A 57,671-nucleotide genomic window follows, 5' to 3' on the forward strand; every position below is an offset into this window, starting at 1 on the left:
TGCTTGAGCCGATGGCCGGACCTTTCTCTGTTGAGGTATACAGCTTTACTTCTTTCAATCCACAGGAAGGCGAACGGCTTTTTAAAATAAAACCATCAATATGCTGAAGAGACTGGAGGTAAGCATCTGAAAACTTTTCCATATCGGCAGTAACGTCTTTGTCCGTTTTAGGCTGCATGAGGCGCTGTTCCCCATTTTGAAGAACGATTCTGATCGTCTCTCTCGGTGTTCCGAGTCCGATTTCAACTTCGGGACATACCGGCAGAAAGTCAACATGCCTCATTAGTTTGCGGATGGTTGGATGATGGATTACGTCACCGTTATAACGGCAATGATCAAATTCTAAACACTGGCTGACAACAAGCTTTGGCTTTGCGAACACTCCCATTGCAATTCTCCTTTTTACAAATCTCATAAGAGCATTGTTTCCCAATCAAAAAAACCTCATTCTAAAAGTAGAATGAGGTTCCTTCAGCACCATTAGATCGAATAGGTTAGGAAGTTTCCTTGTTTCCCGCCCATTTTTTCATAAAAACGCTGTGCTCTTTTGTTGTCATCTGCCGTTTCCCACAGCATGGACGCATAGCCGTTCTTTACTGAATACTCTTTGCAGGCATTGAACAATCCTTCAGCTACAGCTGTTCCCCTGCTGTCCTCGGCCACATACAGATCGTTCATAACCGTGATTTCTGCCGCCCGGGTCGTGCTGTATGTAAAATAAAGCGTCGCAAAGCCTTTAAGCTCTCCGCCATGTTCTGCGACAAACTGAATGCCTCTCGCTTTTTTTAAAAGCACACTGATCAGCGCATTCAGCTTTTCATCTTCCGGATGAGGGCAATTGTAGAAATCTACAATATATTCAAGCATGAGCGACCGCAGCTGTGCAGTATCTTCTTGCTGTGCGGTTCGAATACGTACTGACATTTTCATTCCCCTTTTCATTTCTGATTAAAAGCGAGCTCCGTATACCTGCCGATCTCTTCATAGCCGATATCACTGTAAATTTTGTTGGAAGAAGGGTTGGTCTCATCGGTATAAATCGTACAGAACTTCCTGCCGGATTGAAGGAGTTCCCTGCTAAGACCTGCAACGCATGATTTGGCAAAGCCTTTTCTCCGATGCTCTGGAGGGGTGTACACCATATTGACCGTCATCCCGTTCTTTGTAGGCCTCGTAATTGCCGCCATACTGACAGGCTGATCAGAGTCCCAAATATAGACTCTCTTTTCCTGAATCTTTTGGCGGGCTGTTTGCATCGCCTCCTGCTCTGTCAACAGCGATCGGGTCTCACTTCCCATTTCATACAGCCATTTTCCTGCGAGCTCGCTGTCTTTCAGGCTGGCCTGCCGCATTCTTCCCAGAGTAGGTGTGAAGGCTGTTAACCGCTCAAGCCGGTACAGCATCATTCTCATGGAAATTCGGTGGCTGTTCCCCGTTTCTCTCAGCCACATTTCTGCAAAAGCACGCGCAAGTTTTGCAGGTGCCGTAAGCTTCGATATTCCCCAGTCTTGCATGGCTAGCTTCTTGATCAAGAGGGGAAGTGCTTCTTCTTTGCCGAAAATAAGCAAAGGACGAGGAGGGTTCATAAAGGCAGTAAGCAGGATATCACCGCCTTCTCTTATACAGCATAAAAAAGGGGGATTGCTGCTTGATGCCTTAACCTCCATATGAGCAAGACAGCTGGACGTTATCAATTCCGCTGCTGCTTCATGCTTCATCAAAAATGATTCAGCGCTTTTATAAAAGTCTTTGATCTCACTGAATTGCTCCAGCTCCATATTCTCACCGCCATACATTCATTTTGCCAATCTCCTTTATTAAGTTTCTATGAACACGAGGGGTAAACCTGCTTTTGTACAACGATCACCCGTTTCTGATTTATTAAAGAAAACCTAAAATGCATATTCATTGGCATCCTATGAAAATCCCTTTATCATGACTAACAGGCATGACAATTAATATGAGAGGTTTGGTGAAAAAATGGCAGCAGAAAAAAATCAGCACATCTTATTAACGAGCCGTCCGAAAGGGATGCCGACGATGGACAACTTCAAATTTGAAGACATTGCGATCCCTGAACCGAAGAATGGACAAGTATTGCTTAAAACGCTCTATCTTTCCGTGGATCCTTACATGCGAGGCAGAATGAATGATACAAAATCCTATGTTCCTCCTTTTGAATTGAACAAGGCGATCAGCGGAGGAGTTGTGGCGGAGGTTGTTCAATCCCGTTCCAGCGAATTGGAAGAAGGAGACCTTGTTATCGGAAATCTTGACTGGGCACTCTATTCAGTCGCGGAGGATGCACAAGTCAGAAAGATTGATCCTGATCTAGCTCCAATCACTACTAACCTTGGTATTCTTGGAATGCCTGGCCTCACTGCCTACTTCGGATTACTGGATATCGGCAATCCTCAGCAAGGGGAAACTGTTGTCGTATCAGGTGCAGCCGGTGCAGTAGGAAGTGCCGTCGGCCAAATCGCTAAAATTAAAGGTGCTCGTGTAGTAGGAATTGCAGGTTCTGAAGAAAAGATCAGCTATCTCAAAAATGAACTTGGTTTTGATGCCGTGGTAAACTACCGTGAAGCAGGCAATATCCGAAAAGCTCTTAAAGAAGCTTGCCCGGACGGTGTCGATGTATATTTTGATAATGTGGGAGGAGAAATTTCGGACGCGGCATTGAGCCTGCTCAACCAGAATGCCCGCATTCCGCTTTGCGGCCAAATTTCCCTGTATAATCTTGAAAAAGCCGATCATGGCCCCCGTATTCAAGGACAGCTGCTCATCAACAGCGCCTTGATGAAAGGATTCATCGTCAGCAACTATGCTTCTCACTTTGAAGAAGGAGCGAAACAGCTTGGACAATGGCTCCAAGAAGGAAAACTGAAATACGAAGAGAATATCGTAGAAGGTTTTGACAACACGATAGATGCGTTCTTAGGATTGTTTAAAGGAGAAAACCTCGGCAAGCAGCTCGTTAAAGTATCCGAGCTAAGCCGTTAATTGCTATAAAATAACCCCAGACCTGACAAAGGTCCGGGGTTTTTATTATGCCGGGCTAAACAGCCGCTTCAGCTTTTCTATTCACCTTTAGCCCTGAGATTGTATACATTGAACAAAAAGGAATTGAGGAACTTTCATGAAGATGCTTGATCCCAAGAAGCTGTATGTCCAGTATCGTCCCAATGCAAATCCTGCGGATCCAAAATATCCAAGGCGGTATACACTTACTCACTCTGATACTACGGCACAGCTGTTCCTCGTGGCAGGGCCTGAATTTGCCTATGATACGACCAACGAGATGAGAGATGAAGTTTTTGCCGAATGGAAAACATTTAACCGTGAAAAAATTCTGTACGGCTATGTATTGATTGCGGACGAAAACACAAGTAAAAGCCAGGCCAAAACAAGAAATGAGATTTTCATGAGCGAATTGCCGCGGGTACTGGAAGCTTTTTTCTATGGAGACCGCTTCTTTTTCCAGGCACACCCGGAATATAAGGATGCTTCTGTCTATATTCAATTTGAATCAGTCTATCCTGAGTATCGCCAGGTAAAGTCTTATGGGCCGATCTCTAAATACCAATAAGTAAGAGGTGAGTTCCTTTTGTATGAAGCCCGCTCCTATACCAATCTGCTGATCCAGCAATATCAAAATAACAAAGCGACGGTTCAATATCCCCAAATCATTGGGCTGCCCAGTACCGAGACGCAGATTAAGCTGAACAAGGCGATAAAGGATAAGGTATTCAGCCTGATGGATGAAAACGGAATCAAGCGCAAGGATTTAGAAGAAATGACAGGCTTATTTGAAGTAAAACTCAATCAGGGAGACTGGCTGAGCATCGTGTTCACAAATTACGCCTATTGGAAAAATGCTGCCCACGGCCTTACACTCCAGGGATCGATTACGATGAATGTAAAAACCGGCACCATTTATGAGCTGCGTGATCTTTTAAAGGAAGGAAGCTATTATAAAACAAGGCTCACCGCCCTCATCAAAAAGCAGTTCAAAAAATTTCAATTCCCGCTCATTCAGCCCTATCAGAGCGTAAAAGACACGGATGACTTTTATTTAACAAAATCAGGTCTCGTCATCTATTACCAAAGCTATGAATACACGCCTTACTATGTCGGAATTCCTGAATTTACGATTCCTTATAATAAAATTGCTTCTATACTCAAACCAGAAGTGAAAATCAGCTCTTAAGCTTTTTCAGCCGTTTTGTTGATTTTAGTTCGGCAACAGAAACAGCCCCAATCCCAAACATGGCCGTCCGCAGTTCAAATTCAATTTGATCAAGCTTTGAAATGATGGCATGTTCATTTTCAATAGCAGCCGGCAAAAGGGTACGGCCATAGCCGGCAAGGTTTGCACCAAGTGCCAGTGCCTTTGCAGCGTCCACACCGTTATTCAGCCCGCCGCTTGCAATGACAGGAACCTCTGCCGAGCATCCTTTCACTTCATTAAGAACCTCCGCAGTCGAATTTCCCCACTCCAAGAAAGCTTCTGCCGCTTGTTCTCGCATTTTGTCTTTAGATCGGTATTTTTCTACTTGAATCCAAGAGGTTCCGCCCGCTCCTGCTACATCAATAAACTGCACTCCTGCGTCGATCAATTTTTGGGCAGTCTCCCTATCGATACCCATTCCCACTTCTTTTACACCGACCGGAACAGGCAGGTTTTTCGCCGCCTCTTCAATTTTTTTCAGTAGATTAGAGAAGTTGACGTCTCCTTCCGGCTGGAAAATTTCCTGCATGCCGTTAAGATGCAGGACAAGCCCATCTGCTTCGGCAACCTCAACAGCTTTCATGCACTCACGCAGCCCATACCCATAATTCAACTGCACCGCCCCCAGGTTAGCGATGACTGGTACAGAAGGAGCATAATTCCTGATTTGAAACGTGTAGGCTGTCTGCCCGTTCTCGATGGCAGCCCGCATGGATCCTAATCCAACCGCCCATCCTTGTTTTTCCGCAGCCAAAGCGAGAGCCTTATTAATCTGATACGCTTTTTCTGTGCCGCCTGTCATTGAACTGATCAAGAAAGGGGTTCTCATCGTTTTTCCGAGAAAAGAAGAAGACAAATCGATTTCGCTGAAGTTGATTTCAGGGAGCGCGTTGTGCTTGAACCTGTAGTTTTCAAATCCTGTTGTCATCTTTTTCCCAGTCACATCTTGGTTTAGTGCTATTTCGATATGCTCGTTTTTTCGTTTTTCTGTATAGGAATTTTGCTCATCCACATCGATCTTCTCCTTTCCGGAACTTCTGTATCTTTCTAGACTTCCCCAAATCACATCCTGTTTAACGGCGTAAACGAATAAAAGCAGACAGTTGCACACTGCCTGCTTTTAAAAAATATGGATTTTATTCGAAAATCGAGCGGTACTCGCCATAGCCTTCTTTTTCAAGGTCCTCTCTCGGGATAAACCTCAATGCCGCAGAATTGATGCAGTAGCGCAGTCCCCCTGCTTCCCTCGGACCATCGTTAAACACATGGCCAAGATGAGAATTTGCTTCTTTGCTCCTTACTTCAGTACGAATCATGAAGTGGCTGAAATCCTTCTTCTCCTTTACATCCGTTTGGCGCATAGGCTTCGTAAAGCTTGGCCAGCCGCAGCTGGAGTCAAATTTATCAAGAGAACTGAACAGCGGTTCTCCAGAAACAATATCAACATAGATGCCTTCTTCTTTATGATCCCAATACGGATTTTGGAAAGGAGGCTCTGTTGCGTCATTTTGAGTGACTTCGTACTGAATCGGTGTTAATTTTTTCTTCAGTTCATTTTTGTCCGGCTTGGACTGCCAATGGCTTTTAATAAAGTCTTCACGCCCAGAACCCGTACGATAGCGTTTATAATGAGCCGGATTTTTCTTATGATAACCCTGATGGTACTCTTCGGCTGGGTAAAAAACAGAGGCTGGCAAAATTTCAGTCACGATCGGCTTCTGGAAGCGGCCGCTTTTAGCAAGTTCTTGCTTAGAGGCCTCTGCCAATTCCTTTTGCTCTTCATTATGATAGAAAATCGCTGTGCGGTACGAATCGCCCCGGTCATAAAATTGTCCGCCAGGATCGGTCGGATCGATCTGCTGCCAGAAGAGCTGCAGCAGCTTTTTATACGGAAACAATTCGGGATCAAACGTAATTTGTACCGCTTCATAGTGGCCCGTTGTATCGGAACAGACTTCCTGGTATGTCGGATTTTCCGTGTGCCCGCCTGTATAGCCTGACACGATACTGATGATGCCCGGCATTTCCTCAAACGGAGAAACCATGCACCAGAAACATCCACCCGCAAAAGTCGCAAGCTGCTGATTGTTATGCTGAGTATTCAAAGACCTCACTCCCATTCTTTTGAAAGTCTTATTGTTCTATTGTTCCTATCATAAAACAAGTATGGCACTTAATAAAAAAATAATGCCTAGTTGGAAGTGCTGAAGTGTTCGGTTAGGCCCGAAAAGCGCTGGACTTTGGCATTAAACGTTATTATGAAAATGACGTGCTATGCAAGTAAATGGAGCAAAATCGCAAGTAAAGTCTATATTCTCGCAAGTAAAGATTGGAAAGTCGCAAGTAATCCTTGTCGAACCGCAAGTAACGAGCCATTTTTCGCAAGTAAGCCACCCCGATCAGTCGTCCGCAATCCCTTCCAGCGGTTTATCTTCCTATAAACGGGCAAACTAACCGTAAGTACGACGAAACTGGAGGGAAAATCATGGCTAGAAGAAGTCGAAGGCCGCTTGTTCCTGAAGCAAGAGAAGCATTGGATCAATTAAAAGCCCAGGTGATGAGGGATGTTGGCTATCAAGTCGATCCGTCACAGCCTGACAGCGTTAAGTTTGAAGTGGCTAAAGATGTTAATGTTCCTCTTCAAAAGGATTATAACGGCCAGCTTACCGCGAAACAGGCGGGAACTGTTGGCGGACAGATTGGCGGCCGTATGGTCAGCGAGCTGATCCGGCAGGCGAAACAGCATCTCAACAAACAGCACTAAAAAGGCTGGCGCACGGCATTCAAACAAACTGCCACGCGTCCAGCCTTTTTTATATTAAGGAATAAGCAAAATTCCATCCCCAATCGGGCGTTCACCCGCTGCATCGGATGGATCGGTAACGAGCTGGCTGTTCTTGACCATACCCGTCGATCCGCCGCCATCCAAGTTTAGCGCATCAACAGCTCCCAGAGATTTCATCAGCTGGGCTTCTTCGTCAAAATTCATGCCGATGCTGTATCCAGGACTCCGCCCATCAACCGTGACGAGCAGGATATTACCGTTTGGCTTAATGCCCGCAATGGTTCTTGGATTTCGCCGCTCACCGAAACGATAATAGAATTCAGGATCATCGGGCTGATGAAACCCTTCTTTTGTAGCATCTATAATTACCTTTCCGTTTTTCAGCAATCGTGGGCCACCATTGATGATGCCCATTTTTTCAGACGCGGGAACAGATTTGTTATCTGCAAAGACCCTTTTTTCCACGTAAAGTTTTTTACCGATGACGGCATGTTTCTGAAGCCAAGCCGCAGATTGGCCCGTTCCTGCAACAACAGAGCCTCCAAGCGGAATATCATCTCCCCGTGACTTATTTACAGTTACCACTCTTCCCGTACTGTCCATAACTGCTTCAGCTCCCGGACCTTCTGGAGCTCTTTTTCCGAAAACAGAATTGTATTGAATCAGTTCGTCCTCATCTGTACACGTAAAATCGTGTTTAGGAAGTGTAGTTTCAAGATCACCCACGCCGCCGCATCCACGGATACGTCCGGGATCCCTGTTTAAACCATCCAGTTCAGCCGGCATGCCTTTTGTACCTTTAACCGTTAACTTAGTACGGACCGAGGAAATTTTAGACGTATTGTCTTTGCCGATAAGCAGGCTCGTTCTTCCCTTAACCGCCTCACTGATCAGCTCGCCGTTAATGACGGAAACTCCAGCTAAATCGCCTTCAGTTCCATCCTGCGATCCCATCACAAAGTATCCTCCATTAATGCCGGCAATAGCCTTCTTTTTGGCAGCCATATCCGTCAGCTTTTCCCTGTCAGGTACAATGCCGCTCGCCAGGGATGGCTGCAGCTTCCCTTTCCACTTTTCAGGAGATACCTCAAGGACACTGACTGTCCATGGCCCGGAAGCCTCTTCGCCATCTTCGGGTATGTAGACGACCTTTGATTGGTTATAGCCTGCAGAAACCAGCTTCTTTTGTTCAGATTTTGCGTCCGTTTCCTTTTGAAAAGGCCCGGTCCGTACAAGATAACCGAGCGGTGTCCCGCGCAAAGGATCATCCTGTGCCCGTTCAGCGACTGTTTTTACCGATGCAGCATATCCTTTGCCTTCAAGTTCTTTCATAAGTTCATCTGCTTCTTTTTTTGTTTCGGTAAAGGCTGCATCCACCATATATTCAGCATTGGGGTTATTTTCCCCATAAACAGCATGGGTGTAAGCCAGACCCTTCTGAAGCTGTTCGGTATGCTTGGTTTTTGGCTGGGAAAAATGTTCTTCTGCATGAACCGTGTGTCCAGGGATCATCATCGTGCTCAACATCGACACAGCCACGAATGCCTGGAAACAGGAAGATAAAACTGTTTTGTGTTTCAAAAGCCATACCTCCAATTTTTATTGATTCAACGCAACAATAACTCAACTATATGTTGAAGGAGTTACAGCCATTTATAGAAGTTGTAAATGATTAGGTAAATGAAGGCAGAAGAGTATTAAGTCTAATCGAATGGCAAAATAAATTTTGAAATGGCAGTTTTATATTGACAAAATTATTCTTGTGCATTTATTATAATCTTTGTGCATAAATAGTTTGTATGCGAACTATTTACAATGCGAACTGTTAACATTATTAGAAAGAGGAGACGATAGTGGAATGAATCTGCTCAATAATGAGCTGCTGGATTCCTTTATACAAATACAAAAAGCACTCTATTCGTTAATGAAGGAAGATGCCGACCGGGCTGGCTTGACCGTTGTACAGCTCAAAGCGTTGTACAAGATCCGTCTTACACCTGAATTAGGTTTGAGAGAGCTTGCAGGCAGCTTAAAGCTGACCAACAGCACGATGAGCGGAGTGGTAGACCGCCTTGTCGCTCATGAACTATTAGAAAGACATACTTCTTCTGCCGATCGAAGGGCCATCACCCTTAAGCTCACGAAAAAAGGGGAAGAAAAGCTTCAGGAAGCAACTGGAAATAATTCTTTTTTTACCAAAAAAATTATAGAATTGACGGATATGCCGCAAGAAGATAAGGACCATTTACTCAGGATTCATCATCAAGTACTGGACGTATTGACAACCAAGGAGGAAAATCAGGAATGAACATGAAACGTTTAGCTGTACTAAACGTAATAATTTTATTGATTTTAGTTGGGGGCGGAATTGCAGCTTATTATTACTACAATCAATCCGTTTCTTATATCAAAACAGATAATGCCCAAATCGCAGGAGAACAGGTCACGATTGCAGCACCAGCTAGTGGAAAACTAACCGATTGGAAAGGCTCCCTCGGAAAAGAATTTAATAAAGGCGAAGAAATCGGTACAATCTCTGCTGCACCTTCAGCCGGAGCTGGAGCAACCCCTGCAGCTGCAGGAATGTCAAAGGTCAAAATCACTCTTCCAAAGGATGGAACAGTCGTACAGCAATCCGCAGTTGAAGATTCTTTTGTTGCAGCCGGAACACCGCTGGCGCATGTTTATGATTTAAGCAGCCTTTGGGTAACAGCAAATGTGAAAGAAACGGACATTAATGATGTTAAGGTTGGCCAGGAGGTAGATGTGTACGTGGATTCTTATCCGGACAATACACTTTCTGGAGAAGTGAAAAAAATCGGCCTGGCTACTGCCAATACATTTTCTTTATTGCCAAACTCAAACAACACAGCGAACTATACAAAAGTAACTCAAGTTATCCCAGTTAAAATCTCATTAGACAGCTACCAAGGACTGGATATTGTACCTGGAATGAATGTAACCGTACGGATTCACAAGTAGGTGATATGATGTCAATCTATTTAACAGGCTACGCCATCCTATGCGTTATACTTTTGCTGACCGTTAACTATATGGCCATCCGCTCAAAACGCAAAAAACTGGGCGAAGAGACCGAACTGATCTCGGAAAGGGCTACGGGCCATCCGGATGAGTCCAACGTCCTCATTGATGAAACACTTGAGGATACAGCCGTTTCCGAGCCTGCACTTGAGTATGTAACATCTGCTGCAGAAAAGCATACAGAAGAGCGCTCGATTCAGCGGACGGAAAGCGGTAAAAAAGATGAGCCGATTCACGTTGGCAAGATACTTACGGTTCTTATGCTCGGTGCCTTCATCGCCATCTTGAACCAAACCTTGCTGAATGTAGCCATTCCCCACATCATGAACGACTTGAACGTCTCTGCCAACACGGTGCAGTGGATTACAACAGGCTATATGCTCGTTAACGGTGTATGTATACCGATTACCGCTTATCTTATTGAAAAGTTTGGGACACGGACGCTATTTATTACCGCTATGTTCCTTTTTACAGCCGGAGCGGTCATCTGCTCGCTTTCCGCCACCTTTGGCATGCTGATGGCGGGAAGGGTTGTTCAGGCTGCAGGAGCTGGAATCATCATGCCGTTGATGATGACCGTATTCCTTACTGTTTTCCCGATTGAAAAACGCGGCCAGGCGATGGGAACCATGGGGATTGCCATGCTGTTTGCACCAGCCATCGGCCCTACGCTCTCCGGGTATATCGTTGAAAATTATTCTTGGAGACTTTTATTTTATATCATTATTCCTTTTGGTGTGATCGACCTTATTATTGCTTTTGCATGGATGAAGGACTTTATCAAGAAATCAAGCCCTAAGTTCGATTTCCCGGGGTTCCTTTTCTCCACGCTCGGTTTCGGATTCTTGCTCTACGGATTCAGTGAAGCAGGAAACAAAGGCTGGACCAGCACCATCGTCCTTTCGAGCATTATCATCGGTATCGTTTCACTTGTCGCTTTCACGTATAGAGAGCTGACGACTGACAAACCGATGCTCGACCTGAGAGTTTTTAAATATGATGTATTTGCCTTAACGACCGTCATCAGCATGATCATCAACATGGCCATGTTCGCCGCCATGATCCTGCTTCCCATTTACCTGCAGAACATCAGAGGATTCACGCCTTTTGAATCCGGGCTCTTACTTCTTCCTGGAGCGATCATCATGGGCATCATGTCTCCAATTTCCGGCGCGATCTTTGACCGTATTGGAGCAAGGCCGCTGGCGATTGTCGGATTAACCATTACCGTTATCACCACTTGGGGTTTCAGCCATCTATCGACCGATACCACGTATGGACATATTCTGTTCCTTTATGTATCCCGTATGTTCGGTATGTCCTTCTTGATGATGACCGTCATGACAGCAGGAATGAACCAGCTGCCGCGGTACTTAAACAGCCACGGAACAGCCACTTCCAATACGATGCGCCAGGTTGCGGGGTCACTCGGTACAGCTTTTCTCGTTACCGTGTTCTCCAACCGCCAGGAGTATCACATGGCGGACTATTCCAATGTAGTGACGAGCGCAAATCCATACATCGCTGATAAGCTTTCAGCGCTCGGGCAAGGACTTGCTCAGATGGCAGGATTACCCGGGGGAGCAGGAAGTTCACTTGGGGTTCAAGTGATCTATGGAACAGCAGCAAAACAAGCAGCCATAGACGGAATCAATGATTCGTTTATGGTCGCAACCGGAATCGCTGTTATCGCCCTCATCCTTTCCTTCTTCATCAAACGGGTCATCCCGCCAACAAAATAAATGACTGAAGGCAAGCTCACCCATTGAGCTTGTTTTTTTTATGAAAACGAATGAAAACCCTTACATGTCAAGGGTTTCGCTTGCCTGCTTCTTTTAAAAATCACCCAGATTCTTGCATTTTCCGCAAGATTTATTCTTCCATAATTCTCCCTCTGCCATTCCCTCATACCCTGTCACATCCTTTGGTCCGATTAAAGCATGCATCCTCCGTTTTTCTCTCTTTCTGGGCCGTATCCGCACTATCTCGGCATGAGCGGTTGTATCGATTTTGAAGCTTCGTTATACTCGTAACCGTTGCTTATTGAACGGGAAAAAACGAGGAAATGAGGAGTGAAAGAGTTGAATTTATCTACTACTAAAAATAAACGAATTGTGGTAAAAATCGGTTCAAGTTCACTGACAAGCAGGCATGGAGAAATCAGCCGCAGAAAATTGGAACGGCTGGTCGACGAGATTGTCATGCTTAAAGATGAAGGACATGAAGTACTGCTTGTTTCTTCTGGCGCTGTGGCAGCCGGCTACAGAAAGCTCGGCTGCCTTGCGAGACCAACTTCTCTTCCAGAAAAACAAGCTGCAGCATCGATCGGCCAAGGGCTGTTAATGGAAGCTTATTCTGAACGATTCCTATCCCATGGCTATACAGCTTCACAAATCTTGATTACAAGAAGTGATTTTTCTGACCGAAAACGATACAACAACGCGCGCAATACGATAAACGTATTATTGGATCGCGGTATCGTTCCTATAATTAATGAAAATGACACGATTACCGTTGAACGTCTGAAGTTCGGTGATAACGACACCCTTTCAGCAAAAGTATCAGGGCTTGTAAATGCCGATCAGCTGCTGATCTTATCAGACATCGACGGGTTATATACAGATGATCCAAGAAGTAATCCAGACGCAAAACTTTTAGAAGAAGTATATGAGATCACACCAGAAATTGAAGCTTCAGCCGGTGAGTCCGGAAGTGAGGTCGGAACCGGCGGCATGCGTTCTAAGATAGATGCTGTCAAGATTGCGATGGCATCGGGCATTCCTTCATTTTTAGGGGATGCAGCAGTACCCCACATTATCTATAATGCGGTTCAGAAAACAGCCAAAGGAACGTACTTTACACCAAAAGACGACTCAGAAAACCTGGATGTCAGAAGACAGTGGATTGCTTTTCATTCCGGTCCTGAAGGAGAAATTATTGTATCGAATGAAGCAAAAGACGAGATTGCAGAACACAAAAGCCTGTATCCTGACGGCATTGAATATGTAGAAGGCTATTTTAAAAAAGGTGCCGTTGTGCGAATTAAAGATTTGGACGGCTTACAGATCGGCCTAGGTGTGAGCAATTATTCTTCAAGACAGCTGATCAAGATTAAAGGGCATTCCAATGACGAGATTGCGGACATTATCGATGTTGATCCGCAAGAAGCCATTCATAATGCTGATCTTGTGTGCCACACCCAGTTAGCTGTACCACTATTATCTTAAGGAGGCGTTGGATGAGTATTTTAGAATCTGAAGTGAAAAATAAAACCAATGTAAAAGAACAGGCGAAGGCAGCGCAAAAGGCCGCAAAAGAACTTGCCATACTGAGTGAAAAGGATAAGAACGAGGCGCTCTTCATATTAGCTGATGAGCTTGAAGAGCAGGCTTCCTTTATATTAAATGAAAATGAAAAAGACTTGCAGAACGGCAGGGAGAAGGACTTCAGCCAAGCCTTTATGGACAGACTCTCTCTTACAAAGGAAAGAATTGCAGATTTTGCCGAAGGACTCAGACAAGTAGCTGGCCAGGATGACCCTGTCGGTGAGACTGTCAGTGAATGGACCCTCGACAACGGAATGAGGGTTGAACAAAGACGTGTACCGCTCGGAGTGATTGGCATGATTTATGAAGCGCGGCCAAACGTCACTGTGGATGCTACCGGCTTAGCTTTAAAGTCAGGTAATGCAATCGTCTTAAAAGGCGGTTCAAGCGCCATTCATTCCAATAAGGCCATTATCCAGGTCATTCAGCAGGGGCTGGCAAAAACCAGTATTCCTGCTGATGCCGCTCAATTGATTGCAACAACAGATAGAAAAGCCTCAAGTGAGCTGTTTACGATGAAAGAACATATTGACGTACTGATTCCACGCGGAGGCGGTTCTTTAATCAGTACGGTTGTGAACGAAGCGACGGTTCCTGTTCTTGAAACAGGCGTTGGAAACTGCCATATTTACGTTGATAAAGAGGCTGATTTGGAGAAAGCCCTCAATATACTCATTAATGCGAAAACCGACCGTCCTGCGGTGTGCAACGCAGCAGAGACCTTGATCGTTCATAAAGACTGGCTCAATGAGTATCAATCTGTGCTGGAGAACGTGCTGAAGGAACATGGAATTTCCGTTCATGGCGACGAGTTTGTTGTTTCTGCCTTCGCCGATGCTGTTCCAGCTTCCGAAAAGGATTGGGCAGAAGAATTCCTTGGCCTTTCTATCGCGATCAAAACTGTAGAGAGCACGGAAGAAGCGATTGAACACATCGACCGCTACGGTACAAAGCATTCAGAAGCCATCGTCACAGAAGATGCTGACACAGCTGAAGTCTTTATGAGCCGCATCGATGCAGCTGCCGTGTACCATAACGCGTCTACACGCTTCACTGACGGGTCTGCGCTAGGCTTTGGGGCTGAAATCGGCATCTCTACCCAAAAGCTTCATGCACGCGGCCCTATGGGCTTACCAGCGCTCACGACGACAAAGTACTGCATGACCGGTGACGGACAGATCAGATAATCGGTAGTTCTAAAAAAGCATGGCGCGTTTGCGCGATGCTTTTTTATAAGGAAAAGCGTCTCTTTTGTCGTTTTTGAACCAAATGAGAGAATAATTGAACGAAGGATGGAGATAATTGAACCAAAAGGACCAGTAATTGATTCTAACTCAAAATAATTGATTCTAACTAAGTATTCAGACTTCTTCTCAACCATAAAAACCCGAAACATTTATGCCACACGTCATCAAAGCTTACAAACTAACTGTATATCTGGAATTTTTTATAGAAAATAGTCCTATTTTCTAAATTTTCTGTAGTATATTTTTGAAAACGTGGTATACTAAATGTAACAAAATGTTCACAAAACAGACCTAACTTCGTCACAATTGCAAACGCTGTCATCTACTTAAGGAGTTGATTGTAATGGATGTGTATGTTGTATATCTATTCGTGGCCACGGCTACTCCGCTATTCCTATGGCACGATCATAGAAAGCTTGCTTTATGGCAGATTCCGTTTATCGCGATCATGTGGCTCTATGTCGCGCTTTTCTTGGCAGGAGATTTGAATCCGCTGGCTCATCTGCTGTTCAATATCGTGTTTGTAGCCAACGTGGTATTTGCTCATGTTGCAGCTTTCAAAATCTATGCGATTCCGTTTATCCGTCGTGAAAGAGAACGACGTAAAATTTACCGTGAATCTAAATAAGTAACCATAAAAAAGCTCCTTGCAGGAATTCTGCAAGGAGCTTTCTTTGTGCTTCTATAGGAAGATTTAGTGATCCATACCTTCCATGTCTTTATCCATCTTATGGCCATCCATCTCCGTCTTGCCATGATCCATTTCCATTTTATGATGGTCATGCTTAGCATGGCCCGCCCACATAACCCATACAGTACCTGCAACGATAACGATCGCGATGAATGCAGCAAACAAGATGTTTCCTGTCTGGGTTTTGCCGGTAAGCGAGTTGCTCTTTTCGGAGCTCTCTGTCATATGCATGAACATGAGAAGCTGAAGAGCCGCTTGCAAGAACGCAAAGATAAAGATGATAATAAGAATGGTTTGTTTAGAAAAGCCTGTTTTAAATGTTACCCATAGAGCTAATGCAGTAAGAACGATGGACAGGATATAACCAACCACGTGTTTCCAAGGTATGCCGCCATGTTCGTTTGATACAGCTTGATTTTGTGGATTAGCCATTGTGCAACACCATCCCTGTCAAATACACGGCAGTGAAGATAAAGATCCACACAACATCAAGAAAGTGCCAATATAAACTTGAGATAAAGACTTTCGCTGACGTCTGAGGCGTTAATCCTCGTCTTGCCACCTGTATCAAGATTAAGGTAATCCATGCAATACCCATTGTTACGTGAAGTCCGTGTGTTCCTACGATAACGAAGAACGCAGACCAGAACGCGCTTGTTCCTAATGCAGCACCTTCATGTACGTAAGTGACGAACTCGTAGATTTCATAGCCCAGGAATCCAGCCCCAAGTGCGAGCGTGATGATCATCCAGACAAATAGTCCTTTTCTGTTGCGTTTACGCATTTCATGAATCGCAATACCGCATGTAAAACTACTGGTCAACAGCAGGAATGTTTCAATCAATACACCTTTGAGTTCAAAGAGCTCATGTGGTGTAGGTCCATCTCCAGTTCTGTACATCAGAGTGAGATAGGTTGCAAACAACGTAGAGAACAACGCAATTTCCGCCCCAAGGAATATCCAGAAACCGAGAATATTCAAGCGCCCGGTTTCTGATTGATATTCTAAAGGCGTGTTATGATCGTGTACTTCTGCATGTGCCATTGTTCACGCCTCCTTTAAACGGTAATCCGTTCAGTTTCTTTTATTTCTTCAACACTTACATAGTAACCTTCATTTTTATCAAATGAGCGGATGATTAGGGTAATGAATACGCCGATCAATCCGACAATCCCCATCCAGTACCATTCGAACACTAATCCGAAACCTGCAACGAAGAAGCAGGACGCCATAGCAAATGGTACTCCTGAGTTATCAGGCATATGAATCGGTTTAATATCAGCGAGTTTTGGTGTTACATCATGGTTTTCATGTCGCATAGTCTCAACCGGATCCAAACCTTTTACAGTTGGAGTAACCGCAAAGTTATAGTGCGGCGGTACAGCTGACGTTGTTGCCCACTCAAGTGTACGTCCAAGACCCCAAGAGTCACCAGTGTTTTCACGCTCTGAGTAACGGAAGCTGTAGTAGATGTTATAAACAAGGGCCAGGAATCCGATACCCATCACGAACGCTCCTACAGTAGAGACCATATTAAGATCTCCCCAGCCTGATGCTGCGCTGTACGTGTAAACACGGCGAGGCATTCCATCAAGGCCCAGGAAATACTGCGGGAAGAAACATACGTTAAATCCGATCATGAACAACCAGAATACCCATTTACCAATACGTTCATTCAGCTTGTAGCCGAACATTTTCGGATACCAGAATACAAGTCCTGCGAAACACCCAAAGACTGTTCCGGCGATCAATACATAGTGGAAGTGAGATACAAGGAAGTACGTGTTATGGTACTGGTAGTCAGCTGCAGCCATCGCAAGCATGACACCCGTTACTCCACCGACAACAAAGTTTACGATAAATCCTAGTGCCCAAAGCATTGGTGTCGTAAATGAGATCCTACCTTTGTACATCGTAAACAACCAGTTAAAGATCTTAATACCGGTCGGAATACCAATCAGCATGGTACTGATCGAGAATGCAGTGTTAACTGCTGCTCCTGAGCCCATTGTGAAGAAGTGATGGACCCAAACCAGGAAGCTGTATGCTGCGATAAGGACCATCGCCCATACCATCGCTTTGTAACCGAAAAGCACCTTGCGGGCAAATGTACTGATAATCTCTGAGAACAAACCGAATGCAGGAAGGATAACGATGTATACTTCCGGGTGGCCCCAAAGCCAGAACAAGTTCGCCCATAGCATATCCATCCCCGCTCCTTGAAGCGTGAAGAAATGAGCTCCGAATAAACGGTCAAATGTCATAAGTGCAAGCGCTACTGTAAGAATAGGGAACGCGAACACGATGATGACCATAGTAATGAGTGCAGACCAAGTGAACATTGGCATTCTGAACAATGTCATGCCTGGCGCTCGCATTTTTAAAATCGTTACCAGGAAGTTAATACCCGTTAACAGGGTACCAATCCCGGAGATCTGAAGACCGAGCAAGTAGTAGTTCTGTCCTGGTCCAGGACTTAACTCATTACCGGCAAGCGGCATGTAGGCTGTCCAACCAGCAGATGGTGATCCACCGATAACGAACGAGATGTTAAAGAGCATTGCTCCGATAAAGAACGTCCAGAAACTTACGGCATTCAAATAAGGGAATGCAACGTCACGTGCTCCAATTTGAAGCGGGATAACTACGTTGATCAAACCAATCAAGAACGGCATCGCCATGAAGATGATCATGATCGTACCGTGTGTTGTAAAGATTTCGTTATAGTGCTGGGCATCAAGGAATTTCGCATCCGGTACAGCAAGCTGTGTACGCATTAGCAATGCATCGACACCACCGCGGAATAGCATAAGAACCGCAGAAGCGATGTACATGATTCCTAACTTTTTATGGTCAACGGTAGTGAGCCATTCTTTCCAAAGCCACTGCCATTTTTTAAAATATGTCAGATAAAATAGAAGTCCGATTACTGTTAAACCGATGGAAACGTCCGCACCGTAAATCAGCGGGTCACCGGTAACAAAAAATTCATCCCATTTCATAATTTAGTGCCTCCTCTATTAATGAGAATGAGATTCCCCATGAGAGTCTTGTTCCGGCTTGTTCGCATCTTTCGCTTTTGAACCGTGCGGGTTTTGCGGAACTACTCCTAAGCGTTCACGGGTCTTCACTGCATAGTCTCTATCTTTAGCGTGATCTACCCATTTTAAATGTGTGGATGAGAATGTCATCTTCTTGGCTTCGCCTTGAAGCATTAACTGATCATACTGCTTTTTAGACAACTCAGGCGCCTTGCTCTTCGTATCTTTTGCCCATTTGTCAAAATCAGTCTGTGAAACAGAATTCACATCAAAAATCTGGTGGGTGAATCCTTCACCATTATAGTTTGCATTTCGACCTGCAAATTTGCCTTTATGATCCGCCTGCAGATAAAGCGTTGTTTCCATACCTGGCATCGCGTACTTTTGACCCCCAAGTGCAGGAACCCAGAATGACGACATGGAATCTGCTGAAGTCAGCTTGAATTCCACCGTCCGGTCTTCCGGGATATTAATGTAGTTGACGGTTTCAATGCCTTGCTCCGGATAAGAGAAAATCCATTTCCAGTCAACTGCCGTCGCCGTAATGACGATCGGTTCTTGGTGTGCAGAAGCCTGTGGCGGTTTCTCAAGATCATAAATGGTCTTAATCGTCGGAATAGACAAAGCGATTGTAATAAGAATCGGGATAACCGTCCAGAGTATTTCTAATTTCTTGCTTCCCTCTTGTTCAGGTTCCCAGTTGGACATATCTTTTCTGTTTTCACGGTATTTAACAACAATCACCGTGAGCAGGATATACACTACAAGTAGAATAAGTGCCATGAATCCTATAGAATAAAGAATAAGATCCTTCTGCTGAGCCGCAACAGGTCCTTTCGGATCTAGAACTATATAATTGCTGCAACCGCCTAAGAAAAATACGGACAGCATAAGTCCTAACGCAAAAAACGGTCTTAACCGCTTAAACACTAGGCCCACCTTCCTTCCTGTAAACATATATGTGAGATTTCTCACTGTAAACTTACTAAGTTTGTGCTTTCGTTCACATAATAACAAATTTCCCCCAAAAATAGACCATCTTTTATGAACTGTCATAAGTTCTTCATGTAAATTTCACTAGTTTATCACATATTCATCAAAGAATGTTCATATTTTTGGAATTTACTTCTTGCTCTTCCATTTCACGATTTATCCCTGTACGAAATGAAAAAGCCGCCTGTTCGGCGACTTTTTTACCGTTCTAAATTCTTTATTTCCTTTAAAAGGATAGATTAAACCAAGTATACAATTTAAATTCATGACAATGTTCCACATGGAACGTTTTTTCTTCATGATTCGACGTGTTTTTTTATGGATTCCGGATGATAGACCATCTTTCCCATCTTCGCATAAAACCAACCTGTACCCTTCGTTTTCCAGCATCCTCATGATTAACCGTGCGAGACGGCGATCGTCTTCAGCCAGTAAAATTTTCATGCGATCCTTCTCCTGTACGGTTGTCAGCGCCTCCGTGGCTTTCTGCTGCTTTTCTGATACTGCGGTCTTGCTCCCGCACGGCGGCTCTGCATCTTGTCATTCGTTTCAGAGCGGCTTCCCTCCTTCTTTTTTTCCGGTTTTTCCAGCCGCTGTTTTTGTATCTTCTGCTTAATTCCTTTTTCAATCAACTCTAAAAAATTGCGGTCTTTTGCCGCAACCATCGTCACGGCAAGCCCCTTGCTGCCGGCTCGTCCCGTTCGTCCGATACGGTGGATATAACTTTCTGTATCTTGAGGAATATCGTAATTGATGACATGGGTCACACCTTCAACATCCAGGCCCCTTGCCGCAACATCTGTAGCGATCAGGTAGCGGATTTCTCCCTGCCGGAAGGCATGCATTACCGCTTCCCGTTTAGCCTGGGTGAGATCGCCATGCAGTTCGTCTGCCTGATATCCCGCTTCCTTCAAAGCTTCATTCAGTTTGCTTACCCGCCGCTTCGTCCGGCAAAAAATAATAGCAAGATACGGACGGTGCAGCTCCAGAAGCAGCTTCAAGTCATCCTGCTTTGAGCGGTCTGTCGTCTCAATAACCCGTTGTCTGATTTCTTTTAAGGTGATTTGTGTCTTCTTCACCGTAATCTTTGCTGGATCTTTCATATACGTTCCTGCAAGCTTTACAATTTCAGAAGGCATCGTTGCGGAAAAAAGCATCATCTGCCGGTTCTCTTCTGGTGTCTGATCAATAATTTCTTCAACATCCTGCAAAAATCCGATATGAAGCATCTGATCCGCCTCATCTAAAACCAGCATGGAGACGTGTGACAGATCAATGGTTCCTCGTCTTACATGGTCCAGCAAACGTCCTGGTGTGGCGATGACAACCTGCACCTTACCGCCGAGTTTATGCATTTGCTGAATAACATCTTGTCCCCCATAAACGGGCAGGACATCAATTCCCATTGAACTGCTCAGCTTTTTTACTTCTTCCGCCACCTGGATAGCAAGTTCTCTTGTCGGCGTCACGATCAGTGCTTGGATAGCTTCATTCTCCTGGTCAATCCGCTGCAGCATCGGTACGGCAAAAGCCATCGTTTTCCCGGTTCCTGTCTGGGATTTTGCAATCACATCTTTTCCTTCTAACAGCAGCGGGATCGCCTGCTCCTGAATCATTGTCGGCTGGGCAATCCCATAGTCAGCTAACGTTTTCCGGAGCAGAGGATTCACCTGTAAAGCTTCAAAACCACCCATAAGCAAGTCTCCTTCCTTTTCTTAAATTACTTGGTTAGAGCAATATTATTAATGCTCTTTCTTGTTGAACTTCGCATACTGATGCTGAAAGAGGACTCAAGTCTATTACCCCTATAGTAAGCATGTACCTTTTAAAAAAGAGAGCCATATTAAGGCTCCCTTTTTCTTCGTATTAATTTGCTACTTTGTTATTCAGCTTGTCGTTCAGCTTCAACAGCATATCTGCTGTCATTTTATCCAAGTCATAGTCCGCTTTAAAGCCCCATTCCGCTATAGCTGCTGAAGAATCGATGATATTCGGCCAGCTATCGGCAATCGCCTGTCGAACAGGGTCTACATCATAATCCATCGTAAAGGATGGCATCTGCTTTTTGATGGCAGCAGCGATTTGTTCCGGCTCAAAGCTCATCGCAGAAACGTTAAATGAGTTTCGGTGAACCAGTTTCGCCGGATCAGCTTCCATCAAGTTAATAATTGCATTTAACGCATCAGGCATATACATCATATCCATGTATGTGCCCGCATCAATAAATGAAGTATATCTTCCTTTTCGGACCGCTTCGTAATAAATTTCAACCGCATAGTCCGTTGTGCCGCCTCCAGGAGGTGCCACATAGGAGATCAATCCAGGGAAACGCAGTCCGCGGGTATCTACGCCAAATTTGTGATAGTAATAATCACAAAGAAGCTCGCCGGACACTTTGTTTACTCCATACATCGTTGTCGGACGCTGGATCGTGTCCTGCGGAGTCTGGTCTTTCGGTGTAGAAGGACCGAATGCTCCGATTGAACTTGGTGTGAAGAATTGGCAGTTCAATTCTCTCGCGACCTCAAGTGCGTTCACCAGGCCTCCCATGTTCAAGTTCCAAGCAAGCAGCGGCTTCGCTTCTGCAGTAGCAGAAAGAAGAGCAGCAAGGTGGACCACCGTATCCGCATTGTATTTTTTAGCGATGCCGGCCATCGCCTGTGCATCGGTTACATCAAGAATCTCGAACGGTCCGGATTGAACGACAGGGCTGTCTGTCTTACGGATATCTGTCGCAATAACATTATCCGCGCCATATATATCACGGGCTTTCATGACCAGCTCTGAACCGATCTGCCCGAGTGCTCCAGTAATCAATATCTTCTTCATGTTACATCCTCCAAATCTATTACCGGTTCCTGTATTAAGAGATGATTCCCATTTCCTTGCCGACTTTTTCGTAGATGGCAAGTGCCTGATCAAGCATTTCCTTCGTATGGGCAGCCGTTGGCATGTTTCTTACACGGCCAGTGCCTCTTGGTACGGTTGGGAAGACGATGGATTTTGCATAAACGCCTTCTTCATTCAGCTTTTTGCTGAACTCCTGAGTTTTTACTTCATCACCTACAATAACTGGTGTGATTGGTGTTTCACTGTTTCCGATATCATAGCCCAGCTTCTCAAGGCCTTGTTTCAAATACTTGCTGTTGTCCCACAGTTTTTCTTGCAGCTCTGTGCTTGATGTTAAAATTTCAATGGCTTTTGTACAAGCTGCTACATCTCCTGGAGTCAGTGAAGTAGAGAACAAGAATGGACGGCTTCTTACTTTCAGCCAGTCGATCAAGTCTTTTTTACCGGCTACATAACCGCCGACAACACCGATTGCTTTAGAGAGCGTACCGATTTGGAGATCCACTTTATCGGATAATCCGAAATGCTTCACGGTTCCTGCGCCGTTGCCGAGTACGCCAGATCCATGTGCATCGTCTACATAAGTGATAAGATCAAACTCTTCCGCAATTTCAACGATCTCTGGAAGCTTGGCAACGTCTCCGTCCATGGAGAACACACCGTCCGTGATGACCATGATCTTGTTGTAAAGTCCAGATTCCTTTGCTTCCTTCGCTTTTGTACGAAGGTCTTCCATGTCAGAGTGGTTGACACGGATAATTTTTGCTCTGGAAAGTCTGCAGCCGTCAATGATGGACGCATGGTTCAGTTCATCTGATAGAATCGCGTCATTTTTATCCATGACTGCTGAGATGGCAGCCATATTGCAGTTAAAACCGGATTGGTAAGCAATCGCTGCTTCTGTATGTTTGAACTCTGCCAATTTTTCTTCAAGTTTTACATGCAGTTCAAGCGTTCCATTAATGGTACGCACAGCCCCCGCACCAACACCATATTCGTCAATTGCCTGTTTGGCAGCTTGCTTAAGACGCTCATCTGTTGCTAAACCAAGATAATTGTTTGAAGAAAGGTTGATCAGTTCTTTACCATTCACTTTGATCTTCGGACCGTTCGCGCTTTGCAGCGGATCAATCACGTTATAAAGCCCTTTTTCTTTTAAATCACCTAAATTTTCTTGCAGGAAGCGATCCAATACATTACTTGACATACAAACTCTCCTTTCAAATTTTAAAAATGTTATGTGAGTCTGAACAAATGTACACGTGAGAAAAACACAAAAATTCAGAAATAATTCAATGTTATTAAGTATCTATCACTAAAAAATATTTTATCACATTTTAAGTTTGTTTACATCATATGGACAAAATTCATACTTCTCTGTCTAGTATTTCTTTCCCGTTTCGGAAGTATTTCATTCTAAAATAAAGGCTGTTTCTTTGTAGCTCTTGGGAGTGGTTGATTTCCGTTTCGGGATGCTCGCTTTCCGCGGGGCGTGCGCTGAGCCTCCTCGGCGCATCCGCCTGCGGGTCTCACCTGTCCCGCTGCTCCCGCAGGAGTCTCGCACCTTGCACTCCAATCAACTTGTCAATGAAGCTCGTTTACAAAAAGGTCCCCAAAGCAACAATCTTTAAAAAAAGAGCCAAAATAAAAAAAACCGCCCAACATGGAGCGGCCAGCCGATACGAAATAATAAAACTCATTGAACAAGTGAATGCTTAAACGCATAGATGACGGCTTGGGTCCTGTCCTGTACATCGAGCTTGTTTAAAATGTTGCTCACATGTACTTTAACGGTCTTTTGTGCGATGAATAACTGGTCTGCAATTTCCTGATTGGATTTTCCTTCTGTCATTAAGAGGAGTACCTCAAGCTCACGGCTCGTGAGCTCTTCATGTGGCTGTTGATGATTTTTTTGGCGCATACGGATCATCATCTTGCCTGTAACTTCGGGTTCCAAGACAGACTGGCCGTGATAAGTGGCTCTTACTGCTTCGGCGATCTCACTCGCTTTTGAGGTCTTAAGCATATAGCTTACCGCTCCTGCTTCTATCGCCGGGTAAACTTTTTCATCATCCAAGAAGCTGGTCACAATGATAATCTTCGCTTCCGGCCATTGCTCAATGATTTTTTTCGTCGCTTCAATCCCGTCCATCTCATTCATGACCAAGTCCATTAAAATGACATCAGGGCGCAGCTCCAGTGCCAGTTCAACGGCTTTCTTCCCATTCTCGGCCTCACCAACCACCGTAAGATCTGACTGGGCAGAAAGATAGGATGAAACACCGATTCTTACCATTTCATGATCGTCCGCAAACAATACTTTAATCATTTTTATCATCCTCCACCGAAATCACTGGTACTTTTACTTCCAGCCGCGTCCCTTTGTCGGGCAGACTTACCACTTTCATCGTGCCGCCGATTTCCAGCGCTCGTTCCTGCATGTTTTGAAGCCCGTAGGATCCGGCTTTATCCTCGTCCATAGCAAAGCCGACACCATTATCAGCTACGCGAAGAATGATTAATTCTTCCCGTTCGATCAGCAGAATTTCAAGAGAGGTAGCTTTGGCATGCCTCAGTGTGTTTGAGACGGATTCCTGCAGAATCCTGAACAGGTGGTCCTCAACACCCTTGTCGAGCGGCATTTCTTCTATTTTTGCATGAATCTCAATCGGCACTTTTTGAACGAGCTCCGCTAACAGTTCTTTAATTCCTTCCTGCAAGGACTTTCCTTTTAGAGCTGCAGGACGGAGGTGAAGCAGCAGCGCTCTCATCTCAAGCTGCGACTGGTGAATCATTTGTTCCACCAGTTTCAGCTGCCTGTTTTCAGGAGCTTCTTCAGCTTCCCTTGACTCATTGATGGCTGACATCAGCATGGAGGCGGCAAAAAGCTGCTGGCTCACTGAATCATGCAGCTCACGTGCTAAACGATGCCGTTCTCTCGAGATCATCTCTTGAATGATTTTCTCTTGATCTTCTGCTTTTTCGTTCGCCAGCTTTTGTGAGGCCCTGGCCTGATCCGTAACCTGGCGCTGTACATTTTTCATTCTTTTCCACAGGGCATCCATCTCTGTTCCCTGTGCTTGTAAAGGAGGATAGATGGACCTGCCGTTCTCCATCTCACGCAGGCCTTCTTCCACTTGTTTGAGCTGTCTGCGGACAGCAAACCCATGCAGCAAACCAAAAAACACACCAAGAACCAAACTGGCAGCCGGCACAACCAGTATAAATGGCAGGCCGAACAGCTGCCGTTCCCATAGTGTAGCCAGGTCTGGGAAAGGGTTCACCATGAACACAGCAATGAAAACCAGAATAGCGGTCAATAGAGATACGGCGATGGATAGGAGGACACTTCGCAGCACAATACTCATGTCCGCTTCACCTCTAGATCCCCGACCACCATGGATGTAACGATCTTAATTCTTTGCTGGGCCTCCTGGTAGTTCTCTGTTTGAAAATGAAAAAGCTGATTGAATATTTTCGATTCATGAAGCTGAAAAATTGTCGTGCTTCCTGCCAGCACAGAATGGTGAACACTGACTGCCGCTTCATATGGCACAAGAATTTTAATGTTTCCAGCCAAATTCCGTATGGCAATGACCGATTCGCCATCCGGCAAAACGGTGTTGCTCAAATCGATGACACTGTCCCCGATCCCGCACTGGATGTTAATGTCACTCCATTCATACACATGGTCAGGGGTCTGCTGCCGGCCGTACAGTATATTTTTAAACAGCGGCTGTTTCGTAAAAAGTGACTCGGACAGCCGGGAATCCTCTTCGTTTTGGACGACCGGCTCAATGACTGACGGTTTTTTTTTAGATTGATAGAACTGGATGACCAGATAAACAAGGACCGCAATCATGACAAACTTAAAGGCCATCATGTTCAGCAGGGTGATGATCAATCCAAACCATCCGCCCCAATACAGCACTTTCCCGATTGTCCGAGGCATTTTTTTTCTTCCGATATAGATGCAGCCAGCCATGAGGGCAAAAATAAAAATCAATTCCCCTCCGCGAAATGAAAGTTCAAGAATAAGAAGCAGTACACCAATCAAAAGAAGCCAGCTGATCAAATCTGTTTTTTTTCCGTTAAACATGGTGCACCCCCTCTATCTCTCTCGTTTTTCCTCTTTATTTGTTAATGGTACACGTCCTAAAAGGCGCAGTACCCTACGCCTTTTAGAATACCATTTTTAAATTATGAAATCGTAGTTTTTTCTTCTTTTTTCCATTGTTTTTCAAGCTGTGCAAACCGCTCATCGATCGTATTGAAGTGATAATCCGTATTCACCTGATGCTCCAGCCGCTCTAGATAGCGTTCCATTTCGTCGAATCTCAGGCCTGGCTTCGAACCTGCTCCGGCATCCAGAACTTTATTCATTCCTCGATGGGCTCGGGCGATGTTTTCGCGACCCATCAGCTCCATTCGCTTCACATACATATCTTTCAGCTTATGCTTCATCTGTTCAAACTTTTGCTCCAGCGCTTCCAGTTCGCGCTTCGCCTCTAATTTAGCATCATTCAGGCGGGCTGCACGCTCATCATACCGCTGCTGTTCGTTGACTGCGAACTCATGCAGATCGCTTTCTCCAGCCTGAAGAGCTAAATCCGCCTGCTTCTTTCGTTTTTCAGCATGTGACTTTGCTTCTCTGTACTCTTTTGTAAATTCTTCAGTAAGTATAAATTGACGTTCGACCAGTTTTCGCACACGGTCCGTTTCTTGTTCACATTGACGCAAATATTGGTTCAGCAGTGAGATCGGATTCTTCTGCTCCTTCTGATCGAGCATCTCGTGAAAATCAGCTGCTATGGAATTTTTGATTCTTGTAAAAAGTGTACTCATGTTCATTCTCTCCTTTTATTAGTTTCTGTTCATTTCTGCCCATTGTTTTTCAAAGTTTACGAACGGATCATCAGCTGAGCCTGTTTCGCTTTTCTTGCCGTTCCATCCTTTATACACCAGGTACAGCACATAGAGGGCAAGGACACCTAAAAGTGCCGGCACATTGGAGATGGCTGCACATGCTGCAATCACGCCGGCAGCACCCCACAAGATTTTCTTAGATGTTGTTTCTGCCTTCATGAAACCCTTAACGGCAAAATATAAAATGACTAACCCGATCGCGAGTCCAATCATGTGGCCGATGTTCGCCAGCAGGGTGATCGCTGCAATTCCTCCGAGTACAAACAAACCAAATTTCTTCATTTGTTGTTACCTCCTTTCATAGTTCTAGCTTACCTGCGTTCCGGGTTTTCTATAATGTACCCCGGCTATATTTTCAGGTACGACTTGAGGCGTATTTTCATAGAATCCATAGGCTTATTAATAAAAGGAGGGGGGTTAATTAGGCTGTTTTCGTAACCGTTGCTGCTCTTGAGTGTGGCTGATTTCCGTTTCAGGCTGCTCGCTTTCCGCGGGGCGTGCGGTGAGCCTTACCGGCGCCAGCGCCTACTTTCTCGGCGCATGGCGCCTGCTTGAGTCTCACCTGTCCCGCTAGTCCCGCAGGACAAGGAAGGCTTCGGCAGCGTTATATCGCACGAAGAAAATGTGAAATTCATTTTCGAGGAGTCTCGCACCTTACACTCCAATCAACTTGTCAATGAAGATTCTTTACAAAAATGTTCCCAAAGCAACAATTTTTAGAAAAGAGTCTTTTAAAAAAAAAAACCGGCTCGAGAGTAATCCTCTCAAACCGGCTTTCTTGACTAACCTATTATCTTTTACGTCCAGGATTCGATGTCATCCTCATCGATCTCTTCTTCGTCGATCACATCTTCATACTCCGGAGAATGCTTCGGTTCTTCCTGATAGCCGTGTCCATGCAGTCCTGCCGCAACCTCGTTCGAGAATCCGCGGTCTGCGGGGACATGCTGCTGCAGATTACGGACTCCGTTCGCTTTGATCTCATTCTCGACCAAAAAACGGATCGAGTCCATCAGGTTCGTTTGCGAGTTGATCCAGTCAATAATGGCGGGGGCTTCATTCTTCTTCGTCTTTAACGAAATATTGTCGCCTGGCTTTTTTTGTTTCTTCATCTTTACACCCCCTTACCATTTAAATTAGAGACTTATACCGGCTGTTTCGCACGATCCTTGATCGCACCGTAGATTTTTCCGCGTACGAATGCATCCAGTCCATTTGCATTCATTGTCACTGCATATTTTGCAGGAATGTAAAGAAGCTGAATTTCACGCTCATCACAAAGTTCCTTAAGCATTGGAGAAAGAATCGGATTCATCAAGATGCTCCCGCCTCCATAAACGCAGATCAAATCGATTTCGTTTCTCGCTTTAGTAAGCTGCTTGCGGATGTTGTTGATGATTTGGCGAGCTTGTCCTTCAAGCGGTCTTTTTAATGTTTTCATCGCACGCGCATGATATTTATGGTTCGGGTTCTTGATCACGTCACTGAAAAATTGACGCGGGCTGTCGGGAAGGTGGATCAAACGGTTGAACTCACTGAGTGCTTCCTCGATCGCATACCCTGCACCATGGTTGGTGCCATGCACGAACTGGCGCAAAAATTTGTTTCCTTCTGTGATCGGATACTCTGTAGAACCATCACCGATATCTGTGTGAAGGATTTTTTTGTTTTTAAAGAAGCTGCCGTTGAAGTTCTTCGGCATATCGTACGCTTCAATAAATTGGTCAAAAATATCGCCTTTTCTCCAGTTGCCGTCTTCATCTTTTTGAAGAGAGAAGGTTACTGGTGTAGCTTCCGGAATAACTTTTACAAACTCAAATTCTACTTTAACTGTAACGCGCTGCTTTCCAACATGAACCGTCACATGGTGAGGGCCGTTCATGAAACGCTTCTCAAATTTAGCTGCTGATTCATCAGAGTGCTGTGTGATCGGCAGCGCAGTCGCCATATCAACCGTTACATCAATGGATGCAGGAAGCTTTTTCTCTTCTGCAAATCCTTTTTGTACCGCTACTGCTGCGATTTGAGCGAGTGTGTTGACGATTGGCAGGTCAATCTCGTACTTGTAATCTACGCCGACCTGAATGTTTTCGATCAGCTCACCGCTTTCAAGCGCGAACTTTCCTACATAATACATACCCGCACGTGCTGCAGGGGAATCAATCGTTACGATTAAGTTCTCCTGAAGGTTGCGTACAATCGTTTCAGGGGCCTGTTCTTCACTCCATGGCAGCTGGTCCACGGCACAGTTTACGTTCGGCTGCTGAAACAAACGGCCATCGATATAAATGTCATGCTCACTGTTTCCGTTATCGTTACCTACTAAAAATTGATATTGCATAGTATCTATTCCTCCTATTATTTTATCTAAAACTACCTGGTGACACAAGGTGTTACTCAGCCATATAATGCTTTATGTATCGATATTTCCTGAAAAATAGAGGTACTGGAATATAGATGGCTGAAGTTCTACTATATAGAACTTCGAACGTTTTGGATAGATTCCGACACTCTTATGCTTAATAATATTTGACAATTTTAGAATAACACCTCTATTTTTTAAGAATTTCTCCAGACTGAACCTTCTGAATCTTTCCTGCAGCCCCTTGGGCGTTCATATCGTAAGCTATATCGCCCTGCGCTACGGCATTGTCCAGCTTATCCGGCCAAGAAGGAACGATGTGTGGGACTCATCCCTTCGTTTACATGTTTGCGGTTGTATCGGGTGCCGATCTGCGGTGTTTTTTTCATGTTAATGCTAAAAAATGATAAAAGCAGCCTCGAATTTGAGTATTGCTCTCTTGTTTGATTGATGCAGCCTCTTTCTTCTGTTTTGATGGACAATTGATGCCTGTCATTCATCCATGTAAAAAGTGTCTAAATCATTCCCAGGAGGATGATCCAAACTTTTATTATCGAACCGGATAAGCTCGACTAATTAAGACCGATTTTGACACAATCATTTTTCAAGGCACGCTAGCTAAAAGTATAAATTCTGCTCTTCCCGCCCATAGTAAAGACGAAAAGGAGGGATCCTAAAATGAACAAACAGCGTGCACAAGAGATTGCCTCATCCCCGGTAATGGCAAACGTTACATGTGATGGTGTACCAATTTACATCCAGCATGTTGACGAGCAAGGAGAAACGGCCAGAATCTACCCGCTCGGACAGCCGGAAAATGAAAAGCAGGTTTCTCTCAGCAGTTTAATGGAACAGTAAATGCCCCTTTTACAGGGGTATTTTCTTTGTTTGGAAGAAGAATGATTAAGCTTGGAATAAGAGCGGGAATAGTACATAATGTTGAAAATAACAGCTGATTATTCTGAGGTGATCCCGAAATGCTTCATTTAGATAAAAATCATAACCCGCAAGAAAACAAAGAACTCATTGCTTCTTTTTCTGAGAATAAAGAAGATCTAAAAAGCCTGTTGAACCAGACAGACAACCTATTTCAGGAGCTGAATCCCCTGCCAGAACCAACGCATTCTCCATCCTTTTCTTTTAAAAACCTGCTGCATGGTCTTCCGAAGATCTTGCTTTCCACAGCATGGCATAAAAACAAAGAACCGCTCCCGCAAATTGTAACAGATCAAGAGGGAGGCATCTATCCGGACTGGAAAAAGAAGCTCGATCAGGCATTTATTCAGCTGCAAAGGGAGATCGAACAAGAGAAAAATGTCCGGGATTACGGTGCAGCTGGCGACGGTATCACCGATGACACAGAAGCGTTCAAAAAAGCCATCGGAAACGGCAATGTAAAAGTTGTTGTTCCCGCAGGTGTATATGTCACTCGGGGAATCCGGCTCCCTTCCTATACAATGCTGATCGGTGCGGGTAAGGGAGCGACCACCATCAAGCTTCATGATAAGGCGCCCAGAAGCCGTCAGCTGTTGACCAACTCCAGCCACTGGAAAGGCAACCATCATATTTATGTCCAGGGGATGAGCCTGGACTGGAATGTGGAACGTTTGAATCCGAACAAAAAGACAGCTTCAGGCAACAACCAGTCTAGCTGCCTCACGTTTGCTCATGTATCATTTGGCTGGGTAAAAGAGGTGGAAGGCATCAATCCCGGTCTGCATTGTTTTGATGTATCATCTGCCGTGTATACCTATTTCGGAGATGCTACACGGGCCCGCAGAAGCAGCCGCTATATTTGGCTCGATCAGCTGAACGGCTATGGTTTTGGTGATGATGGGATCACAACTCATCACAGCGATAATATCCTCATTTCCAATTGCCATTTGTGTGACCCAAGCGGAAGAGCCCACAAAGAAGGGTTCTCGAACTCCAACGGGATTGAAGTGGACGATGGCTCTCGAAATGTCATGCTTCTTAACAATTCGACCACACGATGCTTCGGCGGTGTGGAAATCAAGGCACACCATAATTCTGCAGCCGCGAGCAACACACAGATCGCCGGGCATATCTCGATTAACGACAATCGTTCGTACAATTTTCGCCATATCGGACATCACATTGAAACAGATCCCGAATCGAAGACGGCATTTAATATTAAAGCCAGCCATATTGTGGCTGTAGCACCAATACGGACTCCTTTATACAAGGACTCAACACCCCGGGCAATGGTGATCTCTGCTTACAAAAACGTGGCCATCAACCATTTTACCGTCATCGGAGATTCTGAATATGATTACCGGGGAGAGCCGGTCATTGCGGTCCAGTACCGATCAAGGAACATTATCCTTCATCATCTGAACATCCGGGATTTTAAAACGGCAGCGGCCGATATTAAAGTATTTGGCGGTCCTCATGGGGCAGACTCGGTAGAAATTCGAAAGGTGAAAATACAAAACTCTGCCCCAACTGCCGTTTACATCGGATCTAATATACAGTCCATTAGAATCGGTGATGTTCAAGCTGTTTGCGAAAAGGGAAATAAGGGTCTCGTCGTTGATCATTCCAACGCAAAAATTGAAGATTTCCACTCACTCGGCTACAAAACTCCCATTTCAATCGTTAATACGTAGCAGGCTTTATAGGAATAATGGGACAAGTTCCTCAGACTTGTAACCGTTTCTTAACCTTTTTCCAATATTTTCCCCCTTTTTCTTCATATTTCCTTAACAATAAAGTGGTTTAATGAGTCTGAACACTCAATAAGGGGGAAACAATATTGAAGAAAAAAGTTTCAATCGGATTATCCTTGGCGATCATGGCCTCAAGCGCCATTCCAGCCTTTGCTTCATCTGACCAGCACCATCGCTTTTCCCATAACCATAATCAAATCAAGAGCATAGAATTCGAATCTATGAAAGCACCAAGCACGATTGAAAACATGGTAAGAACCTATACAGAGGCAAAAGTGAAAATTACGTACAAAGACGGTACGGTAAAAGAAACTCCATTAAATTATAATCAGCTATTCCTATCCAAAGATAAAATTGTAGACAACAAAGGCGAAAAGATTCCTGCAGGTACACCTATTGATGCAAAAGGCAATCCTATCGTTGATCGAAGCGTGCCTGACAAGCCTTCGTATTATGTTTCTGACGCACCGGATTCCAATAGTTTTATTACAATTGCAGGAAAAGATTATATTATTTCTCATTATGAGTATGATTCCATGGATAATGCCGGAAACGAAATTAAAGGACTTCCTGCATCCATGACACTGACTCAAGTCGACCGAGATAAAAAAACAGGCAAGCTTACAGTTAACCATGCCAAGAAAGTTGATTTCTCTAATGTGAATGGTTTATGGACACCTTGTAACGGCTCCACAACAGATTGGGGAACTCACCTTGGATCTGAAGAATATGAACCGGATGCCCGTGCGTTCGAAGATTCTTCTTCTGATTCCTATCGTGATGTCACCAATTTTGCACAGCACTACTTTGGAGACAAATCAAAAGCCAATCCTTATTTCTATGGATGGATTCCAGAGATCTCTATTCACCCCAACGGCAATACCAGCGTGGTAAAACATTACAGCACAGGACGCTTTTCCCATGAAATCATGCAGGTGATGCCTGATCAAAAAACAGCATTGTTTGGAGATGACGGCGGTAATACGATGATGTTTATGTATGTCGCCGATCAGAAGAGAGACTTCTCTGCAGGGACTCTATATGCGGCAAAATTCAAGCAAACGTCTTCAGATAACGGCGGCGCAGGAGACTTGCAGTGGATCAAGCTTGGCCACTCAACAGACAAAGAAGTAAAGAAAATAATCGATAAAGGCACGAAATTCAGCGATATCTTTGAAACTTCGGCTCAACCTGCTCCTGGCTTTAAAGCGATAAAAACAGCTGCAAGCAAGAAAGTAGAGTATCTTAAAGTTAAGCGAGGCATGGAAAAGGCTGCAGCATTCCTAGAATCACGACGATATGGCGCATTGCTTGGTGCAACTTCTGAGTTCAATAAAATGGAGGGAATTGCCGTTAATAAGGCTGGCCATAAAGCCTATATCGCCATTTCATATGAAAACGGAAGTATGAAAAAAGAGGATATCAGCGGCGTGCAGGATGACATCCAAATGCCGGTTCTTGACTCTGGAACAACCTTTGAACTAGATTTGAATGCCGATCAAAAAGACCATAGCAGCCACAACATCAATAGCCGCTATGCGCCTTCAAAAATGAGGGGTCTCCTTGTCGGTGAGGATCTTCCAAAATCTGATGCATACGGCAATACTGCCAATCCGGATAAAATAGCGAATCCAGATAATCTTACCTTCTCCAATGATATGGACACGCTATTTATCGGTGAAGACAGCTCGCATCACACCAACAACTTTGTTTGGGCCTATAATGTTAAAACGAAAAAACTTTCAAGAATACTTTCTGTTCCAGCAGGGGCTGAAGCAACGGGCTTGCGAGCGGTTGATCAGCTGAAGAATTCCCGCTATTTGCTTAGCAACTTCCAGCACCCGGGTGAAGATCTGGATGGAAAACAAATTACAGCAGTAGATAAGGAAAAGCTCGAAGATGCCATGAAAAAAGGCATAGGAATCCAGGAAACTGGCGGAGTCGGCTACCTCTCAGGACTTCCATCAGGAGATTTGAAAACAAAATAAGCTTTATGATAAAAGCCCTACCCCGTATGCGGGATAGGGCTTTCTTTGTATTATTGTGCTGGCAGCTGTTGTTCTTCTATCATCTTTTTACAGACTTGATAGCACTCCTCAATATGAGAATTACCGAGATATTTCATCGCAGCAAAACTGATACCGGCCGCTACAGCCTGTCCTACAAAAGGTACGAACTTCGTGACCTGTTTGACTGCTATGCGTTTACCTGCCTTTTTTAATAAAAGAGAAATCATCTGTTTCGTTACGACTCTGCCAGCAAACTGGCTGCCCGCTGACGTAATGAGTACAATGATTTTCCCTTTCAATGTTGCATCCATCTTCTCAATCTGGCCGGGCGCCAAGCCGAACTTCTCATTAATGGTCGGGAGCAATTCCATCATGATCGTGATGTCCGCACCCACATCCACTCCGGGAATCGGGATAACAGCGGCCGCCGCAGAAGCTGACGCTCGTTTATTAACCAGCACTCTACATTCCGTTCGGATGGCTTCTAGTTCTTCTATCGTTTTAGGAATCATGGTTATCTCCTTTTATGTAAAGCTTTGCTTTAGATTATACCCAAAACTATATGATGAATAACTAGTATTGTGCACTATTCGACCTATCAACCGCTCACTAATCACTGCAGAAAAGTAATCCAAATAAAAAGAAAACCCGACAAAAGTCTGGTCTTCTTTACAGCGTTATTGCGCTTTTTCTTTTTTAATCTGTTTGCTTCTCAACTGTCCGCATGCGGCGTCAATATCAGTACCGTGCTCCTGGCGGATTTTGCAGTTGATGCCCCGTTTTTTCAGTGTATCGTAAAACGTCAGCACAGACTCCTCCTCGCTTCGCTGATATTGGCTGTGTTCGTCTACTGGATTGTACGGAATAAGGTTGACGTAGACCTTTTGCTTTTTATCCTGGAGCAAATCAGCGAGTTGTTCTGCTTCTTCCTTATGATCATTAACATCTCTTAATAAAATGTACTCAATCGTAATTCTCTTGTTTGTTTTTTCTAAATAATAATTCAAGGATTCCATTAATTTTTCAATAGGAATCGCCCGGTTTATTTTCATGATGCGTGTCCGTAATTCATTATTCGGTGCATGAAGGGAGATCGCCAAATTCACGGGTAGCTGAGAGTCAGCAAATTCATAAATCTTGTTGGCGAGTCCGCTTGTAGAAACCGTGATATGACGCGCGCCAATCGCGAGTCCTTTATGATTAATCACCACTTTTATGAAATCAATCATATTTTCAAAGTTATCAAATGGCTCTCCAATTCCCATGACAACGATATGGCTCACTTTTTCATCCTGATTTCTTTGATCAAGATGAAGCTGGACGTTCATGATCTGCTCGACGATCTCACCGCTCGATAAGTCGCGGCTTTTGGCCAATAAACCGCTCGCACAGAAACTGCAGCCAATGTTGCAGCCGACCTGGGTCGTCACACAAACAGACAAGCCGTATTTGTGCTTCATTAATACCGTTTCGATCAAGTTACCGTCCCGCAGCTTGAACAAAAACTTGATCGTGCCATCCTCTGATTCCTGCTTCACATGCTGCTGCATCGTCTGGAACTCGAAGCTTTCCGAAAGCATTTCGATGCATTCCTTTTTTACATCGCTCATTTCAGAAAAGGAAGTGACTCGTTTTCTATATAGATACTCCCAAACCAGGGATGCTTGATATGGTTTATGGCCCCGTTCTAATAGCCAGGCAGCCAGCTGTTCAAATGTTAATCCATAGATGGATTCCTTCACCATTTTTTTACCCTCTTTTCAAAACATATAATGAACTGTCTCTAAAGACAGCATATTTTTTCGTAACCACCTGTTATCTTACCATAAAAAGTCTGGGTATTCAGCGGCGCTGTTTTGTCTTCTTTGGAACATTTTGACCATCCTTTATCCTTCTTAATCTTGAAAAGCAATGAATTTTATTGGGAAGGTGATGGACAGCTTTCGATTAAAACGTTTAGGTTTGGCCGGGTCCTTTACAAAACGAACCAGGGTTTCTTTGCGGTGGAAGAAGGCCGATATCTTCTTTTAATGAAGGTGCCTATACGATTGGTATTGAGAAGAAACTGAGGTGGAGTCTTTCTGTTTATTCTTCAGAAAAGGGCTTGCCGAGGAAGTGCTGAGGACGTTGAAAGCTGATTCCGACAATCTTTTGGCCGATCCTTTTAAACCGCTAAATCCTGTCGATTTTTTTGAAAAAACCTATCCCTTTTCTTCAGCTCTCTCCACACAAATCGACTATTTCCGAGGAAATATGACGACAAAAAGCGATCCTCTCTGGAAGGAGGAACAGTTTCAGCAATTGATGGAAACGATTGTGATGGCGAGAACATGGCTGTGCAGCGGCCTTCGTTTAATGCTCAGCCTGCCAGAGAATTAAACATTTGCCCATCCGAGTTCCGTCATCTATTTCCAAGTGACTCATATTAAGAGCGCTTATGAAGATATGCTGAAAAAAGGTGCTGCGTTTGTAAGCGAACCTTACCTGACCGCTAAAATGGGCCAAACCGAAACGTGGATGGCTTTCTTTAACGATACAGAAGGAAATACACATGCCTTGTTGAGTGAGGCAGAGGTTTAAAAAGGCGAAGAAAGGATACTAGATCTGTGAAAGAATCATAAAAGCTATAGATTCAAAGGTTTTACAATACAAATTATTGTGCAGTATAGCCGCCATCCATAACGATGGCTTGTCCTGTAATACTTTTTGCCTTGTCGCTTGCAAGGAACATCGCGTAGTCAGCGATCTCACTTACTTCCAATAAACGTTTTTGCGGAACTAGCGGGTAGATGACTTCTTCAAGAACACTTTCCAAAGAAACGTTTCTTGTTTTCGCTAAATCTTCCATCTGGCCGCGTACCAGAGGCGTGTCAACATATCCTGGGCAAAGGGCATTTACTGTTACTCCGTGAGTAGCAGACTCTAATGCCGCAACCTTTGTTAGACCGATCACACCATGTTTTGCACTGTTGTATGCTGCTTTTCCAGCAAACCCAATAAGTCCGTTAATGGATGCCACGTTGATAATGCGTCCGAACCCTTGCTCTTTCATGATTGGGAATGCATGTTTAATCGCGATGAATGGAGCAGTTAGCATGATTTTAATCATTAATTCGAATTTAGCAAGTCGGGAACTCTTCGATAGGAGACACGTGCTTTAATCCTGCATTGTTGATGAGCACATCTACACGGCCGTATTCTTTATGAGCAGCTTCGATCATAATATCTTCTTTACAAATTCAGATTTTAACTTCATGGCGCCAAAACCGTCAATTTTGCAATCAATATCGTGGTCTCCCTCGACCAGACGGATGCTTTTAACTTTAGTTCCTATTTTTATAACAGAAGATGTTCCTTTCACTTTAAGGTCTTTAATGACGGATACTGAATCACCATCATTTAGGACTTTTCCATTTGAATCTCTAACAACCTTAATATCTTCATTTAATTCAGCTTCGCTAGTCCACTCATGAGCACATTCCGGACAAACAAAAAGGCTGCCATCCTCGTAGGTATACTCTGAGCTGCATTTTGGGCAGTTAGGCAATTTAGACAAGACAATCATTTCTCCATTCGTTTTTGTTCATTTTACCATATAAAATTTTTTTGAATTTGTTTCAATTGATCCCTCTGTTGATCTCCCTATCCCACTTTTTCATTTTTTTCACAAGTGTCGAGTGATCGACTCCTAAATATTCTGCTGCCTTTCTGATGGAGGGTTTCTTGTGAAGCGCATCCATAATCACTCTTTTTTCAAACTGTTCCATTTTTTGTTTGAAAGTATGAACAGACTCTGAGTTACCATGAATACTAAAGTGCGGCGGCAGATCAACCGGTTCAATAGTAAGTGATGGCACCGAAACAATCATGCTCTCAACTAAATTCCTTAATTCTCTCACATTCCCCGGCCAATGATAGCTTTGTAAAATTTGTTTGGTTTCGGGTGATACATGCTTTTCGATATTAAATAGTTTACAGAAATAGGTGAAAAAATGATCCAGTAAGACTTCGATGTCCTCAGGACGCTGGCTCAATGGAGGAATAGCTATTTCTATCACTTGCAGCCGGTAATATAAGTCTTCTCGAAATTTTCCTTTTTCCACTAACTCTTTCAAATGTTTATTTGTTGCTGAAATGATTCTAATGTCTAGTTGCTTTACTTTGCTGCTGCCTAATTTTTGAATTTGTTTCTCTTGCAGGACACGAAGCAACTTGACTTGCAAAGACAATGGAAGTTCCCCTACTTCATCCAGCAAAACTGTCCCCTTGTCCGCCAGTTCCAGCAGGCCGACTTTCCCTTCCTGCCTTGCTCCGGTAAACGCCCCTTTTTCATAACCAAAAAGCTCAGATTCCAGCAGCTGTTCAGGGATAGCCCCGCAGTTCACTTTAATAAAAGGCATATCTTTTCTGTCACTTAATTGGTGAACTAAATTAGCAATAACCTCTTTACCCGCTCCTGAAGGACCAGATAGCAATATACTTGTTGGGTATGAAGCGATTTGTTTTACTTTTTCTATAATTCCCTTCATTTGAATGCTTTGAAAGACTACTTTTTCATCATTTCCCTCCGTGGAAAAGGTATATCGATTCTGACTCATTTCAGAAAAGCTTTTTGCCTTCTTCAACTCATTTGTCAGTTCATTTAGCTGAGTAATGTCTCTGACACTGGTTACAACCATTTGAATCTCGCCTGATTCATCGAAAACGGGAGTTCCCGTGACCATGACATCTTTTTGCTGGCCGATTCGCTGAAGAATCGATCTGCGTTTTTTATCCTGCAGAACAAGGAGTGAGACAGATTGATCAAAGTAGCCGTGGTTCATCAAATCGCCCATGTGATGACCGATAAGTCTTTCCCTCTTGATTCCTGACATAGCCTCGTAAGCTGAATTCACAATGAGTGTAATTCCTTCACTATTAACGACATAAATGCCATCCGTAGAAAATTCGATGATTTTTTCCATTTGCTTGAGTAATGAACGATAATGTTCGATTTGAGAAATATCCTGAATAACACTCACAGCACCAATGAGCTGATTTTCCTTATATAAGGGAGTTTTATTCACCATACATTGCAACCCTGCTATCGTCATTTTCGCTCCGAGTGTGCTCTTGCCACTATTAAGAACTTGGTGGATTGGTGAATTAGGAACAAAATCACGGATATCTTTGCCCACTAAGTCCTGGTGTTCTTGTTTTATTAGTTTTTGTGCTGAGGAATTTATGAATAAAATCCTATTATTATGGTCCACTACAATGACCCCGTTGGACATCGAGGAGAAAACGCTTTCTAAAATTTCTTTGTTCACAGTAAGTGGTTTCATCGGAATCTCTGCCTCCTGCAAGAAGCGGTGAAAATTATCACCAAATGGTGACGATTTTCACCGTCTTTAGTCTCTGTTACACCAACAATTCTTTTTATTATGGTGAATTTTATCACCATTATTTGCTTTAGACAATGTAAATTCTTATATAAAATAAGCGTTTTTAATATTGGCATGAATCTTGCATTATAAAAAGGCAAGGAGGTTGAGAATGGAAATTAAAGAGTTATTCATTAATGGTAAATGGGAATCAAAAGAAAGAACCTATGCACTGCACTCTCCTTATAGCGGGGATGTTATTGCTAACATTAGTATGGCAGATGAGGCTGATGTAAAAAAAGCCATTGAAGGAGCAAAAACAGCCTATGAAACGATGAAAGTGATGCCTGCCTATAAGCGCTCAGATATTTTGCTCAATGTTGTCCAACTTCTCCGTGAAAGAAAGGAAGAGTTGGCACGAATTGTTGCACTTGAGGCCGGTAAGCCCATTCGAACAGCACGTGGCGAAATAGACCGCACCATTGCTACCTATCAATTTGCAGCTGAAGAGGCAAAACGGATCTATGGAGAAACCATTCCAATGGATGCCGCTCCTGGAGGTGAGAATCGGCTAGGATTTACATGGAGAGAACCATTAGGTGTTGTCGTTGCAATCAGCCCCTTTAATTTTCCGGTTAATCTCGTCGCGCATAAACTAGGACCAGCCTTTGCTGTGGGAAATACTGTTGTATTGAAACCGGCTGAACAAACACCTTTAAGCGCGTTATTAATCGCTGAGATCTTCAAGCAAGCCGGCCTTCCGGATGGAGCTCTTCAAGTGATAACAGGCAGCGGAAGAGAGCTTAGTGACGCTCTTATTACTGATGAAAGAGTTAAAAAAGTAACCTTCACAGGGAGTGCAGAAGTAGGTAAACTGATTAAATCAAAAGCCGGGTTGAGGAAAGTAACATTAGAACTTGGTTCCAATTCAGGGTTAATTGTTGAACCGGATGTCCCGCTGGAAAAAATTGTGCCCCGATGTGTAGAAGGAGCATTTTCCTTTGCAGGCCAGGTTTGTATTTCACTGCAAAGAATTTATGTTCATGATTCCATTTATGATGAATTTTGTAAGCGTTTTATTGAAGAGGCAAAAAATTTAACAGCCGGCGACCCTCTCGATGAAAAAACCGATATTAGTGCCATGATCAACCTTAAGGAAACAGAGCGAATTGAGTCATGGGTCCAGGAAGCAAATGAGCAGGGAGCTGACATTGCACTAGGCGGTAAACGCGACGGTACGGTCTTCCCGCCAACCGTACTATTGAATGTGAAAAAAGATATGGCGGTTTCCTGCCAAGAAACATTTGCTCCCGTTGTCTCAATCGTTCCCTACCATGAGCTGGATGAAGCCATCCATATGGTCAATGATTCTTCGTATGGATTAAATGTGGCTATCTATACCCAAAACATCCTTCATGCAATACATGCGGCCAAAAAGCTGGAGTCAGGCGGAGTCATTATTAATGATATCCCAACCTTTAGGCTGGATCATATGCCTTATGGCGGAGTAAAGGACAGCGGCTATGGACGTGAAGGAATTAAATATGCCGTTGAAGAAATGACAGAATTAAAATTCGTTACCATAAAAACAGCATTTTAAGGAGGAGAAGTACTTTGGCGAATATTATTAAACCTAACCCAAAGCTTTATGTAATGGATAATGGCCGTATGAGAATGGATAAAAACTGGATGATTGCGATGCACAGTCCAGCAACAGTGGAGAATCCCAATACACCAGCTGAGTTTGTCGAGTTCCCTGTCTATACTGTACTCATCGACCATCCAGCAGGTAAAATTCTTTTTGATACTGCTTGCAATCCTAGCTCAATGGGGCCAGAAGGCCGGTGGGGGAAAGCAACTCAGCAAATGTTTCCAATCAATATGGGGGAGGAATGTTATCTTCATAACCGCCTGGAGGAGCTAGATGTAAGACCCGAAGATATTAAATACGTAATAGCATCCCACCTTCACCTTGACCACGCTGGGTGCTTGGAGTTATTTACAAATGCGACAATCATCGTTCATGAAGATGAGCTGAACGGTGCCCTTCAAACGTATGCCCGCAATGAAAAAGAAGGAGCATACATCTGGGGAGATATTGATGCCTGGATAAAAAATAATCTTCAATGGAAAACCATAAAACGAAGTGAAGACAATCTTGAATTAGCAGAAGGAATTAATATCCTTAATTTTGGAAGCGGACATGCCTGGGGTATGCTTGGCCTTCAGATTAACATGCCAGAAACAGGCGGGATTATTCTCGCCTCAGATGCTATCTATACAGCTGAAAGCTTCGGACCGCCGATCAAGCCGCCTGGCATTATCTATGATTCACTGGGCTATTCCAACGCAGTTGAGAAAATACGCAGAATCGCGAAACAAACAGGTTCCCAAGTCTGGTTTGGACACGATGCTGACCAATTTAAAACATTCCGCAAATCTACTGAAGGATATTACGAATAAAATAGAGGGGGAAAAACAATGAGTGTCGCAAAGTTAGTTTTCACCCCATTAAGCTACACAGGATGGGGATCACTGAAGGAATTGCTGCCCGAAGTTGCGAAGTATGCGCCAAAGAGAATCCTTGTTATCACAGATCCAATGCTGGCCAAGATAGGAATCGCTCAACGCGTAACAGGACCGCTTGAAGAACAGGGCTATTCTGTCACTTTATACACGGACGTCGTTCCTGAACCTCCTGTAGCAACAGGAGAAAAGCTGGTTTCCTTTACCCGTGAAGGAGAATTTGACATGGTCGTCGGTGTAGGCGGCGGAAGCGCACTCGATTTGGCCAAATTAGCTTCAGTATTGGCTGTGCATGATGGTTCTGCAGCTGAATACTTAAACTTATCCGGCTCTAAAAATGTAGAAAAAAAAGGGTTGCCTAAAATCCTCATTCCGACTACATCCGGAACCGGTTCAGAAGTGACAAATATCTCTGTCCTCTCCTTAGAGACGACAAAAGACGTGGTGACACACGATTATCTTCTCGCAGATGTAGCCATTATTGATCCGGAGCTGACCGTATCGGTTCCGGCCAAAGTAACGGCAGCTACGGGAATTGATGCATTAACCCATGCGGTGGAAGCTTATATTTCAGTGAATGCAAGCCCTGCCACCGATGGCTTAGCTCTGCAGGCGATCCGCTTAATAGGACGATCCCTTCGGAAGGCAGTTGCAGACGGAAATAACCGGCAAGCAAGAATTGATATGAGCAATGGGAGTTATATCGCAGGCCTTGCATTCTTTAACGCGGGAGTAGCAGGAGTTCATGCCTTGGCTTACCCGCTGGGCGGGCAATTTCACATTTCCCACGGTGAATCGAACGCCGTCCTTCTTCCCTATGTAATGGGTTATATTCGGAAAAGCTGCCCAAAGCGTATGGCGGACATCTTAAATGCCCTGGGTGGAAATTCTGCCTACTTATCCGAAGAAGAAGCTTCCTATAAATGTGTAGAAGAACTCCAGAGACTTGTGAGTGATGTTGGAATCCCAGCTGCTTTATCTGGCTTCAATGTACCGGATTCAGCCCTGGAGAGCTTAACACAGGATGGAGTAAAGCAAAAAAGAATCCTGGCCAGAAGTCCTCTTCCTTTATTAGAAGGCGATATTAGGAAAATATATCAAGCCGCCTTTAATGGAACCATCGTAGAGCCAACTTAATTAATAAGAAATGTAAAACGCCAGAACAATGTTTTGGCGTTTTTTCATTTTCTTTTCATGTCAGCAGATTATTTTAGCTGATGAACCTACAGCAAGCCCTGATTCTAAAACAGCCCATGGAATTGTCCAACTAATAGCAAGCAAAGGAAAATCCAGTAAAATAGAATTCCAAAAAACACCTGCCACCAAATTGATGGATAGGTGTTTCTTTAATAACTAAAATAGTTTTTAATAAATTAGGGAGATCAAGTAAAAATTTTTATGGTATGATAGTTAGATTGTTTACCAGCCATGTGACACATATACATTCATCTAAGAAAAGAGGCAGTTATGCACGCCGCAGAATTATCCAAGCGACATTGGTTACTCATCTTTACACTTACTTTATTAACATTTGTTCTCGGGACAAGCGAATTTGTTATCGTTGGAATCTTAACAGATATTTCCTCGAGTCTTCATATAACTAATGCGAAAGCAGGTACACTCGTTTCTGCATTTGCAATTACGTTTGCCATTGGCACACCAATCGTAATGTCAGCGACAAGCCATTTTCCAAAGCGTAAATGGATGTTGTTTTTGATAGGATCGTTCATTATCCTGAATGCTTTGTGCGTGTTTTCGACGAGCTACATCATACTCCTTGCACTTCGGATGATGACGGCGATTGTAACAGGAGTTTTAATCTCACTTGCTATGATTGTTGCAAGTGAAACCATGCCGATCGCAAAACGCGGACTTGCTATATCCTTCGTTTTCGGTGGTTTTACTCTTGCAAACGTGATTGGGGTACCGATAGGCACGGTCATCGCTCAATGGTACAACTGGAATACAACCTTCCTGTTTACGACTCTTCTGGGGGGAATTTCATTTTTGGCATCTTTCTTCATTTTGCCTAAAATGCACAGTCAAATTCGCAGTTCGATGCGTGATCAATTTTCTTTATTAACACACCCACGAATCTTAATGGCTTTTTTCATTCCATCACTTGGTTTTGGAGCGACGTATGCCATTTATACGTATCTGGTCCCGATCCTGAAAGGAATGGAAGTACCACGTAGTTCAATTAGTTTGATCTTGTTTGGCTACGGATTTATTTCGATTTTCAGCAACATACTCGCTGGTAAAATTGCCAGCTATAATGCTATCGGACGCCTTCGGTTTGTTTTCTTTTTGCAAGCCTTGGTTCTGATCAGTTTATATTGGACGACAAATCATTTTATCTTTGGATTGGTCAACATTGGCTTTATGTCATTAATGGCCATCCTTTTAACAACATCTACCCAGCTTTATTTGATAGACCTTGCCCGTATTTATCAGCCAAAAGCAACAGGACTCGCTGCTTCCCTGATGCCAGTCGCAAGCAATGTAGGTATTGCCTTTGGTTCCGCATTAGGCGGATTCGTTTACCATCAAGGAAACTTGATGAATGTGACATGGGTCGGGGGACTGGTTGCTATCTTTGCAAGTCTACTAACTTTCCAAAGTTATCGCTTAGACCAAAAACAACAAAAGCAAGCAGCGTAACAGTTAATCTTTCAAATAAAATATAAAAAAGAAGTATCAAGAACGCAGCTTGGTTCATTGGCACTTCTTTTTTATATATTGACTATATGCTAACCTAAAAAAAATCATCGAACAATTGCAAAATTACTTATGATACGGTTCCCCCCGATTAATCCTAAACGCCCTATAAATCTGCTCCACCAGCACCAACTTCATCAGCTGATGCGGATACGTAATCCTTCCGAACGAAATCTTCTCATTCGCCCGTTTCATGACTTCATCACTAAGCCCCAGTGACCCTCCGATAACAAATGCCACTTTGCTTTTCCCGTAGGTCGCCAGCTGGTCCAAGTTTTTGGCTAAATCTTCTGAAGAGATCAGCTTTCCCTCAATCGCCATGGCAACAACATGAGCATCCTGTGGGATTTTCGCCAGGATTCGCTCCCCTTCTGCCTTTTTCACAATCTGCATCTCCTGATCACTCAAGGTTTCAGGCGCTTTTTCGTCCGCTACCTCGATAATTTCTATTTTGGCATATGGCCCGAGCCGCTTTACGTATTCATCAATTCCCATTTTTAAATACTTTTCTTTCAGTTTGCCAACGGTTACTACTAAGATATTCATAGGGGAAAACTCCTTTTATAAACAACTTATCCACAAAAGTTATCCACATATACACAAAATCTATCCACATTTAGTATAGGATCACTCGTTCGATACTTTATATATGGCCTTTTTTTCGCAATACGTACACGTTGTTGATAACTTTTCTGATTCTGTTAATAACTCCAGATTCGGATAGATTTCCAATTCATCAACGATCTCATCGATCCCGATATCCACATGTTCATCGCAGCAAAATTTTTTCAACAGTCATTCTCCTTTATTTATCCACATAATGATCTCTTCGTATTTTAACACAAATCTGTGTCTCACTATTCTGCTTCGGGGTAAATCAATAGACCGTTACTTGCGATCCAATGGGTTTTACTTGCGAAATAGCTTTAATTACTTGCGGTTCGACAAACATTACTTGCGAAAATGTCCTCGTTACTTGCGGTTCGACACGATTTACCTGGCAATTCGCATCATTTTCATCATCTCAAACTCCTGCCGCTCAAATAAACACAAAAAAATCAGGAGATTTCTCTCCTGATTCCCTTATGAAGACTTCTGAAGACCCAGTTTAATGGTCGTGGTTTTCTTTTTGCCTTTGCTGTAGTACGTAATTTTCATCTTATCGTCTACTTCTTTTTTCGTATACAGGTATTTGCGAAGCTCAAGTGGAGAGCCGATCTTCTTGTCATCGAGTGCGACAATAACATCCATCTCTTTGATCCCTGCCCGGTCAGCTGGTGATAATGGATCAACATCCATAACCACGACACCTGATTTAACACTTGGCGGCAGCTTTAACGTCGTTTGACGGTGATAGCTGCTGACTTGTGATAATGGGATAGGGCCAACACCCAGGAATGGGCGTTTAACTTCGCCGTAACGCTCAAGGTCAGCGATAATCGGCTTAGCTGTATCAGAAGGGATGGCGAATCCAATTCCTTCTACTTCCTGCTGTGCAATTTTACTGGAGTTAATGCCGATAACCTGGCCGCCGATATTCAGAAGGGCGCCTCCGCTGTTACCAGGGTTGATCGCCGCATCCGTTTGGATGACTTCGGCTTGCCAGTCCGGATTGCCGTCTTCATCGCTGTCAACTGGCATTGTTCGGTCAGCACTGGAGACAACCCCCTCTGTTACAGAGCCTGGAAATGTTCCGAGCGGATTACCGATCGCTATGGCCGGTTCACCCGGTTTCAGTGAACTGGATGACCCAAATTGAGCCACTTTTTTCACCTTGCTGCCGTCGATTTCAACTACCGCCAGGTCCATCAGCGGGTCCGTACCGCGCAGTGTGCCCTTCAGCTTCGTGCCGTTACTTAGTGTAATCTCAAGGCGGCTGGCACCTTTTACGACGTGATTGTTCGTCACGATATAGGCTTTTCCGCCTTCTTTTTTATAGATCACACCTGATCCTGAACCGGCAGCCTGCTGGCCTTGGTTCCAGAATTCACCTTGCTGGATGTTCAGCACTTCGACAACTGCATCCCGTGCCTTACTGACAGCATCAGTGACGTTGGTCGTAACGTTCACATTCACGTTTTTATTGATCCCGTTTTGCTCATTAACGCCGGCATTATCTTCATTGCTTGAATAGTTATCAGGCAGAAGCCCCATGCCTCCAAGGGCAGGAATTGAAAATAATATGAGCAGGCCGCCTAATATAGCGCCTACAAGAGCGGCCAGCAAAAATCCGCCTCGGTTACCTTTTTGCTTTCTTGGACTAGATTCATAATCGTCATCATAATAGCCCATTCCCTGCTTCACCGTTCCTTTCAACAATAAAATGAATGCTGTAATGATTTTTTATTTATTATAAAAAATCAAATCCCTAACTTAAAAAATATGGGTTATTTTTCACACTTTTCCACATTTATTGTTATTTCCTTAAACGGTGTCCCTTAAACAGAGAGCAGTTAAACAAGCACCAAGTCAGTCGGCTGGGCTGCATCCGTATGATAAAGCTGCAGATCTTCACCGATGACGAACCCTTTGTTTTCAAGTGTCTGTTTTACAGCAAGGTGAGCAATATCTTTCATATTGTTGTCTTTACTCAGATGGGCGAGGTAGATTCGTTTCGTCTGGTCGCCAATCAGATCTGCAAGAGCAAACCCGCAGTCTTCATTGGAAATATGGCCGTGATCGCCAAGGATCCTTCGTTTGATGTTCCAAGGATAGCGCCCCATCATAAGCATGTTGATATCATGGTTCGATTCGATCACAAACGCATCGCTGTGCTTTGTGATTCCTTTCATCCGGTCACTGACATAGCCGGTATCCGTCATAAGCGTCAGCTTTTTTCCTTCATGATGGAACACATAAAACATCGGCTCGGCCGCATCATGGGAAACACCGAAGGACTCAACCTCCAGATCACCGAATGTGCGGACCGTTTCCATTTCGAAATCAAATTTCTGTTCCGTATCCACTTCACCGATCAGTCCGTTCATCGCTTTCCATGTTTTTGCGTTGGCATAGACCGGCAGTTTATACTTTCGTGCCAAAACGCCGAGTCCTTTTATATGATCGCTATGTTCATGGGTTACGAGAATTCCGTCCAGCTGATCCAGTTCACAGCAGCTTGCTTTTTCAAATAAGAGTTTCATCTGCTTTGCGCTAAGGCCGGCATCAACAAGCAGGCGCGCATTCCCCGTTTCCACGTAAATCGCGTTTCCGGTACTGCCGCTTGCCAGCACGCTGAATTGCAAACTCATTGTTCAATCCTCTCTATTGTTCTCTGTCAATCTCCTGAATGGAACTGTCTGTTGCGTTCACGAGAAAATGCGCATCCTCCGTTTCAATTGACCACGTTGGCGCATATACCTGCACATCCTCCACATTTGCCAGACTATAATAACCGAGAACAATCTTATTAATTTTGTCACCGCTTGAAAGATGCTGGGTATTAAACAAGCTACCTAATGCTTTCATAGGTGAAATAATTTCCTGCGGCGTACCCTGTCTGTACACAGAAATAAAAGTTTGTGTATAGCGGGTGAGATAGCCTTTTTCATTCCATTCGAACATCACCATTCCGCTCGGGCGGTTCGTATCATCATTCGTATCAAAGAAAAGTGGTTGTCCTTGATAGATTTGTGTAAACCAAATCTTATGGTTCTTCGTGTCTTTTTTATAGAATCGATATTCATCGCCCCGGTAGACGTCATCTTTCAGAAATTGAGAAACATCTTTGACAAGGTCGTTCTTATCCAGTTCCAGCGGCTTTTTTAAGTTAAAAATGAGCGTCGTATCTGTACTGCTGCTGTCCAGCTTACTCGTTTTTGATTTAATCTCGTTCGCTGAAAAAGGAGCCCGCTGACCGCTAATCAGGGTTTGATGGTCTTTATAGCTCTGCGGAAGACTATCTTTATAATCAATATTGTTGTCCGCCAACCTTTTTTCAAGAGGCTGCTCAGACAGGTACTTGAGATTGCTCTTGTCCATTTTCTGCGAGAGCTGGTACCCGAGAAAGATATTCAGAATCAGGAACGTCAGAATAAAAATCGTCTTAGTTTTTTTCCAATCCATTAGAATTCTCCTCCAGGCCTTTGACTGTCACGGAATAATGGCTGCCAGTCATGGCTTGGTCCATAATTGACAAACCATTTCGGCTGGAGATTGTACACATTTTCCTGTCCTCTTGCATGCGTCATCTCATAGCCGACTGCCAATTTGTTAACAAGGGACATGTCATAATCCTTAAGAGCGGCCTTAACTTCTGCTGCAGACTGAAGCTTCACTTTTTTCGGTTTGAATGAATATTCATTTTCGTCCATGACGAGCTCTACCAAGGAACGCTGATATTCATTCAATTCGTTGTTCGTCCAGCCGAGTTTCATTTCCATATCACTCTTGATCACTGGAATGCCTCTGACAAACAGCAGAAATTCGACTGAACCGCTTGTAGGGTCCAAATTGTAAAAATAATATGGATTTCCCCAGCCCGCATGGTTATTAATAAAATCAACACTGTTGAAGAGCGGGCTTCTCGTCTGCTGGGTCATATCTTCATCAGGGCCTTGTGTGAAATTGGTATATTTAATTCGATTCGTGTTGCGGTTCACGTCCAGTGCGGAGCTTTCATCAGTATAATATTCTCCGGTGTTGCCGCTCTTGACGTTGCCTGGATCACGGAACAGCGCGTTCTTGTAGCGGTCAATCGTATCACTATTAATGGAACGGGAGAGATAACTGTAGGAGTTAAGCTCAAAGCTTTGTTTTGGGAAATAGAAGCGTCTGGAAACTTCTGCCCCTTGGTCAGTATCGCGCTCCACATCATACGGCTCATATTCAAGCACACCGCTTTTCGCGTTATTGATAATGTTCTTCAAAGAATCAAACGGGAAGGTTGTGCTTGCAGTGATCATCTTCCTCTGTGTATAGGAGATGATGTGCGCCTCCACTTCATTTGTATCTTTTTTATAGAAAATGACACGGTCTGCAGATGGGATAGTAAACGTTCCGCCCGAGGATGTCAGGTTGAAGATCTGGCTGTAGATATCCGCTGTCATATCGGTCGGATAGATGACCTCGATGTACTCTTTATTCTTCAGCTTTTCATCAATGTTCGTTGATGGCCGATTTCGGCTTTCATAAAACTTCGTGTTTTCAAGCATCTGGTTTACCCGCTCGATAAAATTATCATTGGCGGGCATTCCCCTGTATGAGTTCTTGTCATAGTAGATGATCTGGCTAGGCCTGATGACATCCGTAATTTTTTTCGTATCTGTCACTTGTGCTTTTTTCAAAGTCCTTGTTTCTTCCAAATTGCTGTAGTTCGGCTTAAGCGTCCACAGACTCCATGTCATAATCAGGCTTAGCATGATCAAAAAGATCAGTAAGACCGACTTAATGACTTCAAAATTCCGATATACAGACTTTGCCACAGATTTAATAATGTTGTAAATTTTGCTCCACGTCATCTTTTACTCCCCCCTTACCTTTTTTAAAGGAAGGGTAAAATGTATAGTTGTTCCTTGGCCCCATTCACTTTCAGCCCAAATATCCCCGCCATGGGCAAGCACGATTTCTTTTGTGATCGCAAGTCCCAGACCTGTACCGCCTAAGTCCCTGGAGCGGGCACGGTCTACACGGAAAAAGCGGTCAAAGATTTTAGAGACATTGTTTTTCGGGATGCCGACACCCTGATCGGCCACGCTGACCTTAATCTTTCTGCCGTGGAGAGAAGCGGAAACGGAAATCGTTCCACCCTCCGGAGAATACTTGATCGCGTTGGAAATAATATTATCCACGACCTGCGTCATCTTGTCGGTATCGATCTGCACCATAATCGAGCGCTCAGGCAAATTCCTTACAAAATGGAGATGCTCATGCTGAAGCATTTCAAAGCGTTCAATAATGTCCTGCAGAAATTGAACAAGGTCCGTTTGAATAAAGTTAAACCGGTAATCCTTGCTGTCCATTTTGGAGAGCTGCAGAAGATCGGTTACGAGGCGGATCATCCGCTCGGTTTCGTTCTGCGTCACTTCCAAAAAGCGGGGTGCGATGTTTTCATCCTGCCATGCTCCTTCAGCAAGCGCCTCCAGGTAGCTTCTCATCGTCGTAAGCGGCGTACGGAGTTCATGGGAAACGTTGAATACGAACTCTCTTCGCTCATTCTCAATCTGCTCCTGCTCTGTCACATCATGCAGAACGGCGATCAATCCGTTTACCGGACCGCCTTCTTTTTGGATCACAGAGAAGTTCGCTCTAAGGACATAATGCACTTTATCTGTACTGAAATCGAGCAGCATGCTCTCATACTCGTTGTACAGCTCGTCCCACGTATACTGGTCATTGAGCCGAAGAAGCTCAAGCAGCGTGTTTCCGAGTGCATGCTGCCGGGAGATGTTCAGCATTTCTTCGGCACGGTCGTTCATTAGTATAATGCATCCGTCCCGGTCGGTGGCAATCACACCATCCGTCATATAAGTGAGGACAGAGCGCAGCTTCCTTCTCTCACTCTCAGTAATGGCGGTCGCTTCCTGCAGCTTTCTCGTCAGATCGTTGAATGTCATCGACAGCTGGCCGATCTCATCATCGCCATAAACCTGCACTTTTCGGGAAAAATCGCCCCTTGCCATAACAAGCGCCTGTTTACGCATATCCGCCATCGGCCTTGTGATCGTCCGGGCAAGAAAAATACCGAGTATCGCTGTTATTCCCAGGGCAATAACCGTACCGGTTGTCAGAATTTTATTAATATCACTGATTTGCTTGTATACACTCTCAATCGAGGATTCGACATAGATCGCTCCAAGAATTTGTTTGTTCTTGTCGACCTGCTTGTCTTTTCCGGCCATGATCGGTTTAGCCCAGACTATAACCCGCTGTTTCGAATCGCGGTCATACATTTCTGTCTGGTCTTCCGTGCCATTGAGGGCCAGTTTAATCTTGCTGTTCGTACTCACCTGGCCGATGAGATTCTGTTTGTCGCTGCCAAGAACAACACCGTCTTTGTTAAGTACCTGTACTTCCTTGATGTTCTGATCCTTCGTTTCGTTTATGAGCTGGGCGATGTCATCTCTCAGCATGCTGTTCTTATCCTCTGTTGCTTCTTTCATCTGCTGGGCATCCAGGATCTTCTGTTCAGCGTTAAACTCGAAGAAATCCAAATTATTCTTCAGCGCACTGTCATAGTTATTGCGAAGATTGGACTCCAGGTTATTAATGAAATACACACTGATAACCTGCATGGCGATTAAAATGAGCAAAACATAGATCAATACAAACTTAACGTGTATTGATCTGAAAAAGCCTACCTTATCCATTTGTCTACTCCTGATCAGGGTTTCGTAAATAGTAGCCCACTCCGCGTCTGGTAATGATCCAGAGAGGATGGCTTGGGTTGTCTTCCACTTTCTCACGGAGACGGCGGACGGTCACATCTACTGTCCTGACGTCGCCAAAATAATCATAGCCCCATACGGTCTGCAGCAAATGCTCGCGCGTCATGACCTGGCCGATATGCTTGGCCAGATAATACAGCAGTTCGAACTCCCGATGGGTCAGTTCAATCGACTCACCGCGTTTCGTTACGAGATAAGCATCTGGATGGATGGTTAAAGAGCCAATCACGATTTCGTTGTTCTCATCAACTTCACGTTCTGTTTCTTGTTGATGGCGGCGCAGATTTGCTTTAACGCGTGCGATCAGTTCCCGTGTACTGAAAGGCTTCGTGACATAATCATCGGCACCAAGCTCAAGGCCAAGGACCTTATCAATCTCTGAGTCTTTGGCTGTAAGCATAATAATCGGGGTATCGTATTTTTTCCGGACCTCACGGCATACTTCCATTCCATCTTTCATTGGAAGCATGATGTCCAAAAGAATCATGTCCGGTTTCTCGTTTTCTATTTTTTCAATTGCCGATACACCGTCATATGCGCACGTTACCTGGAACCCTTCTTTCTCCAGATTGAACTGTAAAATATCCGCAATCGGCCTCTCATCATCTACTACAAGAATCTTTTTGTCCATCCGGTAGTCGCTCCTTTTTGGAAACCGTAATTTCAAGTCTCTTTTATATAAATTGGTTGAATGAAATAGTTTGTCTATCCTTTATTTTACCACAATATCTAAATTCTCCATAACGTCAGTCTTCTCGCTCTGTAAGAAAAGCGGAAGCGACCTGTTTAGGTCCGACAGGCGCTGAATCTGGACATTACATTACTTCTATGTAATCTTCTTTAAATCATAAAAATAATCCTCCTTTTTAAAAAGAGGATCATTCATGTTTTCCCCGTAAAGCGGAGCGCTAAATCATCTTTTTGCACATACACGACAAGCACAGAGATCAACAGGAGCAGAAGGGCAACCCTCAGCATCTGATAAAAGGCATAATGCAGAATCGGAACCGCCAGAAACGCAATGAGCCCCGCTACGGTCAAACTTCTTCTGATGGCAAAAAGGAGGAGGAACAGTACAGCTGCCGCTGCCGCGATTTTCCAATCAAAAACAAGAATTCCGCCAATAAAGGATGCTACTCCTTTGCCGCCATGAAACTTAAGCGCAACAGGCCATAGATGGCCCGCTATGACCATGAAGAAAGCGGCCAGCTGCAGGGTCGGAGGGAGGCCAAAATAGGATTTTGCCAGCTGAACAGCCAGAGCTGCCTTGAGCAGGTCTCCTGCAAGCGTCAGAATAAATCCCCAAGGCCCGATTACGCGGCCGGCATTTCGAGCCCCAATATTTCCTGTTCCCTCAGTTCTGAGATCGACTCCCTTTAACCATTTAGCAACAAGATACCCTGTCATAATGTTTCCGATAAAATAACACGCGATCAAATAGAGAACCAGCTGAATCGTGCCCATATATCTGTCTTCCTTCCAACGGCTATTCTTCCTTTGTTCTTACTATATGGGCACCGCCCGCTATTGGTGTAAAAATCAACGAGTGTATTAAAAAGGCATGCAGAATGGTAGCTGCATGCCTTTTGTCATGATCGATCAGGTATAGTAATTGTAAGTAAAATGGTGGCTCGAGACGGAATCGAACCGCCGACACGAGGATTTTCAGTCCTCTGCTCTACCGACTGAGCTATCGAGCCATGATTTAGTAATTTCTGTCCGTCGGTCCCTGTCTCTTCCTCTGCATGTGAATCTGACGATGGGTATCCGTCGAGACAACTCGCTGCTTAATCACGTTGTGTTGCTCGTGACTGAGCTATCAAGCCAAAATTTAGTAGTTCTGTAAAAATCAAGAAAAAAATGGCGGACCCGACCGGGGTCGAACCGGCGATCTCCTGCGTGACAGGCAGGCATGTTAACCACTACACCACGAGTCCAAAAAATAAAAAATAGAATGGTGACCCGTACGGGATTCGAACCCGTGTTACCGCCGTGAAAGGGCGGTGTCTTAACCGCTTGACCAACGGGCCACTCTATAAGAAAAAATGGTGAGCCATGAAGGACTCGAACCTTCGACCCTCTGATTAAAAGTCAGATGCTCTACCAACTGAGCTAATGGCTCTTACTGTAAAAGTCGTTTTAACACGACAAGAGTTATCATATCATCATTTTCTCTTTTTTGGCAAGCAGTTTTTTAAAAAAATTGTAGAATTAAGTATTTTCTTCGTTTAGAAGGTTAATTCAGTGCGGAAATTCAGTGTCCAATGCCCGCATTCCTCATTTTACTAGCCAAAATCGAATGTTTACTGGCCAAAAACCAAAAATACTAGCCAAAACTCATGATTTACTGGCCATTTTCTCCATTTTACTGGCCAAACCGGGATTATCGTCAACTAGCGGCACCCCATGAACCAGATTTTCCTCAAAACAAAAACCGGCCCCACATACAGGGCCGGTTCACCAATTTTCTAATGATATTAAACAAACACACCGCGGACCATGTTCGTTTGGTTACGGTCAGGTCCTACAGAGAAGATCGCTAGCGGAATACCAGTCAGCTGTGATACGCGTTCTACATAGTGACGAGCGTTTTCCGGAAGATCACTCAACGTTTTAGCTCCAGTGATGTCTTCTGTCCAGCCTGGAAGCTCTTCATAGACAGGCTCACATTCGCCTAGAATTTTAAGGCTTGCAGGGAATTCATTGATGACTTCACCTTTATGCTTGTAAGCGACACAGATTTTCAAAGTCTCAATTCCTGTAAGCACGTCGATGGAGTTCAGGGAAAGGTCGGTCAAACCGCTCACACGGCGTGCATGGCGGACAACCACTGAATCAAACCAGCCGACACGGCGCGGACGCCCTGTTGTCGTACCGTACTCACGGCCGACTTCACGAATTTGGTTCCCGATTTCATCATTCAGCTCGGTAGGGAACGGGCCATCACCGACACGAGTAGTATAGGCTTTGGAAACTCCGACTACGTGATGGATTTTTGATGGTCCTACACCAGAACCGATTGTTACTCCCCCTGCAATCGGATTGGACGATGTAACGAACGGATACGTACCTTGGTCGATATCCAGCATGACGCCTTGTGCACCTTCGAACAGGACACGGCGGCCTTCATCAAGCGCATCATTAAGTACAACGGAAGTATCGCAAACATACTTCGCGATCTGCTGCCCATAGCTGTAATATTCATCAAGGATTTCTTCTTTCGTAAATCCTTCAGATTCGTAGATCTTTTCAAAAAGGCGGTTCTTTTCAGCCAGGTTGCGCTCAAGCTTCTCTTCGAAAACTTCTTTATCCAAAAGGTCTGCGATACGGATACCGATACGCGCGGCCTTATCCATGTATGCAGGTCCGATCCCTTTTTTCGTTGTTCCGATTTTGTTGGCGCCCTTGCTTTCCTCTTCTAAGATATCAAGGCGAAGATGGTAAGGAAGGATGACATGCGCACGGTTTGAAATTCTTAGGTTTTCTGTGTGAACTCCCAGATCGTGCAAATACTTAAGCTCTTCAACAAGCGCCTTCGGATCGATAACCATACCGTTTCCAATGACACAGACTTTATCGCTATAAAAAATTCCGGATGGTATTAAATGCAGTTTGTACTTCTTTCCATTGAACACGATAGTATGTCCAGCATTGTTACCACCCTGATAACGGGCTACTACTTCTGCTTTTTCAGAAAGATAATCGGTAATTTTCCCTTTACCTTCATCTCCCCATTGTGTTCCGACAACGACTACGGATGACATTTCGCCAGCACCTCCAAGTAAACTTAAAACTCTGTTATAAATACACCATTATTTCTAGTAAATTAAAAAACCATGCTTAGTTTATCAATTATCAGGGTGAAAGTCAACAAAACACGAACATTATAAAATATTTACAGTTTTTCCGTTCGTGTTTGTGTGGGTTGAGGAGCGTAAAGGGCTATGCCCTTTACGGCTCCTCAGCGCTGATGACTTGCTTTAGTGGGTCTCTCTCAGCGTCAGTACGACTTGCTTTTGATGTGCTCCTCTTAGCATCAGTATGACTTCTTGCCACTCATAAAAAACAGGCATCCTCATATTTGAGAATGCCTGTTTTTGATCTATTTTATGCGCCGGATGGCATACTGCTTTCGTCATGCCTCCGGTCGAGGTTCACGAATTTGTTGTATTCTTTGACGAAGGCGAGTTCGACGGTGCCGGTTGGGCCGTTACGCTGCTTGGCGATGATGATTTCGATGATGTTTTTGCTTTCTGACTCTTTGTCATAGTAATCATCACGGTATAGGAACGCTACGATATCGGCATCCTGCTCGATACTTCCTGATTCACGGATATCAGACATCATCGGGCGTTTATCCTGGCGGGATTCTACGCCACGGGAAAGCTGGGAGAGCGCGATGACAGGTACCTGAAGTTCACGGGCAAGTGCCTTCAGGGAACGTGAGATTTCAGAAACCTCCTGCTGCCTGTTTTCGCCCGCTCTGCCGTTCCCCTGGATGAGCTGCAAATAGTCAATCAGGATCATGCCAAGGCCTTTTTCCTGTTTGAGACGGCGGCATTTGGAACGGATATCTCCAATTCGTACACCTGGTGTGTCATCGATAAAGATGCCTGCTGCCGAGAGGCTTCCCATCGCCATCGTTAATTTCTGCCAGTCTTCCGGGACAAGGGAACCGGTACGGAGACGCTGTGCATCGATATTTCCTTCCGCACAAAGCATACGCATGACGAGCTGCTCGGCACCCATCTCCAGACTGAAGATCGCCACATTTTCTTCTGTTTTGGTGGCCACGTTCTGCGCGATATTCAGAGCGAAGGCCGTTTTACCTACGGAAGGACGGGCTGCGACGATGATCAGGTCATTTCGCTGAAAACCTGCAGTCATGCGGTCCAAGTCAGCAAATCCGGTCGGGATCCCGGTAATGTCACCTTTACGGTTATGAAGCTGTTCAATATTGTCATAGGCCGCGACAAGCACGTCTTTGATGGAGATAAAGGCTCCCCCGTTTTTACGGTTGGCCACTTCCAGGATCGACTTTTCCGCCTCATTCAGGACAGCTTCTACTTCTTCTTCACGGGCGTAGCCGTTTGCTGCAATTTCCGAGGCTGCACGAATAAGCCTGCGGAGCAGGGATTTTTCTTCGACAATCTTACTGTAGTAATCAATATTGGCCGCGGTCGGTGAACTGTTTGCCAGGTCACTTAAATAGGAGACGCCGCCGATTTCGTCGAGCAGCTTCCGGTCAGCAAGATCGGAGGTGACCGTAATAAGGTCGACGGGCTCCCCTTTCTCTGACAGATCAAGCATCACCTGATAGATACGCTGATGTGAGGCGCGGTAAAAGTCCTCTGGGATCAAAATCTCTGAAGCGGTAACCAATGCTTCGGGCTCCAGAAAAACAGCTCCCAGGACCGCCTGTTCGGCCTCTATATTCTGTGGTGGAATGCGATCAACAAAAAGATCACTCATAATACTTCCTCCT

General features: G+C 44.3%; 53 protein-coding genes, 4 tRNA genes and 2 pseudogenes (1 of these 59 cut by a window edge). 18 read left to right on the top strand and 41 right to left on the bottom strand.

Translation table 11 applies throughout. The features are described from left to right. The 3 genes from M1K46_RS04855 to M1K46_RS04865 all read right to left on the bottom strand — a co-directional run. Positions 1-388, bottom strand: partial view of a YbgA family protein gene (locus M1K46_RS04855; protein WP_256225163.1) — the start only. It extends 575 nt beyond the left edge of the window; the window shows 388 of its 963 coding nt (coding positions 1-388); its start codon is at positions 386-388; its stop codon lies beyond the left edge, outside the window. A gap of 92 nt (positions 389-480) precedes the next feature. Beyond that, the gene (locus tag M1K46_RS04860; protein WP_256225164.1) at positions 481-924 is read right to left on the bottom strand and encodes a GNAT family N-acetyltransferase; all 444 of its coding nucleotides are present in this window, start codon (positions 922-924) and stop codon (positions 481-483) included. Positions 925-938: 14 nt separating this feature from the next. Continuing rightward, the gene (locus M1K46_RS04865) at positions 939-1,796 is read right to left on the bottom strand and encodes a GNAT family N-acetyltransferase (RefSeq protein WP_053356383.1); all 858 of its coding nucleotides are present in this window, start codon (positions 1,794-1,796) and stop codon (positions 939-941) included. A 184-nt stretch (positions 1,797-1,980) separates the two neighbouring features. On the opposite strand from M1K46_RS04865, the gene M1K46_RS04870 reads away from it, so the two are divergent. From M1K46_RS04870 to M1K46_RS04880, 3 genes are all read left to right on the top strand, one after another. Continuing rightward, complete coding sequence (locus M1K46_RS04870; protein WP_091009977.1) at positions 1,981-3,003, top strand: NADP-dependent oxidoreductase; 1,023 nt, start codon at positions 1,981-1,983, stop codon at positions 3,001-3,003. A gap of 136 nt (positions 3,004-3,139) precedes the next feature. Further along, positions 3,140-3,589, top strand: a complete 450-nt coding sequence (locus M1K46_RS04875; RefSeq protein ID WP_256225166.1) for a staygreen family protein — start codon at positions 3,140-3,142, stop codon at positions 3,587-3,589. Between the two features lie 18 nt (positions 3,590-3,607). Continuing rightward, positions 3,608-4,210, top strand: a complete 603-nt coding sequence (locus M1K46_RS04880; RefSeq protein ID WP_256225167.1) for a DUF3298 and DUF4163 domain-containing protein — start codon at positions 3,608-3,610, stop codon at positions 4,208-4,210. Here M1K46_RS04880 and fni read toward each other — a convergent pair. Both fni and msrB read right to left on the bottom strand, forming a co-directional pair. Continuing rightward, positions 4,200-5,243, bottom strand: coding sequence for a type 2 isopentenyl-diphosphate Delta-isomerase (gene fni / locus M1K46_RS04885; protein ID WP_256225168.1), 1,044 nt, complete (start codon positions 5,241-5,243; stop codon positions 4,200-4,202). The genes M1K46_RS04880 and fni overlap by 11 nt on opposite strands. Positions 5,244-5,367: 124 nt before the next feature. Beyond that, a complete protein-coding gene (gene msrB, locus M1K46_RS04890; RefSeq protein ID WP_375162173.1) occupies positions 5,368-6,336 on the bottom strand; it encodes a peptide-methionine (R)-S-oxide reductase MsrB in 969 nt (322 codons plus the stop codon). A 380-nt stretch (positions 6,337-6,716) separates the two neighbouring features. On the opposite strand from msrB, the gene M1K46_RS04895 reads away from it, so the two are divergent. Then, a complete protein-coding gene (locus M1K46_RS04895; RefSeq protein ID WP_062238162.1) occupies positions 6,717-6,995 on the top strand; it encodes an alpha/beta-type small acid-soluble spore protein in 279 nt (92 codons plus the stop codon). A 54-nt stretch (positions 6,996-7,049) separates the two neighbouring features. Here M1K46_RS04895 and M1K46_RS04900 read toward each other — a convergent pair whose 3' ends face one another. Continuing rightward, complete coding sequence (locus M1K46_RS04900; RefSeq protein ID WP_256225170.1) at positions 7,050-8,597, bottom strand: phosphodiester glycosidase family protein; 1,548 nt, start codon at positions 8,595-8,597, stop codon at positions 7,050-7,052. A gap of 277 nt (positions 8,598-8,874) precedes the next feature. Between M1K46_RS04900 and M1K46_RS04905 the strand changes: the two genes are divergently transcribed. From M1K46_RS04905 to M1K46_RS04930, 6 genes are all read left to right on the top strand, one after another. Beyond that, the gene (locus M1K46_RS04905; protein ID WP_256225171.1) at positions 8,875-9,324 is read left to right on the top strand and encodes a MarR family winged helix-turn-helix transcriptional regulator; all 450 of its coding nucleotides are present in this window, start codon (positions 8,875-8,877) and stop codon (positions 9,322-9,324) included. Further along, on the top strand, positions 9,321-9,998 hold the full coding sequence (locus M1K46_RS04910) for an HlyD family secretion protein (protein ID WP_256225172.1): 678 nt from the start codon (positions 9,321-9,323) through the stop codon (positions 9,996-9,998). Before M1K46_RS04905 ends, M1K46_RS04910 begins: the two co-directional genes overlap by 4 nt. Positions 9,999-10,006: 8 nt before the next feature. Continuing rightward, positions 10,007-11,800 (top strand): DHA2 family efflux MFS transporter permease subunit, encoded by a 1,794-nt coding sequence (locus M1K46_RS04915; RefSeq protein ID WP_256225173.1) that lies wholly within the window; start codon positions 10,007-10,009, stop codon positions 11,798-11,800. Positions 11,801-12,139: 339 nt separating this feature from the next. Further along, positions 12,140-13,285: a glutamate 5-kinase gene (proB, locus tag M1K46_RS04920; RefSeq protein WP_309144577.1), complete on the top strand. Its 1,146-nt coding sequence runs from the start codon at positions 12,140-12,142 to the stop codon at positions 13,283-13,285. Positions 13,286-13,296: 11 nt separating this feature from the next. Then, the gene (locus tag M1K46_RS04925) at positions 13,297-14,571 is read left to right on the top strand and encodes a glutamate-5-semialdehyde dehydrogenase (protein WP_256225174.1); all 1,275 of its coding nucleotides are present in this window, start codon (positions 13,297-13,299) and stop codon (positions 14,569-14,571) included. Between the two features lie 403 nt (positions 14,572-14,974). Further along, positions 14,975-15,259: a spore morphogenesis/germination protein YwcE gene (locus tag M1K46_RS04930; RefSeq protein WP_053356371.1), complete on the top strand. Its 285-nt coding sequence runs from the start codon at positions 14,975-14,977 to the stop codon at positions 15,257-15,259. 66 nt (positions 15,260-15,325) lie between these two features. Here the strand turns inward: M1K46_RS04930 and qoxD are convergent, their stop codons facing one another. The 15 genes from qoxD to M1K46_RS05005 all read right to left on the bottom strand — a co-directional run bounded on the left by qoxD (position 15,326) and on the right by M1K46_RS05005 (position 29,474). Beyond that, on the bottom strand, positions 15,326-15,754 hold the full coding sequence (gene qoxD, locus M1K46_RS04935; RefSeq protein WP_256225176.1) for a cytochrome aa3 quinol oxidase subunit IV: 429 nt from the start codon (positions 15,752-15,754) through the stop codon (positions 15,326-15,328). Further along, positions 15,747-16,367 carry a cytochrome aa3 quinol oxidase subunit III gene (gene qoxC, locus M1K46_RS04940; RefSeq protein ID WP_053356370.1) on the bottom strand — a complete coding sequence of 207 codons (621 nt, stop codon included), beginning with the start codon at positions 16,365-16,367 and terminating at the stop codon, positions 15,747-15,749. The genes qoxD and qoxC overlap by 8 nt, the downstream gene beginning before the upstream one ends. A 14-nt stretch (positions 16,368-16,381) precedes the next feature. Continuing rightward, positions 16,382-18,325 carry a cytochrome aa3 quinol oxidase subunit I gene (gene qoxB, locus M1K46_RS04945; RefSeq protein ID WP_256225178.1) on the bottom strand — a complete coding sequence of 648 codons (1,944 nt, stop codon included), beginning with the start codon at positions 18,323-18,325 and terminating at the stop codon, positions 16,382-16,384. A gap of 18 nt (positions 18,326-18,343) precedes the next feature. Beyond that, positions 18,344-19,294 (bottom strand): cytochrome aa3 quinol oxidase subunit II, encoded by a 951-nt coding sequence (gene qoxA, locus M1K46_RS04950; RefSeq protein WP_062238149.1) that lies wholly within the window; start codon positions 19,292-19,294, stop codon positions 18,344-18,346. A gap of 219 nt (positions 19,295-19,513) precedes the next feature. Next, complete coding sequence (locus tag M1K46_RS04955) at positions 19,514-19,801, bottom strand: hypothetical protein (protein ID WP_256225179.1); 288 nt, start codon at positions 19,799-19,801, stop codon at positions 19,514-19,516. A 23-nt stretch (positions 19,802-19,824) separates the two neighbouring features. Beyond that, entirely contained in the window at positions 19,825-21,051 is a 1,227-nt protein-coding gene (locus tag M1K46_RS04960) for a DEAD/DEAH box helicase (RefSeq protein ID WP_256225180.1), read from the bottom strand. Positions 21,052-21,223: 172 nt separating this feature from the next. Beyond that, a complete protein-coding gene (locus M1K46_RS04965; RefSeq protein ID WP_256225181.1) occupies positions 21,224-22,186 on the bottom strand; it encodes an L-threonine 3-dehydrogenase in 963 nt (320 codons plus the stop codon). A 34-nt stretch (positions 22,187-22,220) separates the two neighbouring features. Beyond that, positions 22,221-23,414, bottom strand: a complete 1,194-nt coding sequence (locus M1K46_RS04970; RefSeq protein ID WP_256225182.1) for a glycine C-acetyltransferase — start codon at positions 23,412-23,414, stop codon at positions 22,221-22,223. 489 nt (positions 23,415-23,903) lie between these two features. Beyond that, the gene (locus M1K46_RS04975; RefSeq protein ID WP_256225183.1) at positions 23,904-24,536 is read right to left on the bottom strand and encodes a response regulator transcription factor; all 633 of its coding nucleotides are present in this window, start codon (positions 24,534-24,536) and stop codon (positions 23,904-23,906) included. Next, positions 24,529-25,575 carry a sensor histidine kinase gene (locus M1K46_RS04980; protein ID WP_091010009.1) on the bottom strand — a complete coding sequence of 349 codons (1,047 nt, stop codon included), beginning with the start codon at positions 25,573-25,575 and terminating at the stop codon, positions 24,529-24,531. The genes M1K46_RS04975 and M1K46_RS04980 overlap by 8 nt, the downstream gene beginning before the upstream one ends. Then, a complete protein-coding gene (liaF, locus tag M1K46_RS04985; protein WP_256225184.1) occupies positions 25,572-26,306 on the bottom strand; it encodes a cell wall-active antibiotics response protein LiaF in 735 nt (244 codons plus the stop codon). Before liaF ends, M1K46_RS04980 begins: the two co-directional genes overlap by 4 nt. A gap of 101 nt (positions 26,307-26,407) precedes the next feature. Further along, positions 26,408-27,052, bottom strand: a complete 645-nt coding sequence (locus M1K46_RS04990; RefSeq protein ID WP_062238130.1) for a PspA/IM30 family protein — start codon at positions 27,050-27,052, stop codon at positions 26,408-26,410. Positions 27,053-27,070: 18 nt separating this feature from the next. Then, positions 27,071-27,415 carry a hypothetical protein gene (locus M1K46_RS04995; protein WP_053356357.1) on the bottom strand — a complete coding sequence of 115 codons (345 nt, stop codon included), beginning with the start codon at positions 27,413-27,415 and terminating at the stop codon, positions 27,071-27,073. Positions 27,416-27,930: 515 nt separating this feature from the next. Then, the gene (locus tag M1K46_RS05000; RefSeq protein ID WP_062238126.1) at positions 27,931-28,245 is read right to left on the bottom strand and encodes a hypothetical protein; all 315 of its coding nucleotides are present in this window, start codon (positions 28,243-28,245) and stop codon (positions 27,931-27,933) included. Between the two features lie 32 nt (positions 28,246-28,277). Continuing rightward, positions 28,278-29,474, bottom strand: coding sequence for a ParM/StbA family protein (locus M1K46_RS05005; RefSeq protein WP_053356355.1), 1,197 nt, complete (start codon positions 29,472-29,474; stop codon positions 28,278-28,280). 699 nt (positions 29,475-30,173) lie between these two features. Between M1K46_RS05005 and M1K46_RS05010 the strand changes: the two genes are divergently transcribed. The 3 genes from M1K46_RS05010 to M1K46_RS05020 all read left to right on the top strand — a co-directional run bounded on the left by M1K46_RS05010 (position 30,174) and on the right by M1K46_RS05020 (position 34,173). Further along, complete coding sequence (locus M1K46_RS05010) at positions 30,174-30,353, top strand: small acid-soluble spore protein H (RefSeq protein WP_062238123.1); 180 nt, start codon at positions 30,174-30,176, stop codon at positions 30,351-30,353. A 119-nt stretch (positions 30,354-30,472) separates the two neighbouring features. Beyond that, positions 30,473-32,125 carry a glycoside hydrolase family 55 protein gene (locus M1K46_RS05015; RefSeq protein ID WP_256225185.1) on the top strand — a complete coding sequence of 551 codons (1,653 nt, stop codon included), beginning with the start codon at positions 30,473-30,475 and terminating at the stop codon, positions 32,123-32,125. 146 nt (positions 32,126-32,271) lie between these two features. Next, complete coding sequence (locus M1K46_RS05020; RefSeq protein WP_256225186.1) at positions 32,272-34,173, top strand: PhoX family protein; 1,902 nt, start codon at positions 32,272-32,274, stop codon at positions 34,171-34,173. A 50-nt stretch (positions 34,174-34,223) separates the two neighbouring features. Here the strand turns inward: M1K46_RS05020 and M1K46_RS05025 are convergent, their stop codons facing one another. Next, positions 34,224-34,706: a hypothetical protein gene (locus M1K46_RS05025; protein WP_053356351.1), complete on the bottom strand. Its 483-nt coding sequence runs from the start codon at positions 34,704-34,706 to the stop codon at positions 34,224-34,226. A gap of 165 nt (positions 34,707-34,871) precedes the next feature. Next, the gene (gene rlmN / locus M1K46_RS05030; RefSeq protein WP_256225187.1) at positions 34,872-35,939 is read right to left on the bottom strand and encodes a 23S rRNA (adenine(2503)-C(2))-methyltransferase RlmN; all 1,068 of its coding nucleotides are present in this window, start codon (positions 35,937-35,939) and stop codon (positions 34,872-34,874) included. Positions 35,940-36,531: 592 nt separating this feature from the next. Here rlmN and M1K46_RS05035 point away from each other — a divergent pair. After that, positions 36,532-36,774: pseudogene (locus M1K46_RS05035) on the top strand (VOC family protein); the annotation flags it as partial. A gap of 73 nt (positions 36,775-36,847) precedes the next feature. Here M1K46_RS05035 and M1K46_RS05040 read toward each other — a convergent pair. The 3 genes and pseudogenes from M1K46_RS05040 to M1K46_RS05050 all read right to left on the bottom strand — a co-directional run. Further along, positions 36,848-37,397 (bottom strand): annotated as a pseudogene (locus M1K46_RS05040) (3-hydroxybutyrate dehydrogenase); the annotation flags it as partial. Positions 37,398-37,411: 14 nt separating this feature from the next. After that, complete coding sequence (locus tag M1K46_RS05045) at positions 37,412-37,750, bottom strand: zinc ribbon domain-containing protein YjdM (RefSeq protein WP_256225188.1); 339 nt, start codon at positions 37,748-37,750, stop codon at positions 37,412-37,414. Between the two features lie 61 nt (positions 37,751-37,811). Next, positions 37,812-39,518: a sigma 54-interacting transcriptional regulator gene (locus M1K46_RS05050; protein ID WP_256225189.1), complete on the bottom strand. Its 1,707-nt coding sequence runs from the start codon at positions 39,516-39,518 to the stop codon at positions 37,812-37,814. A 211-nt stretch (positions 39,519-39,729) separates the two neighbouring features. Here M1K46_RS05050 and M1K46_RS05055 point away from each other — a divergent pair, with 211 nt between their 5' ends. The 4 genes from M1K46_RS05055 to M1K46_RS05070 all read left to right on the top strand — a co-directional run bounded on the left by M1K46_RS05055 (position 39,730) and on the right by M1K46_RS05070 (position 44,744). Continuing rightward, positions 39,730-41,157: an aldehyde dehydrogenase family protein gene (locus M1K46_RS05055; protein ID WP_256225190.1), complete on the top strand. Its 1,428-nt coding sequence runs from the start codon at positions 39,730-39,732 to the stop codon at positions 41,155-41,157. 14 nt (positions 41,158-41,171) lie between these two features. Beyond that, a complete protein-coding gene (gene ahlS, locus M1K46_RS05060; RefSeq protein ID WP_256225191.1) occupies positions 41,172-42,020 on the top strand; it encodes an AhlS family quorum-quenching N-acyl homoserine lactonase in 849 nt (282 codons plus the stop codon). Between the two features lie 18 nt (positions 42,021-42,038). Further along, on the top strand, positions 42,039-43,220 hold the full coding sequence (locus M1K46_RS05065; RefSeq protein ID WP_256225192.1) for an iron-containing alcohol dehydrogenase: 1,182 nt from the start codon (positions 42,039-42,041) through the stop codon (positions 43,218-43,220). 330 nt (positions 43,221-43,550) lie between these two features. Beyond that, positions 43,551-44,744, top strand: a complete 1,194-nt coding sequence (locus M1K46_RS05070; RefSeq protein WP_256225193.1) for an MFS transporter — start codon at positions 43,551-43,553, stop codon at positions 44,742-44,744. A gap of 123 nt (positions 44,745-44,867) precedes the next feature. Here the strand turns inward: M1K46_RS05070 and rlmH are convergent, their stop codons facing one another. From rlmH to dnaB, 15 genes are all read right to left on the bottom strand, one after another. Beyond that, entirely contained in the window at positions 44,868-45,347 is a 480-nt protein-coding gene (gene rlmH, locus M1K46_RS05075; RefSeq protein WP_053356342.1) for a 23S rRNA (pseudouridine(1915)-N(3))-methyltransferase RlmH, read from the bottom strand. Between the two features lie 81 nt (positions 45,348-45,428). Continuing rightward, the gene (locus M1K46_RS05080; RefSeq protein WP_082316078.1) at positions 45,429-45,593 is read right to left on the bottom strand and encodes a CxxH/CxxC protein; all 165 of its coding nucleotides are present in this window, start codon (positions 45,591-45,593) and stop codon (positions 45,429-45,431) included. A 291-nt stretch (positions 45,594-45,884) separates the two neighbouring features. Further along, a complete protein-coding gene (locus M1K46_RS05085; protein WP_091010049.1) occupies positions 45,885-47,093 on the bottom strand; it encodes a S1C family serine protease in 1,209 nt (402 codons plus the stop codon). 161 nt (positions 47,094-47,254) lie between these two features. Further along, the gene (locus M1K46_RS05090; RefSeq protein WP_053356340.1) at positions 47,255-48,052 is read right to left on the bottom strand and encodes an MBL fold metallo-hydrolase; all 798 of its coding nucleotides are present in this window, start codon (positions 48,050-48,052) and stop codon (positions 47,255-47,257) included. Positions 48,053-48,065: 13 nt separating this feature from the next. Next, entirely contained in the window at positions 48,066-48,866 is an 801-nt protein-coding gene (locus M1K46_RS05095; protein WP_053356339.1) for a two-component system regulatory protein YycI, read from the bottom strand. Further along, complete coding sequence (locus M1K46_RS05100) at positions 48,866-50,260, bottom strand: YycH family regulatory protein (RefSeq protein ID WP_256225194.1); 1,395 nt, start codon at positions 50,258-50,260, stop codon at positions 48,866-48,868. The genes M1K46_RS05095 and M1K46_RS05100 overlap by 1 nt, the downstream gene beginning before the upstream one ends. A 3-nt stretch (positions 50,261-50,263) precedes the next feature. Then, complete coding sequence (gene walK, locus M1K46_RS05105; protein ID WP_256225195.1) at positions 50,264-52,108, bottom strand: cell wall metabolism sensor histidine kinase WalK; 1,845 nt, start codon at positions 52,106-52,108, stop codon at positions 50,264-50,266. 4 nt (positions 52,109-52,112) lie between these two features. After that, positions 52,113-52,817: a response regulator YycF gene (gene yycF / locus M1K46_RS05110; protein WP_053356336.1), complete on the bottom strand. Its 705-nt coding sequence runs from the start codon at positions 52,815-52,817 to the stop codon at positions 52,113-52,115. Positions 52,818-53,068: 251 nt separating this feature from the next. Beyond that, positions 53,069-53,650, bottom strand: a complete 582-nt coding sequence (locus M1K46_RS05115) for a glycerol-3-phosphate acyltransferase (RefSeq protein ID WP_256225196.1) — start codon at positions 53,648-53,650, stop codon at positions 53,069-53,071. Positions 53,651-53,810: 160 nt separating this feature from the next. After that, positions 53,811-53,886: transfer RNA gene (locus M1K46_RS05120), tRNA-Phe, on the bottom strand. 161 nt (positions 53,887-54,047) lie between these two features. Next, a tRNA-Asp gene (locus M1K46_RS05125) sits at positions 54,048-54,123 on the bottom strand. An 18-nt stretch (positions 54,124-54,141) separates the two neighbouring features. Further along, positions 54,142-54,216, bottom strand: a tRNA-Glu gene (locus M1K46_RS05130). Positions 54,217-54,232: 16 nt separating this feature from the next. Beyond that, positions 54,233-54,308, bottom strand: a tRNA-Lys gene (locus M1K46_RS05135). A 355-nt stretch (positions 54,309-54,663) separates the two neighbouring features. Next, positions 54,664-55,950 carry an adenylosuccinate synthase gene (locus tag M1K46_RS05140; RefSeq protein ID WP_256225197.1) on the bottom strand — a complete coding sequence of 429 codons (1,287 nt, stop codon included), beginning with the start codon at positions 55,948-55,950 and terminating at the stop codon, positions 54,664-54,666. 343 nt (positions 55,951-56,293) lie between these two features. After that, positions 56,294-57,658, bottom strand: coding sequence for a replicative DNA helicase (gene dnaB, locus M1K46_RS05145; protein ID WP_053356333.1), 1,365 nt, complete (start codon positions 57,656-57,658; stop codon positions 56,294-56,296). Positions 57,659-57,671 lie beyond the last annotated feature (13 nt).

The sequence above is a fragment of the Fictibacillus sp. WQ 8-8 genome (assembly GCF_024494405.1).
In the GTDB taxonomy this organism is placed as follows: Bacteria; Bacillota; Bacilli; order Bacillales; family Fictibacillaceae; genus Fictibacillus_C; species Fictibacillus_C marinisediminis.

Excerpts from the sequence above, each read along its gene's own strand:
- M1K46_RS04930 (WP_053356371.1), top strand. The coding sequence starts at position 14,975 with ATGGATGTGTATGTTGTATATCTATTCGTGGCCACGGCTACTCCGCTA.
- M1K46_RS05100 (WP_256225194.1), bottom strand. The coding sequence starts at position 50,260 with ATGACGTGGAGCAAAATTTACAACATTATTAAATCTGTGGCAAAGTCT.
- rlmN (WP_256225187.1), bottom strand. The coding sequence starts at position 35,939 with ATGGTGAAGGAATCCATCTATGGATTAACATTTGAACAGCTGGCTGCC.
- M1K46_RS05010 (WP_062238123.1), top strand. The coding sequence starts at position 30,174 with ATGAACAAACAGCGTGCACAAGAGATTGCCTCATCCCCGGTAATGGCA.
- M1K46_RS04990 (WP_062238130.1), bottom strand. The coding sequence starts at position 27,052 with ATGAGTACACTTTTTACAAGAATCAAAAATTCCATAGCAGCTGATTTT.
- M1K46_RS04875 (WP_256225166.1), top strand. The coding sequence starts at position 3,140 with ATGAAGATGCTTGATCCCAAGAAGCTGTATGTCCAGTATCGTCCCAAT.
- M1K46_RS05070 (WP_256225193.1), top strand. The coding sequence starts at position 43,551 with ATGCACGCCGCAGAATTATCCAAGCGACATTGGTTACTCATCTTTACA.
- M1K46_RS05025 (WP_053356351.1), bottom strand. The coding sequence starts at position 34,706 with ATGATTCCTAAAACGATAGAAGAACTAGAAGCCATCCGAACGGAATGT.
- M1K46_RS04910 (WP_256225172.1), top strand. The coding sequence starts at position 9,321 with ATGAACATGAAACGTTTAGCTGTACTAAACGTAATAATTTTATTGATT.
- M1K46_RS04980 (WP_091010009.1), bottom strand. The coding sequence starts at position 25,575 with ATGAGTATTGTGCTGCGAAGTGTCCTCCTATCCATCGCCGTATCTCTA.
- M1K46_RS04955 (WP_256225179.1), bottom strand. The coding sequence starts at position 19,801 with ATGAAAATTTTACTGGCTGAAGACGATCGCCGTCTCGCACGGTTAATC.
- M1K46_RS04960 (WP_256225180.1), bottom strand. The coding sequence starts at position 21,051 with ATGGGTGGTTTTGAAGCTTTACAGGTGAATCCTCTGCTCCGGAAAACG.
- M1K46_RS05095 (WP_053356339.1), bottom strand. The coding sequence starts at position 48,866 with ATGGATTGGAAAAAAACTAAGACGATTTTTATTCTGACGTTCCTGATT.
- M1K46_RS05050 (WP_256225189.1), bottom strand. The coding sequence starts at position 39,518 with ATGAAACCACTTACTGTGAACAAAGAAATTTTAGAAAGCGTTTTCTCC.
- M1K46_RS05090 (WP_053356340.1), bottom strand. The coding sequence starts at position 48,052 with ATGAGTTTGCAATTCAGCGTGCTGGCAAGCGGCAGTACCGGAAACGCG.
- M1K46_RS04915 (WP_256225173.1), top strand. The coding sequence starts at position 10,007 with ATGTCAATCTATTTAACAGGCTACGCCATCCTATGCGTTATACTTTTG.
- liaF (WP_256225184.1), bottom strand. The coding sequence starts at position 26,306 with ATGTTTAACGGAAAAAAAACAGATTTGATCAGCTGGCTTCTTTTGATT.
- M1K46_RS05000 (WP_062238126.1), bottom strand. The coding sequence starts at position 28,245 with ATGAAGAAACAAAAAAAGCCAGGCGACAATATTTCGTTAAAGACGAAG.
- dnaB (WP_053356333.1), bottom strand. The coding sequence starts at position 57,658 with ATGAGTGATCTTTTTGTTGATCGCATTCCACCACAGAATATAGAGGCC.
- M1K46_RS05055 (WP_256225190.1), top strand. The coding sequence starts at position 39,730 with ATGGAAATTAAAGAGTTATTCATTAATGGTAAATGGGAATCAAAAGAA.
- M1K46_RS04925 (WP_256225174.1), top strand. The coding sequence starts at position 13,297 with ATGAGTATTTTAGAATCTGAAGTGAAAAATAAAACCAATGTAAAAGAA.
- M1K46_RS04860 (WP_256225164.1), bottom strand. The coding sequence starts at position 924 with ATGTCAGTACGTATTCGAACCGCACAGCAAGAAGATACTGCACAGCTG.
- M1K46_RS05005 (WP_053356355.1), bottom strand. The coding sequence starts at position 29,474 with ATGCAATATCAATTTTTAGTAGGTAACGATAACGGAAACAGTGAGCAT.
- M1K46_RS04965 (WP_256225181.1), bottom strand. The coding sequence starts at position 22,186 with ATGAAGAAGATATTGATTACTGGAGCACTCGGGCAGATCGGTTCAGAG.
- qoxB (WP_256225178.1), bottom strand. The coding sequence starts at position 18,325 with ATGAAATGGGATGAATTTTTTGTTACCGGTGACCCGCTGATTTACGGT.
- M1K46_RS04975 (WP_256225183.1), bottom strand. The coding sequence starts at position 24,536 with ATGATTAAAGTATTGTTTGCGGACGATCATGAAATGGTAAGAATCGGT.
- M1K46_RS05140 (WP_256225197.1), bottom strand. The coding sequence starts at position 55,950 with ATGTCATCCGTAGTCGTTGTCGGAACACAATGGGGAGATGAAGGTAAA.
- rlmH (WP_053356342.1), bottom strand. The coding sequence starts at position 45,347 with ATGAATATCTTAGTAGTAACCGTTGGCAAACTGAAAGAAAAGTATTTA.
- M1K46_RS05015 (WP_256225185.1), top strand. The coding sequence starts at position 30,473 with ATGCTTCATTTAGATAAAAATCATAACCCGCAAGAAAACAAAGAACTC.
- M1K46_RS04970 (WP_256225182.1), bottom strand. The coding sequence starts at position 23,414 with ATGTCAAGTAATGTATTGGATCGCTTCCTGCAAGAAAATTTAGGTGAT.
- yycF (WP_053356336.1), bottom strand. The coding sequence starts at position 52,817 with ATGGACAAAAAGATTCTTGTAGTAGATGATGAGAGGCCGATTGCGGAT.
- qoxD (WP_256225176.1), bottom strand. The coding sequence starts at position 15,754 with ATGGCTAATCCACAAAATCAAGCTGTATCAAACGAACATGGCGGCATA.
- M1K46_RS04865 (WP_053356383.1), bottom strand. The coding sequence starts at position 1,796 with ATGTATGGCGGTGAGAATATGGAGCTGGAGCAATTCAGTGAGATCAAA.
- walK (WP_256225195.1), bottom strand. The coding sequence starts at position 52,108 with ATGGATAAGGTAGGCTTTTTCAGATCAATACACGTTAAGTTTGTATTG.
- M1K46_RS05085 (WP_091010049.1), bottom strand. The coding sequence starts at position 47,093 with ATGGGCTATTATGATGACGATTATGAATCTAGTCCAAGAAAGCAAAAA.
- M1K46_RS04995 (WP_053356357.1), bottom strand. The coding sequence starts at position 27,415 with ATGAAGAAATTTGGTTTGTTTGTACTCGGAGGAATTGCAGCGATCACC.
- M1K46_RS04870 (WP_091009977.1), top strand. The coding sequence starts at position 1,981 with ATGGCAGCAGAAAAAAATCAGCACATCTTATTAACGAGCCGTCCGAAA.
- M1K46_RS05115 (WP_256225196.1), bottom strand. The coding sequence starts at position 53,650 with ATGGGCACGATTCAGCTGGTTCTCTATTTGATCGCGTGTTATTTTATC.
- qoxC (WP_053356370.1), bottom strand. The coding sequence starts at position 16,367 with ATGGCACATGCAGAAGTACACGATCATAACACGCCTTTAGAATATCAA.
- M1K46_RS04895 (WP_062238162.1), top strand. The coding sequence starts at position 6,717 with ATGGCTAGAAGAAGTCGAAGGCCGCTTGTTCCTGAAGCAAGAGAAGCA.
- M1K46_RS05065 (WP_256225192.1), top strand. The coding sequence starts at position 42,039 with ATGAGTGTCGCAAAGTTAGTTTTCACCCCATTAAGCTACACAGGATGG.
- M1K46_RS04905 (WP_256225171.1), top strand. The coding sequence starts at position 8,875 with ATGAATCTGCTCAATAATGAGCTGCTGGATTCCTTTATACAAATACAA.